The 57,671-nt window shown below is 35.4% G+C and carries 56 protein-coding genes and 1 pseudogene (2 of these 57 cut by a window edge); 39 read left to right on the top strand and 18 right to left on the bottom strand.

What is annotated here, in order from left to right; translation table 11 throughout:
* The 7 genes from ACSVH7_RS13985 to ric all read right to left on the bottom strand — a co-directional run.
* Positions 1–94 carry the beginning of a DUF4202 domain-containing protein gene (locus tag ACSVH7_RS13985; RefSeq protein WP_438067303.1) on the bottom strand. 494 nt of this gene lie to the left of the window's left edge, so the window shows 94 of its 588 coding nt (coding positions 1–94); its start codon is at positions 92–94; its stop codon lies beyond the left edge, outside the window.
* An 80-nt stretch (positions 95–174) separates the two neighbouring features.
* Entirely contained in the window at positions 175–552 is a 378-nt protein-coding gene (gene nirD / locus ACSVH7_RS13980) for a nitrite reductase small subunit NirD (RefSeq protein ID WP_159686525.1), read from the bottom strand.
* A gap of 95 nt (positions 553–647) precedes the next feature.
* Positions 648–3,155 (bottom strand): nitrite reductase large subunit NirB, encoded by a 2,508-nt coding sequence (gene nirB / locus ACSVH7_RS13975; RefSeq protein WP_438067302.1) that lies wholly within the window; start codon positions 3,153–3,155, stop codon positions 648–650.
* A 283-nt stretch (positions 3,156–3,438) separates the two neighbouring features.
* Entirely contained in the window at positions 3,439–3,873 is a 435-nt protein-coding gene (locus ACSVH7_RS13970; protein WP_438067301.1) for an RrF2 family transcriptional regulator, read from the bottom strand.
* A gap of 25 nt (positions 3,874–3,898) precedes the next feature.
* Positions 3,899–4,351 carry a copper resistance protein CopD gene (locus ACSVH7_RS13965; protein ID WP_438067347.1) on the bottom strand — a complete coding sequence of 151 codons (453 nt, stop codon included), beginning with the start codon at positions 4,349–4,351 and terminating at the stop codon, positions 3,899–3,901.
* Complete coding sequence (locus ACSVH7_RS13960) at positions 4,348–5,556, bottom strand: hypothetical protein (RefSeq protein WP_438067300.1); 1,209 nt, start codon at positions 5,554–5,556, stop codon at positions 4,348–4,350. Before ACSVH7_RS13960 ends, ACSVH7_RS13965 begins: the two co-directional genes overlap by 4 nt.
* Positions 5,557–5,624: 68 nt before the next feature.
* Complete coding sequence (gene ric, locus ACSVH7_RS13955) at positions 5,625–6,356, bottom strand: iron-sulfur cluster repair di-iron protein (protein WP_438067299.1); 732 nt, start codon at positions 6,354–6,356, stop codon at positions 5,625–5,627.
* Between the two features lie 259 nt (positions 6,357–6,615).
* On the opposite strand from ric, the gene ACSVH7_RS13950 reads away from it, so the two are divergent.
* The 20 genes and pseudogenes from ACSVH7_RS13950 to ACSVH7_RS13855 all read left to right on the top strand — a co-directional run bounded on the left by ACSVH7_RS13950 (position 6,616) and on the right by ACSVH7_RS13855 (position 28,033).
* Entirely contained in the window at positions 6,616–7,050 is a 435-nt protein-coding gene (locus ACSVH7_RS13950; RefSeq protein WP_438067298.1) for a c-type cytochrome, read from the top strand.
* Between the two features lie 106 nt (positions 7,051–7,156).
* Complete coding sequence (locus tag ACSVH7_RS13945) at positions 7,157–8,491, top strand: cbb3-type cytochrome c oxidase subunit I (protein ID WP_438067297.1); 1,335 nt, start codon at positions 7,157–7,159, stop codon at positions 8,489–8,491.
* Positions 8,492–8,735: 244 nt separating this feature from the next.
* Entirely contained in the window at positions 8,736–9,527 is a 792-nt protein-coding gene (locus ACSVH7_RS13940) for a CbbQ/NirQ/NorQ/GpvN family protein (protein WP_438067296.1), read from the top strand.
* A 126-nt stretch (positions 9,528–9,653) separates the two neighbouring features.
* Positions 9,654–11,429, top strand: a complete 1,776-nt coding sequence (locus tag ACSVH7_RS13935) for a nitric oxide reductase activation protein NorD (RefSeq protein ID WP_438067295.1) — start codon at positions 9,654–9,656, stop codon at positions 11,427–11,429.
* Between the two features lie 87 nt (positions 11,430–11,516).
* Positions 11,517–12,482, top strand: coding sequence for a DUF438 domain-containing protein (locus ACSVH7_RS13930; RefSeq protein ID WP_438067294.1), 966 nt, complete (start codon positions 11,517–11,519; stop codon positions 12,480–12,482).
* 74 nt (positions 12,483–12,556) lie between these two features.
* Positions 12,557–13,138: a cytochrome c oxidase subunit 3 gene (locus ACSVH7_RS13925; RefSeq protein ID WP_342692031.1), complete on the top strand. Its 582-nt coding sequence runs from the start codon at positions 12,557–12,559 to the stop codon at positions 13,136–13,138.
* Positions 13,139–13,141: 3 nt separating this feature from the next.
* Positions 13,142–13,384, top strand: a complete 243-nt coding sequence (locus tag ACSVH7_RS13920; RefSeq protein ID WP_438067293.1) for a cytochrome C oxidase subunit IV family protein — start codon at positions 13,142–13,144, stop codon at positions 13,382–13,384.
* 126 nt (positions 13,385–13,510) lie between these two features.
* Complete coding sequence (nirK, locus tag ACSVH7_RS13915) at positions 13,511–14,995, top strand: copper-containing nitrite reductase (RefSeq protein ID WP_438067292.1); 1,485 nt, start codon at positions 13,511–13,513, stop codon at positions 14,993–14,995.
* Positions 14,996–15,080: 85 nt separating this feature from the next.
* Positions 15,081–15,404 (top strand): annotated as a pseudogene (locus ACSVH7_RS13910) (c-type cytochrome); the annotation flags it as partial.
* 26 nt (positions 15,405–15,430) lie between these two features.
* Positions 15,431–16,201 (top strand): formylglycine-generating enzyme family protein, encoded by a 771-nt coding sequence (locus ACSVH7_RS13905; protein WP_438067291.1) that lies wholly within the window; start codon positions 15,431–15,433, stop codon positions 16,199–16,201.
* A gap of 27 nt (positions 16,202–16,228) precedes the next feature.
* Positions 16,229–16,861 (top strand): SCO family protein, encoded by a 633-nt coding sequence (locus ACSVH7_RS13900; protein WP_159686491.1) that lies wholly within the window; start codon positions 16,229–16,231, stop codon positions 16,859–16,861.
* 554 nt (positions 16,862–17,415) lie between these two features.
* Positions 17,416–18,684 (top strand): alginate export family protein, encoded by a 1,269-nt coding sequence (locus tag ACSVH7_RS13895; protein ID WP_438067290.1) that lies wholly within the window; start codon positions 17,416–17,418, stop codon positions 18,682–18,684.
* A 106-nt stretch (positions 18,685–18,790) separates the two neighbouring features.
* Positions 18,791–20,263 carry an MFS transporter gene (locus tag ACSVH7_RS13890; protein WP_438067346.1) on the top strand — a complete coding sequence of 491 codons (1,473 nt, stop codon included), beginning with the start codon at positions 18,791–18,793 and terminating at the stop codon, positions 20,261–20,263.
* 73 nt (positions 20,264–20,336) lie between these two features.
* Positions 20,337–21,929 carry an MFS transporter gene (locus ACSVH7_RS13885; RefSeq protein WP_438067289.1) on the top strand — a complete coding sequence of 531 codons (1,593 nt, stop codon included), beginning with the start codon at positions 20,337–20,339 and terminating at the stop codon, positions 21,927–21,929.
* Between the two features lie 38 nt (positions 21,930–21,967).
* Positions 21,968–23,017 (top strand): MFS transporter, encoded by a 1,050-nt coding sequence (locus ACSVH7_RS13880; RefSeq protein WP_315147890.1) that lies wholly within the window; start codon positions 21,968–21,970, stop codon positions 23,015–23,017.
* 111 nt (positions 23,018–23,128) lie between these two features.
* Positions 23,129–25,345, top strand: a complete 2,217-nt coding sequence (locus tag ACSVH7_RS13875) for a molybdopterin oxidoreductase family protein (protein WP_438067288.1) — start codon at positions 23,129–23,131, stop codon at positions 25,343–25,345.
* Between the two features lie 16 nt (positions 25,346–25,361).
* Positions 25,362–25,931: a 4Fe-4S dicluster domain-containing protein gene (locus tag ACSVH7_RS13870; RefSeq protein ID WP_438067287.1), complete on the top strand. Its 570-nt coding sequence runs from the start codon at positions 25,362–25,364 to the stop codon at positions 25,929–25,931.
* Between the two features lie 75 nt (positions 25,932–26,006).
* The gene (locus ACSVH7_RS13865; RefSeq protein WP_438067286.1) at positions 26,007–26,522 is read left to right on the top strand and encodes a Rieske (2Fe-2S) protein; all 516 of its coding nucleotides are present in this window, start codon (positions 26,007–26,009) and stop codon (positions 26,520–26,522) included.
* A 15-nt stretch (positions 26,523–26,537) separates the two neighbouring features.
* The gene (locus ACSVH7_RS13860; RefSeq protein WP_438067285.1) at positions 26,538–26,786 is read left to right on the top strand and encodes a DUF6755 family protein; all 249 of its coding nucleotides are present in this window, start codon (positions 26,538–26,540) and stop codon (positions 26,784–26,786) included.
* A gap of 77 nt (positions 26,787–26,863) precedes the next feature.
* Positions 26,864–28,033, top strand: coding sequence for a molybdopterin molybdotransferase MoeA (locus ACSVH7_RS13855; RefSeq protein WP_438067284.1), 1,170 nt, complete (start codon positions 26,864–26,866; stop codon positions 28,031–28,033).
* Between the two features lie 150 nt (positions 28,034–28,183).
* Here the strand turns inward: ACSVH7_RS13855 and ACSVH7_RS13850 are convergent, their stop codons facing one another.
* Both ACSVH7_RS13850 and ACSVH7_RS13845 read right to left on the bottom strand, forming a co-directional pair.
* Complete coding sequence (locus ACSVH7_RS13850; protein WP_438067283.1) at positions 28,184–28,576, bottom strand: helix-turn-helix domain-containing protein; 393 nt, start codon at positions 28,574–28,576, stop codon at positions 28,184–28,186.
* Positions 28,577–28,762: 186 nt separating this feature from the next.
* Positions 28,763–29,470, bottom strand: a complete 708-nt coding sequence (locus ACSVH7_RS13845; protein ID WP_438067282.1) for an IS4 family transposase — start codon at positions 29,468–29,470, stop codon at positions 28,763–28,765.
* A gap of 49 nt (positions 29,471–29,519) precedes the next feature.
* Here ACSVH7_RS13845 and ACSVH7_RS13840 point away from each other — a divergent pair, with 49 nt between their 5' ends.
* The 13 genes from ACSVH7_RS13840 (at position 29,520) to moaA (ending at position 41,271) form a co-directional block, all read left to right on the top strand.
* Positions 29,520–30,323 (top strand): tetratricopeptide repeat protein, encoded by an 804-nt coding sequence (locus ACSVH7_RS13840; protein WP_438067281.1) that lies wholly within the window; start codon positions 29,520–29,522, stop codon positions 30,321–30,323.
* Entirely contained in the window at positions 30,316–31,521 is a 1,206-nt protein-coding gene (locus ACSVH7_RS13835; RefSeq protein WP_438067280.1) for a hypothetical protein, read from the top strand. The genes ACSVH7_RS13840 and ACSVH7_RS13835 overlap by 8 nt, the downstream gene beginning before the upstream one ends.
* Positions 31,522–32,271: a cysteine peptidase family C39 domain-containing protein gene (locus tag ACSVH7_RS13830; RefSeq protein ID WP_438067279.1), complete on the top strand. Its 750-nt coding sequence runs from the start codon at positions 31,522–31,524 to the stop codon at positions 32,269–32,271.
* Between the two features lies 1 nt (position 32,272).
* Complete coding sequence (locus ACSVH7_RS13825) at positions 32,273–33,715, top strand: peptidase domain-containing ABC transporter (RefSeq protein WP_438067278.1); 1,443 nt, start codon at positions 32,273–32,275, stop codon at positions 33,713–33,715.
* Position 33,716: 1 nt separating this feature from the next.
* Positions 33,717–35,003 (top strand): HlyD family secretion protein, encoded by a 1,287-nt coding sequence (locus tag ACSVH7_RS13820; RefSeq protein WP_438067277.1) that lies wholly within the window; start codon positions 33,717–33,719, stop codon positions 35,001–35,003.
* A 144-nt stretch (positions 35,004–35,147) separates the two neighbouring features.
* Entirely contained in the window at positions 35,148–35,477 is a 330-nt protein-coding gene (locus ACSVH7_RS13815) for a winged helix-turn-helix domain-containing protein (RefSeq protein ID WP_438067276.1), read from the top strand.
* A complete protein-coding gene (locus tag ACSVH7_RS13810; RefSeq protein WP_438067275.1) occupies positions 35,474–36,223 on the top strand; it encodes a sulfite exporter TauE/SafE family protein in 750 nt (249 codons plus the stop codon). Before ACSVH7_RS13815 ends, ACSVH7_RS13810 begins: the two co-directional genes overlap by 4 nt.
* A gap of 95 nt (positions 36,224–36,318) precedes the next feature.
* Positions 36,319–36,888 carry a molybdenum cofactor guanylyltransferase gene (gene mobA, locus ACSVH7_RS13805; RefSeq protein ID WP_438067274.1) on the top strand — a complete coding sequence of 190 codons (570 nt, stop codon included), beginning with the start codon at positions 36,319–36,321 and terminating at the stop codon, positions 36,886–36,888.
* Positions 36,885–37,127 carry a MoaD/ThiS family protein gene (locus ACSVH7_RS13800; protein WP_438067273.1) on the top strand — a complete coding sequence of 81 codons (243 nt, stop codon included), beginning with the start codon at positions 36,885–36,887 and terminating at the stop codon, positions 37,125–37,127. Before mobA ends, ACSVH7_RS13800 begins: the two co-directional genes overlap by 4 nt.
* Before the next feature lie 317 nt (positions 37,128–37,444).
* Positions 37,445–38,521 (top strand): ThiF family adenylyltransferase, encoded by a 1,077-nt coding sequence (locus tag ACSVH7_RS13795; protein ID WP_438067272.1) that lies wholly within the window; start codon positions 37,445–37,447, stop codon positions 38,519–38,521.
* Positions 38,522–38,735: 214 nt separating this feature from the next.
* A complete protein-coding gene (locus ACSVH7_RS13790) occupies positions 38,736–39,257 on the top strand; it encodes a molybdenum cofactor biosynthesis protein MoaE (RefSeq protein WP_438067271.1) in 522 nt (173 codons plus the stop codon).
* 102 nt (positions 39,258–39,359) lie between these two features.
* Complete coding sequence (gene moaCB, locus ACSVH7_RS13785) at positions 39,360–40,274, top strand: bifunctional molybdenum cofactor biosynthesis protein MoaC/MoaB (protein WP_438067270.1); 915 nt, start codon at positions 39,360–39,362, stop codon at positions 40,272–40,274.
* Positions 40,264–41,271: a GTP 3',8-cyclase MoaA gene (moaA, locus tag ACSVH7_RS13780; RefSeq protein ID WP_438067269.1), complete on the top strand. Its 1,008-nt coding sequence runs from the start codon at positions 40,264–40,266 to the stop codon at positions 41,269–41,271. Before moaCB ends, moaA begins: the two co-directional genes overlap by 11 nt.
* 13 nt (positions 41,272–41,284) lie before the next feature.
* Here moaA and ACSVH7_RS13775 read toward each other — a convergent pair whose 3' ends face one another.
* The 5 genes from ACSVH7_RS13775 to ACSVH7_RS13755 all read right to left on the bottom strand — a co-directional run bounded on the left by ACSVH7_RS13775 (position 41,285) and on the right by ACSVH7_RS13755 (position 45,087).
* Positions 41,285–41,644, bottom strand: a complete 360-nt coding sequence (locus ACSVH7_RS13775) for a DUF5615 family PIN-like protein (protein ID WP_438067268.1) — start codon at positions 41,642–41,644, stop codon at positions 41,285–41,287.
* A complete protein-coding gene (locus ACSVH7_RS13770; protein ID WP_315154478.1) occupies positions 41,644–41,874 on the bottom strand; it encodes a DUF433 domain-containing protein in 231 nt (76 codons plus the stop codon). The genes ACSVH7_RS13775 and ACSVH7_RS13770 overlap by 1 nt, the downstream gene beginning before the upstream one ends.
* A gap of 99 nt (positions 41,875–41,973) precedes the next feature.
* Positions 41,974–42,663: an anaerobic ribonucleoside-triphosphate reductase activating protein gene (locus ACSVH7_RS13765; RefSeq protein ID WP_438067267.1), complete on the bottom strand. Its 690-nt coding sequence runs from the start codon at positions 42,661–42,663 to the stop codon at positions 41,974–41,976.
* Positions 42,647–42,805 (bottom strand): anaerobic ribonucleoside-triphosphate reductase, encoded by a 159-nt coding sequence (nrdD, locus tag ACSVH7_RS13760; RefSeq protein WP_157490620.1) that lies wholly within the window; start codon positions 42,803–42,805, stop codon positions 42,647–42,649. Before nrdD ends, ACSVH7_RS13765 begins: the two co-directional genes overlap by 17 nt.
* Before the next feature lie 176 nt (positions 42,806–42,981).
* Complete coding sequence (locus ACSVH7_RS13755) at positions 42,982–45,087, bottom strand: ribonucleoside triphosphate reductase (protein ID WP_438067266.1); 2,106 nt, start codon at positions 45,085–45,087, stop codon at positions 42,982–42,984.
* A gap of 390 nt (positions 45,088–45,477) precedes the next feature.
* Between ACSVH7_RS13755 and ACSVH7_RS13750 the strand changes: the two genes are divergently transcribed.
* Positions 45,478–46,398 carry a glycerophosphodiester phosphodiesterase family protein gene (locus tag ACSVH7_RS13750; RefSeq protein ID WP_438067265.1) on the top strand — a complete coding sequence of 307 codons (921 nt, stop codon included), beginning with the start codon at positions 45,478–45,480 and terminating at the stop codon, positions 46,396–46,398.
* Between the two features lie 68 nt (positions 46,399–46,466).
* Here ACSVH7_RS13750 and lysS read toward each other — a convergent pair whose 3' ends face one another.
* The 3 genes from lysS to ACSVH7_RS13735 form a co-directional block, all read right to left on the bottom strand.
* Positions 46,467–48,170 (bottom strand): lysine--tRNA ligase, encoded by a 1,704-nt coding sequence (gene lysS, locus ACSVH7_RS13745; protein WP_438067264.1) that lies wholly within the window; start codon positions 48,168–48,170, stop codon positions 46,467–46,469.
* Between the two features lie 158 nt (positions 48,171–48,328).
* Positions 48,329–49,336 (bottom strand): hypothetical protein, encoded by a 1,008-nt coding sequence (locus tag ACSVH7_RS13740; RefSeq protein ID WP_438067263.1) that lies wholly within the window; start codon positions 49,334–49,336, stop codon positions 48,329–48,331.
* Positions 49,337–49,350: 14 nt separating this feature from the next.
* Entirely contained in the window at positions 49,351–50,586 is a 1,236-nt protein-coding gene (locus tag ACSVH7_RS13735) for a hypothetical protein (protein WP_438067262.1), read from the bottom strand.
* A gap of 187 nt (positions 50,587–50,773) precedes the next feature.
* On the opposite strand from ACSVH7_RS13735, the gene ACSVH7_RS13730 reads away from it, so the two are divergent.
* The 3 genes from ACSVH7_RS13730 to lipB all read left to right on the top strand — a co-directional run bounded on the left by ACSVH7_RS13730 (position 50,774) and on the right by lipB (position 53,105).
* Complete coding sequence (locus ACSVH7_RS13730) at positions 50,774–51,502, top strand: hypothetical protein (RefSeq protein ID WP_438067261.1); 729 nt, start codon at positions 50,774–50,776, stop codon at positions 51,500–51,502.
* A gap of 150 nt (positions 51,503–51,652) precedes the next feature.
* Positions 51,653–52,396 (top strand): hypothetical protein, encoded by a 744-nt coding sequence (locus tag ACSVH7_RS13725; RefSeq protein ID WP_438067260.1) that lies wholly within the window; start codon positions 51,653–51,655, stop codon positions 52,394–52,396.
* A gap of 10 nt (positions 52,397–52,406) precedes the next feature.
* On the top strand, positions 52,407–53,105 hold the full coding sequence (gene lipB / locus ACSVH7_RS13720; RefSeq protein WP_438067259.1) for a lipoyl(octanoyl) transferase LipB: 699 nt from the start codon (positions 52,407–52,409) through the stop codon (positions 53,103–53,105).
* Positions 53,106–53,110: 5 nt separating this feature from the next.
* On the opposite strand, the gene ACSVH7_RS13715 is transcribed toward lipB, so the two are convergent.
* Entirely contained in the window at positions 53,111–53,770 is a 660-nt protein-coding gene (locus ACSVH7_RS13715) for a ribonuclease HII (RefSeq protein WP_438067258.1), read from the bottom strand.
* Positions 53,771–53,967: 197 nt separating this feature from the next.
* Here ACSVH7_RS13715 and ACSVH7_RS13710 point away from each other — a divergent pair, with 197 nt between their 5' ends.
* Positions 53,968–57,141, top strand: coding sequence for a SusC/RagA family TonB-linked outer membrane protein (locus ACSVH7_RS13710; RefSeq protein WP_438067257.1), 3,174 nt, complete (start codon positions 53,968–53,970; stop codon positions 57,139–57,141).
* Between the two features lie 18 nt (positions 57,142–57,159).
* Positions 57,160–57,671, top strand: the beginning of a protein-coding gene (locus tag ACSVH7_RS13705) for a SusD/RagB family nutrient-binding outer membrane lipoprotein (RefSeq protein WP_438067256.1). The gene runs 928 nt beyond the window's last position; 512 of the gene's 1,440 nt are visible here — the first part of the coding sequence; its start codon is at positions 57,160–57,162; its stop codon lies off the right edge, out of view.

The following is a 57,671-nucleotide window of genomic DNA, read 5'->3' as shown; positions in this document are numbered from 1 at the left end:
CAACTATTGTGTCATCAATTACAACTTTATTGGGGTCTTTTGCATTGGCAGCATCAATGCGCTGTAGCGCATTTTGAAAACGATTCACATTCATTGAAAAGGAAGTTATAGACGTTTTTTTAATCGGCTTAAAATAAGAAAAAGCAATATTTTTTATCAACCAAATATACGTATTTAATCCAAAAAGCCAACGAATACTTCGTCACCTTCAATCTTTACTGGATATGTGGCAATTTTGTAATCGTCTCCGTTTAGGTTGCTCCCGTCAATAAGAGAAAAGGTTTTTTTGTGCATTGGACAGGCTATTTTTGGAACGCCGTCAGCAGATCCTGTCATACCTCTCGATAAGACCATTTCCATTTTGTGTGGACAAGCATTTTGGCAAGCATACCAAGCATTTCTTCTTTCAAAATTGAAAACAGCAATTTGTTTGTTTTTGTATTTAATACAGCCACCTCTATTACTTGGAAAATCCTTAATGTTTCCTGCTTTGAACCAAATTTTTACATTTTCGGTAGCTACTGTTTCGTATTGATTTAATAATTCTTCCATATTTTTTTGATTTTAATAACGCTTTACTCTTTCCTAGTTGAATAAGGAGGTAGGAAAGAGGTAGCGTTAAAGGGAAACGTTATTTTTTATATTTTTTACCAAGGTCTTGGCATTTTTTGATCTCTTAAAGGAACAAATTCTATGGCGTCATCTTTCTCGTCAGTATTCACAAAATGACTAAAACGCTTTAAAAGTCTTGGTTTTTCAAGTACTTGTTTCCATTCGCATTCAAAGGTGCCTACCAGTTTTTCCATCTCATTTTCTAAAGTTTCACAGATGCCAATGCGATCGTGAATGATGATTTCTTTTAAATAATCCAATCCCCCTTCTAGTTTGTCCAACCAAGTTGCGGTTCTTACCAAAGGACCTGCCGTTTGAATATAGTACATCAAGAAACGATCGAGATATTTTATAACGGTTGCTTTATCTATTTGTTCGGCCAAAAGTACGGCGTGTTTTGGATTTGCCCCTCCATTGCCGCAGATGTAAAGATTCCAACCTCCTTCTACTGCGATTACGCCAAAGTCTTTGCCTCTTGCCTCGGCGCATTCTCTAATACACGCCGAAACGCCTCCTTTGAGTTTGTGTGGGGCCCGAATCCCTTTGTATCGGTTTTCGAGTTCAATAGCAAATCCAGCGCTATCGTCCATACCGTAGCGACACCAAGCATTGCCTACACAGCTTTTAACTGCTCTTAAGGATTTGCCATATGCATGACCACTTTCAAAACCATTTTCTATTAAAATTCTCCATATTTCGGGTAAATCGCCTACGTGGGCGCCAAATAAGTCTACTCGTTGCGCCCCAGTAATCTTGGTGTACAAATTAAATTGTTTGGCTACTTCACCAATGACGATTAGTTTTTCTGGTGTGATTTCACCTCCTGCTACACGGGGTACAACAGAGTAAGTGCCGTTACGTTGAATATTAGCCAAAAAGCGATCATTGGTGTCTTGGGTCGTAACGTGTTTATTGGCAGTATCATTATAGATACTAGAAAAAATGGAGGCGACTACCGGTTTACAAACTTCACACCCATCTCCGTTGCCATGGTGGTCGATTACTTCGTAGAAGTTGACATATTTATTGATCTTCACCAAGTCAAATAGTTCTTGACGAGTATAATGAAAATGCTCACATAGGTTTTCTTTTACCTCTTTTCCAATTGATTTTTGAGCTGCTTTTACCAAGTCCACCACCATTGGTTTACAGCCACCACAACCCGAAGTCGCTTTGGTGAGTTTGACTACATCCGAAAGAGTTTCGCAACTTCCTTCTGTGATGGAACAGCAAATAGCGCCTTTGGTTACGTTCTCACACGAACAGATTACAGCTGTATCAGGCAAATCCATTGCGCTACCCATAGTGTTGCTTTCGCCTCCTCGAGATCCCAATATTAAATCTTCTGGATTGGCAGGCAAAGCCAAAGCATTGTTGTAAATCTGAAACAGCGCATTATAATCGGAGGAATCGCCAACAAGAATACCGCCAAGTAAGGTTTTGCCGTCTTTGGTGACATTGATTCTTTTGTAAATGCCGTTGAATTTATTTTCGTAAACGATAGCAGTCACCTCTTCATTTTCTATGAAAGGATCACCAAAACTCGCCACTTCAACACCAATTAACTTTAATTGTGTCGACATGTCGATGGTGTCTCGCATCGTTTTTGAACCTTTGAGTATTTGTTCTGCCGCTACATCTGCCATTTCGTAACCTGGTGCGACCAAGCCATAAATCATGTTGTGGTATAACGCTACTTCTCCAATAGCATAAACAAAAGGATCCGATGTTTGCATTTGATTATTGACTACTATTCCTCCACGATCACCAACAACTAATCCAGCGACTCTTGCGAGTTCGTCACGTGGTTTGATTCCAGCAGATATTACTAGCATATCTACTTTTAGTAGTTCATCGTTGGCAAACATCATCCCTTTGATACAATCTTCTCCATCAACATATTGTGTTGCTTTATTGAGATGGATACCTATGTTGAGCGCTTCGATTTTAGCTTGCAGCATATTACTAGCGCCCTGATCCAATTGTCTTGGCATTAATCGAGGGGCAAATTCTACCACATGAGGATTCAATCCAAGATCTCTGACTGCTTTCGCAGCCTCCAGTCCTAACAAACCTCCGCCAAGTACAGCAGCTTCAGTAGCACCTTTGGTTTTTATCTTTTTGGCATAGGTCATAATGGCATCTAAATCTTCGATAGTTCTGTACACGAAAACGCCTTCTTTTTCTACCCCTTTTATGGGTGGGACAAATGCCGCGGAACCTGTTGCTAATACTAAGTAATCGTACGTATAATTTTTGCCAGTATGTGTGGTTATGATCCGATGGGTAGTGTCGAGTGCAGTGACCAATTCGGAAGTATTCAATACAATGTTCTGCTCTTTGTACCATTCCGCTGTGGATAAGGCTAAATCATCAGCACTCTTGCCACTGAAATATTCGCTTAAATGCACGCGATCATAAGCTCTTCTAGGCTCTTCGCCAAATACTGTGATGGCATAATTTTCTTGCCCCGATTTTGAAACAAATTTTTCACAAAATTTATATCCTACCATGCCGTTACCGACTACAATTACCTTGATCATAACTCTATAATTAAGTATTACAAAGCAAATATAAGTATAAATACTTAATTAATAATTTGTTTTACGTATTTTTTTTACGTAGAATAAAAAAAGGGTACTTAACTTTTAAACTGCTCAAGGTTGAGTGCAAAAGTTCAAGATATGTGGTAGTGGCGTCAGCAAGGAATTATTGTTATAAAGTCAAAAGTAATAGTTGCTAATAAAAGAAATCAAGTTTTTTGGAATACTTTCTTTTGTAGGTACCCAATGTGTATTGGTTTAGAATTAGGGAAACGGTAGTGAATCAATATCTTAAAAATGTATCTCCCGTTTTTAAACCCAAAGTCAATTCTTCGAGGGTGGTATTTTCTAACATATTAGAAAGATCGTTTCTGATTGATTTGAATTTATCATGCATTGGGCACGGATGTTCTTCGGAACAAGTGGATAAGCCTAAGCCACAACCTTTAAACACACGATCACCTTCTAACGCATTTACTATTTGCGAAAGTTTAATTTGTGACAAACGTTCTGTTGGGATTTCAAATCCGCCTCCGACTCCTTTTACAGAATCTATCAGTTTGTTTTTGGTTAAAATTTGCATGATTTTGGCCGTAAAAGCTTCTGGAGAATCTATTTTTTTGGCAATATCCTTTAGCCCAGATCTTTTGTTTTGATGCGATTCTGATGCCACAAAAATTGCAGCTCGAATGCCGTATTCAGTAGTTTTTGAAAACATAGCACGTTTTTTTCAAATTTATGATTTAATAGCCTCCAAAACGAACAAAGGAACCCAAAATTAGCATTGAAATCCCAATTATTGTAACACATAAAATATGCAAAGCCATTTCTGGTAAGTATTTTATGTTATTATTGAGTTTAGGGAGTACTTTAAATTGAGCACTCAAAGCAAAGAGTAGGGTTGCAAATAATAAAAGCAATTTAGTCGATACGACTTTTTCTATTGGTGTTGCAAATTCAAACCAATGCTCAATGGTCACTCCATATTTATATGCCATTAAAATCCCTGACAATACAAGTAATATCAAAGACAGCATACCTATTGGTTCATACTTTTTTTCATAATTCAAAATATAGTTTTGATTTTTTTCTTTAATGGCTCGTGGTAAATACGATGCAACCAATATCAAATGACCGCCAACCCAAACAGTAGCGCTCATTAAGTGAATAATAAGTAATAAATGATGGTTCATTATATTTTTATTTTACAAAGAAAACAATTGATAGTAACAGAAAGGATTCCTGAAGGCAAAAAAATACTCAGTGCAAAAAGTAGATGAGGATAAAATGGCAAAATTCCATTTTCTAAAAATTGCCAGATTCCTTGAAAAAAAAGTACAAGCTCTGTTGAACAAAATCCAATGATGATAAAGAGTATACCTAACTTGTATAGTTTAGTCTCCTGATGAAAGAAGGTGCTTTTGGATAAAAATGCAAGAATGAAAAAAGTAATTATTCCCAACATCGACAAATGAATATATCCAATTATAAAAGGTCTTATATTGTGAATTGTTTTACTCATTTCAGGGTAAAGTAGTATACCTTGTAATCCTAATTTTAACAATAAAGAAAAAAATGCCAACTGATACATTTTTTTTTCAAGTTTTGTATTACTAATGAAATACGTTTGGATTCCATTGGCGTGCATTTTTATAAAACAATAAATTGCAATACATAGAAAAACTACACCTAAATTATTTAAATAATACAATATAGGGTGGGTTAGGGACCAACTTATAGGTAGCGAAAATGTAAGTAGTGTTCCAAGAACAAAGCATAAGTAAAACAAATTGAAAAAATTTTTCTCTAGCTTAATGTTGCTAATTCTAAGCAGCAAAGCTATTACTGCAAACAAAAACCAACCATTAAACTGAAAGTGCAGAAAAAACTGAATGGCAATTTGATAAAAGGCACTTGCTTTTCCCATTAATCCCACAGCAGGGCCTAAACACCAAACTCCTAATGTTGAAAGTATCATAAAAAGTAATGCTGTGTCAAGTAGTTTTTTTTCTGGGTATTTGGTGTTTTTTGTTTCTTTCCAAAATATGTAGGCAAAGAAATAGCTACAAAAAATATGGAGTGTGGAGAAAAAAATCGATAACATCGCATAGCCTTCTATTGGAAAATCAATCATCATACCAACTACCGCAATTTCGGTTGTCCAAAATAAGCGATTAAAAACAGGTTTTTCTTGACTCTTTTTTGGAATGAAATAATGTATTATAAGACAAGAAATCGATAAATAAGTCCAACCAAGCAAGGCAATATGAGAATGCCCATGAACTAAAAATTGAAAATTTATAGAAGGGATGGGACTAAGATACATCCACCGTAAGATTAGTCCCATTATGGCTGCCACAAAGAAATTAATCAAACAAACAATTAACCATGATTTTTTCATAATGACTAAATACAGAAAGCCCCAAATGCCATCAGTTCATGAAGGAGTAATTGGGGCAAATCAAAGAATTAAGATTGAGCTATGAAGTCTTTTTCCAGAGCAACAGCTGCTGGAAATAAAATGTTGTTTTCTAAATGAATGTGTTTGTGAAGGTCTTGTTCAAATTCTTGAAGCATAGCAAAAGTTACTTTATAAGTGTTACAAGCATCAGCTGGAGGAACGTAATTAGAAGTTAACATAGCAATTTTTCTAAAACGTTCTCCTTCAGTATCATGTTCATGCTTCATCATCGCAATTGGATTTTCGACTGTTCCGAAATGAGGTTGGGAGATGAGTTTATCTGTAAGTGTAGCTTCTACCATTTTTTTTATAAATGGGAATAGTATTAATTCTTCTTTTTTCATATGTTGCGCCAATTCACCAGAACAGCCAATGAATAATTCATTAATCTCGAAAAGTTCTGGATGATGTGCACCGTGCACTTTGCAAAGTTTACTCAAAAATGGTAATAAGACTTGTGTTTTCTCTACTACATAACGATGATGTGTCTTTTCTATATAGTCTGCTAATAAATCCAATGGCCAAGATTTGAAATCAATGCTGTTGTCAGTTTTACTTTCTAAAACAGTTTTAATTTCTGCAAGTATGGTTTGGCTATCTGCCCCTTTTTTCTCGCTTGCTTCTTCGATAGTTCGATTGCCTTTGCAGCAAAAATCTATACCAAATTTTGAGAATACTGCTGCCGTTCTAAAATCTTTCGCTACAAATTCTCCTATTGTTGTGTTTTCAATGGTGTTCATAATGATACGTTTTAATTGGGTACAAATATACATATAATTTTTAAATAAAAGATAAAAATATCTTTTATTGTTTTTTATTGTAAGTTATAGATTATCAGATTGGTTTTGTTTTTTATCATTACTAAAAAGAATGTATTTAATTTATGATTTTTATCATGTTTTTACTCTTTAATATACTCTTAATTTGCTGCAATCAAATAAAAGATAATTTTGTCTTTTATTGTTAATCAAAATTCAATACTAATAAAAACCATTTATTATGCTTTCAAAATCACAAGCTCGAGCATTTTTTCTGGGAGGAACTTTGGTCACCTTTTTAATCTTCATAGGATTGACCATTTATTCGTTTATGCCTAGAAATGACCAAACTAATTACAAGGCTATTACTAAACAAGTAGCCAGAGGAAAAGAACTTTGGGAATCCAATAACTGTATGGGGTGTCACACTATATTGGGAGAAGGAGCCTATTATGCGCCTGAACTTACTAAAGTAATAGATAGAAGAGGAGAAGGGTATGTTAAAGCTGTTTTGATGTCGCCTGTACCTTGGGCTCCAAATGGTCGTAAAATGGTTGTTTATAATATGGGAGAACAAGATGCAGAGGCAGTTGTTGCTTACCTAAAGTGGATTGGCAAAATAGATTTGAATGGGTTTGACCGTGTGGTTTCACCTTTAGCGAAAGAGAATAATTAATAAATAACATAACAATTGAATTCACTATTGAAAACAAGTTTACGTTTATCATCATTATTTGATAAAATCCGGGTCAAAATTGAATTCTAACAATAAAAATACAAATATGAAATATCAATCACAAAAAGTAGCCTACTGGTTTTTTGCACTATGTATGCTATTATTTTCCTTACAGATTATCTATGGTTTTATAATGGGTTTTGACAGAATTGGAATCCAAGGATTGCATGACATTATTCCTTTTAATACCGCTAGAGCAGTGCATACTAATTTACTAGTAGTGTGGTTACTAACTGGTTTTATGGGAGCAGCTTATTACATTATACCTGAAGAAGCTCAACGTGAGTTAATTAGCGTGAAGTGGGCTTACATTCAACTGATTTCATTGGCTGTTGTTGGAGTTGTAGCTATAGTAGGATTTCATTTAAACCATTGGGAAGGACGTAAATTTTTGGAGATACCAAGAGAATTAGATTTTCTAGTAGTTATAAATGTTCTCTTATTTTTAGGTTTGATTTTGGGAACTTTATTTAAAGCCAAACGAAGAACTACTACAGCATTGGTTTTATCAATGGGATTGCTGTTTGCTGCCTTGTTGTATTTGCCAGGAATGATTTGGTTTGACAGCCAAGTAGTGGATTCTTTTTTCCGTTGGTGGGTTGTGCATTTGTGGGTTGAAGGTGTATGGGAATTAATTATGGGAGGTATTCTTTCCTATTTATTAATCAAATTGACAGGTGTTGATAGAGAAGTGATTGAAAAGTGGCTATATGTGATTGTTGGGTTAACGTTTCTTTCAGGAGTTTTAGGGACAGGACACCATTATTATTACATAGGAGTTAATAAGATTTGGTTAATCATTGGTGGGATTTTCTCTGCATTAGAACCTTTAGCTTTCTTGGCTATGGCTTTGTTCGCAGTCAATATGTATCGCAAAGGCGAAAAGAGTCATCCTAATAAAATTGCATTATTCTGGACTATTGGCTCGTCTATAGTTTCCTTTGTGGGGGCTGGTTTATTAGGTTTTGCACATACTCTTCCGCAAACTAATCTATATACTCACGGTACATTGGTTACTGCTATGCACGGGCATTATGCTTTTTGGGGTGCCTATGCTATGATAGTTTTAGCAATTATTAGTTATGCATTGCCCAATGTAACAGGTCGAAAACGATACCAAAGTAATACGGGAATGGCTGCTTTTTGGTTGTCAAATATTGGAATGTTAGGGATGACTGTTGCATTTGGAGTCGCGGGAGTGGTACAAGTCTACTTGGAAAGAAAATTAAAAATGGAATTTATGATGGTGCAAAATGAAATAAGTATTCACTTCGTTGTATTACTCATCTGTGCGACAATGTTTACAACAGGAATTTCATTGTTTATATATGATTTTATAAAATATGGCCGCCCAACTAATGAAGCATTGATTGAACGATAGTTTTTTTTAATTGAAATTTTATAACGTTATTTTAATGATAAATCCAGTTTTAAGCCATAGGATTTAAATTTAATAAGAGGTGCAAATGAATTATTTAAGGATATAAAAGTTTTTTACTCAATAAAATAGATACATATAATATAACGATTCCATTTTTAACCGGAACGTTTGGATAATCGTTTAAGAATTTGCATTTCCATAGAGTGATTGTTCTACGTTTCGGTTTTTTATAATAATAAAGAAAATGCTAACAGATAATTTAATAAAAATCCCATATTACCAAGCTACAGGTAAAGAGACAGAAATCTTTGTTCATTCCTATAGTAACAAAATTCCTTTTTTGTTAAAAGGTCCTACAGGAACAGGGAAGTCTCGTTTTATTGAGTTTATGGCACATCAGTTGAATAAAAAATTGATTACCATTAGTTGTCACGAAGAAACGTCTTCCACAGATTTGATTGGTCGATTCATCATTAAAGGAGCCGAAACGGTTTGGTTGGATGGTCCATTGACAACAGCTGTAAAAGAAGGTTCTATTATCTATTTAGATGAGATAGCAGAGGCTCGACCCGATGTTATTGTAGCTATTCACTCTCTTACTGATCATCGACGCCTGCTATTTATAGATAAATTAGGAGAGACTATACAGGCGCATGATGATTTTATGCTCGTAGCTTCTTTTAATCCAGGTTATCAAAGAGGTTTCAAAGAGCTTAAACCCTCAACTCGTCAACGATTTATTGCAGTTACTTTTGATTATCCAGAACCAAAAATTGAAACAGAAATCTTAGTCAATGAAACTAATATTGACAGCGATACTGCCAAAAAACTAGTCGCAATTGGCAATAAAATTAGAAACTTAACCGAATTAGGACTGACCGAAACGGTTTCAACACGACTTTTAGTAGATGCAGCCAAAATCATCCACAGTGGATTGCCAAAACGATTAGCCGTTCACGTAGCGGTTGTAGAACCATTAACAGATGATCTACAGACTATAGAAGCTTTGAAGGATTTATGTAATCTGATGATATGATCCCCCTAACCCCCGAAGGGGGAATTATAACTTAGAAAAATATGTTGTGTTAATAATGTTTTTTAATAATTTAAATCCTATTGACCCCTAATAGGAGTTCCCCCTTCGGGGGTTAGGGGGCTTATTATGGGTTTCGAGATAGATGAATATTTAGTTGGGAAGTTTTTCAAGCATTTAAAAAGCAGAAAAAAAATAAGTCCCGAAATAGAAGCCAGAACGGTGACTCTTGCAGAGATAAAATCGCGTCTGACCATAATGGCGCGTGCTTTGACTGGAAAACCTATCGAAATATTTCCTGCCGAAAGAGAGGGAGGATACAAAAACAATAATTTTTTTCTGCCGATTTCCTTTGCTGAATTTCCAACTTTGGAAGAAAACCTTACTTTTTATCATTTTCGAATGCTTTATCTCTGTGTACAACAGCGGCTGAACTATAATTGGACATCTGAAGAAATAGAACCTGAATTGGCTCTTTCACAACAAAAAGCATTGGAAACATCCGATACTGTTCTTGCGATTTTGTTTCAGGAGTTTTCTATTGGCGAATCCTTTTTGGCGAAAGCCAAAGATTATTTTATCCAAAAATCAGATGCTAAAAAAGGTCCTGAGTTCTCTTGGCTTTTTGGCAAATGGATGAAAAATGAAACGGTAGTAGATAGCGAGAATCTATTGCAAAACTTCTCGGACAAGACCAAAATACCTAATGAGATTCAGCCTTTAACGACGCTTAAAGCAAAAGCTGTTGAGGAAGTTATCACGGTGGAACTTGACAAAAAACAACAAGAGGATTATGTGATGTTGCATAGTTTTGAGAAAGTAGAAACTGCTGAAGAATTCAATGGCAATTGGCGTGATTTTGACGGATCGGATGAACTCGAAGAGCATCAGGACGCATTGGAGGAACTCAATATGAAATACAATGTGCGTGTAGATGATACTGTGCATTCGGTTTATCTATCCGACTTTATAGAAAACACCACAATATCCGAAAGTGCTGAGGTAGATGAAAAAGGATTTCATCATAAATATAATGAATGGGATTGCAGTAAAAATAGTTACAAAGAAAATTTTTGCAAAGTATATCCAAAGTTGCAGTTAAAAACAGATTCCGATTATTACAAAAGAACAATAACCAAGAATGCCTCCACTTTGATGGGCTTGCGTAAAATGTTGACAAACGTTAATAACAAAATGCAACAGCAAAAACGCCAACCTCAAGGCGACGAATTTGATATCGATGCCATAACCGATTTGTATGTCGATGTGCATTCTCGAAAAACACCATCCGATAAAATTTATCTTGCGAATAGAAAAATAGAAAAGGATTTGTCGATACTGATCCTATTAGACATTAGCCTTTCAAGCGACGGATATGCTGCAGGAAATAGAGTCATTGATGTAGAGAAAGAAGTTTCTATTTTGTTTGGAGAAATCCTGAACGAGTTTAATATCGATTTTTCGATAGATAGCTTTTATTCCAAAACCAGAAATTATTCCACTTACCTAACGGTTAAAGATTTTGACGATAATTGGAATGTCGCCAAACATAAAGTAGGAGCTGTTGAACCCAGTGGTTATACTAGAATAGGAGCGGCTTTGCGTCATGCAGGAGTGCGCCTCGATAAGCGAAGTACCAAAAATAAATGGGTAATACTCATTTCAGACGGAAAACCCAATGATTATGATAAATATGAAGGTAAATATGGGGTCAATGATGTAAAACAAGCCCTTCGCGAACTCAATTCAAAAAATATTAATTCCTACGCCTTGGCCATCGAAGCCGAAGCCAAATATTATTTGCCACAAATGTTTGGACAAAACCACTATCAAATTTTGACAACTCCCGTTGAGTTGCTACAATCCTTAGTGAAATTATATGAAAAGATAAAACACCAGAAATAAAATTAAACATATAAGTCATATAAGATTTTTTGAGCTTGATATATTATGAAAACTTATATGACTTATATGTTTTAAAATTTAATTATAATGACAGAAACAATTAATACCACAGCATTGCCGGAAGGACATCCCGTTTCGATTTACTTTCAGGAAAAAGAAATTATCAATAGCCTTTTGGAAGAAATTAAAGCGGTAAATCCTTTGAAAGATTTACCAAAATACACCAACATATTCAATCAATTACTTACAATTGAGAAACGATTTGCCCGCAAAGAGAATCAGCTTTTCCCTTTTTTGGAAAAGAAAGGTTGGGTTGGTCCATCTCAAGGAATGTGGTCGTTTCATGATAATTTGCGAGAGCAATTTCGATTGATTCAGTATTATCTAAAAATGAATAATCCCGAAAGAATAGCAACAAATACTCCTTTTTTGGTAGAGGGTATTTACCGATTAATTGGAGTTGAAGATACTGTGCTTTTCCCTAATGCATTAGATATACTTACCGAAGAGGATTGGATACAAATGCGAAAAGGCGAAGAAGAAATTGGTTGGATGTTGTCTCAAACACCACCGCCTTTCCCAAAAGTGGAATATGTGCATCCAAGTGAGGATTTCACCATCAGAGAAATGCCATTTTCATTGGAAAACACTTCGCATTATGATGAAGGATACATGACTGTAGAACAAGTGAATTTGCTTTTCAGAACAATGCCGTTGGATTTAACTTATGTGGACGAAAATGATAAAGTGATTTTTTATAATAGAGGCGAAGAACGTGTATTCCCAAGAAGTGCTGGAATCATTGGTCGAGAAGTAAAGTTTTGCCATCCTCCAAAAAGCGTAGGAACGGTGCTTAAAATTTTAGAAGAATTCAGAAAAGGAACTCAAAACGAATCGTCTTTTTGGATTAATTACAAAGAACGCCTGATCTATATTCGCTATTTCGCCGTTAGGGATGCAAATAAAAACTACAAAGGGGTAATTGAGATGTCTCAAGATATAACAGATATAAAGAAAATTGAAGGAGAGAAAAGATTATTGGATTGGGAATAAACAGGAATCAAACACATTGAATGATTGAGTTTTAATTTAGAAGGCTATGTTTATTGAAACTTTAAGAGTAACTTATGGAAAGATTAAAAATAAATTACAAAAATATCTACTATCCTCCTGGCGGAATCCTAATGTGGATTATCATTTTCTTAGAACTCATCACTTTCGGAATGGCATTGGTTGCATTTGTCTATTATGGGAGCGAGAACTCGACCGTATTTCATCAATCTCGATTAGAATTAAATACCACTTTTGGTGCGGTGAATACTGTTTTCTTATTGACAAGTGGTTTTTTTATGGCTAATGCGGTGCATTTATTCAAAGAGAAAGAAGTTTTGAAATCATCGGTATATTTTAAGTTGGCTATTTTGGGTGGGTTTTTATTCTTGGCATTAAAAAGCGTAGAATATTATCATAAAATTGAAAACGGAATTACATTAGACACTAATATGTTTTACACTTTTTATTGGTTATTAACAGGTTTTCATGTTATTCATGTTATTATTGGAATGGTTATTTTGGCTTGGACCAATTACGGAATGATAAAAAAAAAATCGGATACTGCTATTGAAGATGTAGAAGGCTGTGCTGCTTTTTGGCATATGTGTGATTTGATATGGTTGCTTTTATTTCCAACCTTATATTTAATCTTTTAGTATATGAAAAAATCACTTCTCTCAGTTTATGTTATTTTGTTATTCCTAACCTTGGTTTCGGCAGTAATTTCAAGTGCTTCTTTCCTTTCAAAAACTATTGTTTTGCTGCTAATGGGATTAGCGGCAGCAAAATTTATATTGGTTGCTTTTCATTTTATGGAATTAAAAAAGGCACATAACTTTTGGAAAATAACTCTTATATTTTCATTATTCTTGATTATGTCTATAATGATATTGCTGAAATAATTCATAACAAAACGTTAAAAACATGATAATTGTCATTTTTTAAATAAAATAGCTATTTTAAATTTACACTTACAATAAAGGATAAATTCATCCTTTATTATAACTCAAACCTTTACAACCCAAAAAATGAAAACAAATTTTAGTATTCGCAATCGTTATCGATTACTCCCATTGCTTTTTATGGCGTTATTTTTCTTTTTTTCTTGTTCTAAAAAAGAAAAGGAAGCTCAAGATTATCATGATATAAAAATTGAAGGACAAAAAGAAGCAGAACTAACTGCACCACCCTTTGTGCCAAAACCTGTAGGAGATCGCGCTGCCACAAAATTGGTAGTCAACATGGAAATTAAGGAAGAAGAAGGCGAAATGGTCGATGGTGTAAAATATACCTATTGGACTTTTGGTGGATCGGTTCCTGGAAGTTTTATCAGAACTAGAGTGGGAGACGAAGTAGAGTTTCACTTAAAAAACCATCCCGATAATAAAATGCCACACAATATTGACTTGCATGCAGTAACAGGACCAGGTGGTGGTGCAACTTCTTCACTGGTTGCTCCAGGTCATGAAAAAGTATTCAATTTTAAAACTATAAATCCTGGTTTATATGTGTACCATTGTGCTACAGCTCCCGTTGGAATGCACATCGCAAACGGAATGTATGGTTTGATTTTGGTGGAGCCAGAAGGAGGATTACCTCCTGTTGATAAAGAATACTACATCATGCAAGGTGATTTTTATACCAAAGGGGCCTATGGAGAACAAGGATCTCAACCCTTTGATATGAATAAAGCCATCAAAGAACAACCTGATTATGTGGTTTTCAACGGAAAAGTGGGTGCTGTTGCTGGTGACAAAGCCATTACTGCCAAAGTAGGTGAAACAGTACGTATCTATATGGGTAACGGTGGTCCAAACTTGGTTTCTTCTTTTCACGTAATTGGTGAGATTTTTGACAAAGTACATATAGAAGGAGGGGACATGATTAATGAAAATGTTCAAACAACCCTTATTCCAGCTGGTGGTTCTGCTATTGTTGAATTTAAAGTTGATGTTCCTGGGACATTTATTTTGGTTGACCACTCTATCTTTAGAGCTTTCAATAAAGGAGCTCTGGGAATGTTAAAAGTAGAAGGGGAAGAAAACAAAAAAATCTATTCAGGTACGACTCAAGAAGGAATCTATTTGCCTGAAGGCGGAACCATTCAAAACATGCCTAAAGAAAACGGAACTGCCAAAAAAGTAGCTGCAAAAACAGTTCCTGAACAAATTAAATCAGGTAAAGAATTGTATGGTAGAACGTGTTTTGCTTGCCACCAACCCGAAGGACAGGGAGTCCCAAATGCATTTCCTCCATTAGCCAAGTCTGATTTCTTGAATGCTAATCCTGATAGAGCAATTAGTGCTGTATTGCATGGATTAAGTGGTGAGGTAGTTGTAAACGGCAAGAAGTTTAACAATGTAATGACAAGTCAAAACTTAACCGACGACGAAGTTGCCGATGTATTAACGTATGTTTATAGTAGTTGGGGTAACAACAAAACGGTTGTGACTCCTGCCAAAGTTAAAGCAGTTAGGGCAAAACCAGCTCCAAAGCAAACGGCAGCTCACTAATTTGTAATCTTATAATCTAAATATTAATTCAATGAAAAAGTATGTTTTAAGTGCAGCTATGCTAGTGGTAAGTTGCTATGGTTTTGCTCAAAATGCAGCCAAGGGAAAAGGAGTTTATGACAAAGTTTGTGTAGCTTGTCATCAGCCAACTGGGCAAGGTATTCCTGGTGCTTTTCCTCCATTGGCAAAATCCGATTACCTGAACAAAGATGTTAATCGCGCCATAAAAGGAGTAGTAAAAGGACTATCAGGACCTATTACAGTAAACGGAAAAAAATTCAGTGGAGCGATGCCTGCACAAGCGTTAAGCGATCAACAAATTGCAGATGCATTGACTTATGTGTATGCAAGTTGGGGTAATAATAAAACAGTGGTTACACCAGCTATGGTAAAAGCCCAAAGAAAATAATACAGATCCAGCAAAAAAGTTTTTCAATGATATCCTTTAAAAAAATATTTATCTTCATTTTATTCTTCATTGATTATACTTTTTATGCTCAAAATGTAAAAATGGCTACCATAAATAGGGGGGCTTTTGTCCCCCTCTATGGTACAACTTCAAAAAAACCAGTACAAGTAGCTTCTTTTAGTATCGATATATATCCAGTTACCAATGCGCAATATCTTGCATTTGTAAAAAAAAATCCAGCCTATAGTCGTTCTCAAATGAAAGCCCTTTTTGCCGACAAAAGTTATCTCTATCAATGGCAAGGTGATTATAATTATGGTAAAAATAACTTGGAAAACGCTCCTGTGACTAATGTTTCTTGGTTTGCTGCCAAAAAATATTGCGAGTGTCAAGGGAAACGATTGCCTACTATGGACGAATGGGAATATGTTGCTATGGCTGATGAAAAAAGTATCGATGCCCGTGCCAAAGAGGAGTTTAATAAATACATTATGTCTTGGTACGAAAAACCCAAAACCTATTTAAATCCGATAGGGAAAACCTATAAAAATTATTGGGGAGTGTATGATATGCATGGTTTGGTTTGGGAATGGACAGCCGACTTCAATAGTATTTTTCTTTCGGGAGAATCCAGAAAAGACAAAGCTACCGATAAAAATCTCTTTTGCGGAAGCGGTTCGGTAAATGCTACCGATTTGATGAATTATGCCGCTTTTATGCGTTACGCTTTTAGGGGGAGCCTCAAGGCAAATTATACAACTAAGAATTTAGGTTTTAGATGTGCTAAAGATAAGTAGTATCCAAATCTATAAAAACGTTTCAAAATGAAATTATTGTTATTCAATCACAAAAAAACGAGGGTGTTATTGAACCGATCCTCTATTTTAGCATTACCTCTTCTATTGTTTTTTCTTTCTTTGCAAAGTTGTCAAAAAAAGGAGTCTGTTGTCAAAGAAAAACCAATTTCAGATTTGTCTATCTATAATTTGCCTTCACAATGGACCTCACAAGAGGGTCAAAATATGGAGATGAAAGATTTAAAAGGCAAAGTTTTGGTTATGGTCATGATTTACACCTCCTGTAAAGCAGCTTGCCCTAGACTCGTTGCCGATATGAGAAACATAGAAAGTCGCTTACCAAACAAAATTAAAGACAAGGTGCAACTCATTTTGGTGAGTATTGATCCAAAAGTGGATACTCCAAAACGATTAAAGGCTTTTGCAATAGAAAATAAAATGGATGCCAAACCATGGCTTTTTCTTAGGTCTTCTGAAGAGAATACCCGTGAGTTTGCCGCAGTATTAGCCGTTAATTACAAAAAAGTTTCTCCTATAGATTTCTCTCATTCTAATATTATTAGTGTGTTTAATACTCAAGGTGAACTTGTTTTTCAGCAAGAAGGGTTAGGGGTGAATTCAGATGCTACAGTGACTAAAATAATTGAGGAAGCAAAATAGTTGTATTCTTATTAGTTTTTCTGTTTTGTAATTAAAAAAAACATTTGTTTTGTTGATTTTTACTTTTAATTAAGTACTGACTTTCAAAATATTATGAGACTTATTAATTCATTTTAGAAAACTAGAACCAACAATTATACATTGATTGATTCTAGTTTTTTTCTTTTTTTTTAATTGATGATGTTTTATTCCTTGCTATGAATAGGTCATCAAGGCTTGTGGATACAACATCGAAATAATTAATTGAATAACTATAACTTAAATGAGATTTGGTCTCAGATACACTTATTGAAATTTTGCTGGTTTAATAAATAGTAACAAATTCTCTAAAGAATAGTTATAAAGACATACTTTCTTTAATTTTTTACTTCTATTAATGTGTTGTTTAATAATGGATTATGTATCCTTAGTTCAAAGTATTGTTATATTTGCGCCATTTAAATATGCATATTCATATTTTTTTTAATAAATTTAAAATAAAATGATTTTTATCATAATAAAGGACGAAAACATCTTCTACCTTTGAATCGTTATAAAATCAAAAAAATATGTGTATGAATACTTTGAAAAGAATAGTACTGACTGTTTTTATGGTTGTAAATGCTAATGCAATTGCACAAGAATTTGATATAGATCTTCAATTACGCCCTCGTTTTGAATTTAGAAATGGATTTAAAAGTCCTCTTTTAGATACAGAGGAAGCCACCTCGTTTATTGCACAACGTTCTCGATTGAATCTTGCTTTTCACCAAGAAAGATTGACCGCCAAATTAAGTGTTCAAGACATTCGAACTTGGGGCGATGCAGCTACGACAGCCACAGCAGGCAAGAATGGATTAGCTGTTTTTGAAGCTTGGGCCAAATACCATTTCAATGAAAATTGGAGCACAACATTAGGCAGACAGGTACTCTCATATGATAACGAGAGGATTATGGGGGGAATTGATTGGTTGCAACAAGGGCAAAGTCACGACGCAGCATTAATCAGCTACAAAAAAGAGAATAGCCTTTTGGATTTAGGTTTTGCACTAAATGCTAATGCTGAGAATTTGATAGCACCCACAACACCCTATACTACAAATTATAAATCAATGCAATATGCTTGGTTGCACCACAATTGGACAAAGGTTGGTCTGAGTTTGTTATTTTTAAACACAGGTTACGAATTTCAGAAAAGTCCAAACGATTTAGAAGTAGATTACAAACAAACTTTTGGGACGTACATAACGTTTAAAGATAAAAAATGGGATGCTAATTTTGGATTCTACGGACAAACAGGGCAAAGCTTAGGTAAACAACTTGGTGCGTGGTATGCTTCAGGTTTTGTAAATTATGCTATTGTCGATGGTTTTTCTGCAGGATTAGGCTATGAATTTCTTTCGGGCAAAGACCAAAATGATACTGATACGAAGCTAAAATCCTTTACTCCATTGTTCGGAACCAATCATGCTTTCAACGGTTTGATGGACTATTTTTATGTTGGAAATCATCAAAATAATGTGGGTTTACAGGATGCTTATTTGAAATTAAATTATAAAAATAAGCAATGGCAATTTGCTTTAGTTCCTCATATTTTCAATGCTCCTAATAAAGTATTGGATGCGCAAGGCAAACAAATGGATAGCTATTTAGGAACTGAGATTGATTTGACCGCGTCTTATATAGTTCAAAAAGATATTGTGATTTCGGGCGGTTTCTCTCAAATATTTACCTCTACTACTTTAGAGCGAGTAAAGAATGTTACCAATGCTGCTGATGCCAATAACTGGGCTTGGCTAATGGTGTCTTTTAGTCCTAAATTGTTTAGTACTACAAAGAAATAAAATTCAAATAGTTGATTTTCAGATTTTTTGATTAAATTAGAGAGTTGTAATGATCTCTCTTCTTGATTTTACAACTACTAATTTTTCATTTAATAACGAAGCTTTTATGAATAACTTAGCGCAATCTCATAAAATCCTTTTTCTAAATACCCTGGCATTTACCATTTGCTTTGCTTGTTGGACACTCAATGGTGTATTAGTTACTTTTTTGGTAGATAGAGGTATATTTAACTGGAGTGTGGTTGAAGTGGGGTGGCTTCTCGGAATTCCAATTCTTTCAGGGTCAATATTTAGATTACCAATTGGTATTTTGACGGATAAATTTGGTGGGAAAATAGTTTTTTCTATTTTATTATTACTCTGTGCAATTCCGTTGTTTTTATTGCCTTTTGCTACTAGTTTTTGGAGTTTTGCCGCCTTGAGTTTTCTTTTTGGGATGGTGGGTACCAGTTTTGCAGTAGGTATAGGTTTCACCTCGGTTTGGTATCCACAACATTGGCAGGGTAGAGCCTTAGGGATTTTTGGAATGGGAAATGCCGGTGCCGCTATCACAACTTTTGTTGCTCCTACTTTACTTACAAATTTTTCTCAAGATAATCCTGTAGAAGGTTGGAAAATGTTGCCCGTCAGTTATGGTGTGGTCTTGGTTGTGATGGGTTTGCTTTTCATCTTTTTGACTAAAAATAAAAAACCTGCTGTAGAAACTAAAGAGCTTAAAAATCTTCTAAAACCTTTACAATCTATGCGTGTTTGGCGTTTTGGAGCGTATTACTTTTTGGTTTTTGGATGTTTTGTTGCGTATTCCCAATGGTTACTACCCAATTTTATGAACGTTTACCAAACTTCATTGGTAATGGGCGGTATGTTTGCCACCTTATTTAGTTTGCCTTCGGGTGTAATCAGAGCTTTTGGTGGGTATTTATCGGATAAGTTTGGGGCACGAAAAGTAATGTATTGGGTATTAGGGTCCTCTATTGTAATCAGCTTTTTATTAATGTTTCCAAAAATGGAAATCCTTACCGCAGGTCCAGGTGTTTTGGCTACCGAAAGTGGGGTAGTTACCCAAGTGAGTTCTAATGCCATACTAATTGACGATAAAGTACATACTGTAATCCCACGAAAAACTGTTGAACACGATAAAACAGCAATTTTACCTGAAAAAGCATCATGGCAAGAAATTGTGGTAAAGCAGAATCAAGCGGTCAAAAAGAAAGAACTAATCGCTAAAGGAATCACACAAATTAAGTTTGAAGCGAACATGTGGGTATACTTAGTTTTAGTCATTTTAATCGGAATCTCTTGGGGAATTGGTAAAGCAGCAGTTTACAAACATATTCCAGAGTATTTTCCAAATGAAGTAGGTGTAGTTGGAGGGATGGTTGGATTAATAGGTGGTTTGGGTGGTTTTTTTGGGCCTATTATTTTTGGGTATTTGCTCAGCACCACCGGCTTGTGGACGAGTTCTTGGATTTTCATTTTTTCCATTTCAACGATTTGTTTGATTTGGATGCACAAAACCATTATCAAAGCCATTCGCGTTCAAATCCCTCAATTTTCAAAACATATCGAACATAAATAAAGCCTTTGCAGAACAAGCTTAGGTTATTCAAAATAATAATTTTCAAATAGTACTAACAGTAAATAAACATCATATGAAAACATGGCTAGACAAGTGGGAACCAGAGGACAATGAATTTTGGGAAAACACCGGTAGTGCAATCGCATGGAAAACACTCACCATTACTACACTTTCATTAATCTTATCCTTTGCTTCGTGGTTCATGATGAGTGTCATTGCTGTAAAATTACCTGGACTTGGATTTGCATTTTCAAAAGATGAATTGTTTTGGTTGGTGGCTATTCCTGGTTTAGCTGCTGGTTTTCTTAGAATCATTCACACCTTTATTTTGCCAATTTTCGGTACACGACACGTGGTAGCATGGGCAACTTTAATCAAGTTAATTCCTGTAATAGGTATTGGATTTGCAGTTATGGATACGAGTACACCTTTTTGGGTATTTGCAGTATTAGCTTTTACTTGTGGTTTTGGTGGTGGAGATTTCTCATCTTATATGCCCAGTACAAGTTTGTTTTTTCCTAAACGATTAAAAGGAACCGCATTGGGTATTCAAGCGGGTATTGGTAATTTTGGGGTGTCTTTGGCTCAATTTGTTACCCCGCTTATTTTGGGTGTTAGCCTTTATGGCGCTAGTGCTGTTTCTACCAGTATTGATGCTAAAGAGGCGCTGTCCGTTTTTAAAACTGTCGAGTCAACCAAACAAAAAGAAGCATTTAGTGCATTAGAACCACAAGTACAAACCGCATTATTGTCATCTGTAAAACCTGCGGTTCTAGATTCAGTAAAAGCTACTATTAGTACTACTGATGATGCGACTCTATTTGTTGCATTACCCGCCAAAGCAAAAGCCAAAGTTATGGCAAATGCTAATCCAAAATTAGCTGAAAAGATAATGAATCAGTTGAGCCCTGATACTAAAGCTGTCGTAAATAAATCCATTTATATTCAATCGGCAGCCTTTTGGTATGTTCCATTTCTTATCATTTTATCGATTATCAGCTGGTTTTTTCTGAGAAGTATCCCGATGCATTCTTCTATAAAAGAACAAATGGATATTTTTGGTAACAAACATACTTGGTATTGTACCATAACTTATGTCATGACTTTTGGAACTTTTGCAGGACTATCAGCAGCATTTCCCTTGATGATTAAGTTTTTATATGGTGATTTTCCCAATGCTCCTGATCCTTTAGTGTATGCTTTTTATGGACCATTAATTGGTTCCGCGAGCCGTGTTGCCTTTGGTTTTGTAGCTGATAAAGTGGGAGGGGCTATATTGACAACGCTGACAGGAGTTGGGATTATTGGAGGAGCTATTGTTTTGATTACCCAAGGTTTGGTAGCGCCAACTAGTTTAGACCAATTCCCAATGTTTGTAGGGGTTATATTTTTAATGTTCTTTTTTACTGGTGTGGGTAATGCAGGAACTTTTAGACAATACCCTATCATATTTGCAGATAACCAACGTCAGGCTGCTGGAGTTATTGGTTGGACGGCTGCGATTGCTGCATTTGGACCATTCATTTTTTCTAAACTTATTGGGGGTAATTTAACACTTAATGGTACTGTTAATCAATTTTTTATAGGTCTCATTCTTTTTTGTATCTTAGCTACTATCATCAATTGGTGGTTTTACAATAGAAAAGGTTGTGAGAAACCAAGTTAGAAGTAAAATCTAAGAGTTTTAATTTGTTATGTTATACAATGAAAAATAAAAATCTTAATACTAAAGCTTTATTAATAGCAACAGGACTTTCCATCGTGATGATTGCCTTGGTGTTTTTTGGTTCTAGAAAATTGCAAAATTTCGATGCGGCTTTAATTACATATTTGTTTGGAACTGTTTTCGCTTTTTTCGGAATTGTCTATCGCTATTCGGTGTGGTTACAAAGACCGCCCACTTGGATTTATTTCAAAAGGGGCATTACCTATTTGGTAACTGGAAAGGTGTTTTCTCATTTTTGGTTTGCTACCAAAGAGTCTATTGAAAATATCGCTTTTCAAAAGTTTATTTATCCTAGAGGAAAATACCGTTGGGTGGCGCATTTTATGATAGCCGTGGGCTGTACCTCTGCTTTTTTGATTACCATTCCACTCACCTTCGGCTGGATTCACTTTGCTATGGCACCCAATACGATTGCTACCTATGAAGCCTATTTCTTTGGATTTAAAGTAATGGATTTTGAACTCGATTCCATTATGGCGTTTCTAACTTTTCATGCCTTGAATTGGTCTTCTTATTTAGTAATTTTTGGGTCTTTATATTATTTAAGAAGACGTTTGACCAATCCCGGTTTGATTGCTACTCAAACTTTTGAAGGGGATTTATTGCCGCTGATTTTGTTGATAGCTATTTCAGTTACAGGTTTAGGATTGACCTATTCGTATCAATTTATGAAAGGATTCGCTTTTGATTTCTTGGCGGTTTTACATGCCGTTACCGTGATTTTGTTTTTGATTTGGATTCCCTTTGGAAAATTTTTTCACATCATTCAAAGACCCGCTCAAATTGGTGCACATATCTATAAAAAACAAGGCATGAAAATGGGTATGGCCGTATGTCCTCATACTGGAGAAGAATTTGCTACCAAATTGCACATCCAAGACTTGAAAACGGTTACAGAAGAATTAGGATTCGATTTTTCGCATGAAGATGGTACTTCTCATTTGGATTTGAGTCCAGAAGGCAAAAGATCACGATTGGCACAAGCCCATTTGAAGGCAAGACAAGCGGGGGGGAATTTGTTTGGATAATTTCAGAAGTTAGAAGTTAGCCTTCGACTCCGCTCAGGATGATGAGGTAAATGATAGAATTTAGATTTTAGAAGCAAGGAACGGAATACTGACAATTGTAAAAAATATAAAATGGCAAAATTACCAGTCGCAGAAGAAAACATTATTGCCAAGTTTGGTCCACATTTGAATTATGCTCCGAAAGATGGCTATGAAGGTAGAGATGAACCCGATAAAAATGTAAAAACCCATTGTTGTTTTTGTGGCATGCAATGCGGTATCGAATTGTTGGTCAAAGACAACAAAGTGGTTGGTTTTGAACCTTGGATGGAATTTCCGTTTAATGAAGGCAGATTGTGCCCCAAAGGCGTACAACGCTATTTGCAAAACAACCACCCCGACCGATTACTCTCACCTTTAAAGAGGGTAGAAGGACAGGGATTTATGCCTACTAGTTGGGATGACGCCATGGAAAAAACGGTTTCAGAGATTCAACGTATTCAAGAAAAATATGGGAAAGATGCTTTTTCGATGCTCTCAGGTGTTTCCTTGACCAATGAAAAAAGTTATTTGGTCGGTAAATTTGCTAGAGTCGCTTTGAAAACCAAAAACTTAGACTACAATGGTCGTTTGTGTATGGTGAGCGCAGGAGCGGGTAATAAAAAAGCTTTTGGTTTGGATAGAGCCTCTAATAATTATTCCGATTTAGAATATGCTGAAGTAATTATTGTGGCGGGAGCCAATATTAGCGAAACGTTTCCCACCTTAACCCATTGGATTTGGAAAGCTCGTGATCGTGGGGCTAAAATCATTGTGGTTGATCCTCGTATGATTCCTCTAGCAAGAACAGCCGATATTCATTTGGATGTACGTCCAGGAACAGATTCTGCCTTGTATGGAGCCATGTTAAAATATTTAGTCGATCATGATCTCTTAGATCACGATTTTATTGATAATTATACTTCTGGATTTCAAGAAACCATTGATGCTGTCAAAGATTATTCACTTGAATGGGCGGAGGAAGTAACCGGAATCGATAAGAATAAAATAAAAGCAGCGGCCGAATTATGGGGCAAAGCTAAAACTAGTTTTTTATTACACGCTCGAGGAATAGAACACCATTCCAAAGGAGTGGACAATGTACTAGGCTGTATCAATCTCGTATTGGCTACGGGTAGAATCGGGAAACCCTATTGTGGTTATGGAACGATAACAGGGCAAGGAAATGGTCAAGGCGGTAGAGAGCACGGTCATAAATGCGACCAATTGCCTGGAAATCGAGATATCGAAAATCCAGAACACAGAAAGTATATTTCGGAGGTTTGGGGAATCAATGAAAAAGACTTACCAGGAAAAGGATTGTCTGCCTATGAGATTATAGAAGCCATTCATCGTGGAGAAATTAAAGGATTGATTTCGATTTGTTTCAACCCTCTTGTGTCTTTGCCGAACAGCAATTACGTTCGCGAAGCGTTAGAGAAATTAGAATATTATGTTTGCATCGATTTTTTCTTGAATGAAACAGCTCGACATGCCGACATGATTTTGGCGGGTTCTTTACAAGAAGAGGAGGAAGGTACCACCACTTCGGCAGAAGGGCGCGTCATCCGCATTCGTCAAGCGGTAACCCCTCCGGGAGATGCAAGAACAGATACTTCCATTTTATTAGAATTGGCAGATCGTTTGGGAGCCAAAGATAAATTTACCTACGACAATAGTGAAGCCATTTTTAATGAATTGCGAGTAGCGTCCAAAGGAGGAACCGCCGATTATAACGGAATCACTTATAAAAGAATCGAAGATAATATGGGGATTTTTTGGCCTTGCCCTACCGAAGATCACCCCGGAACACCTCGACTTTGGGAAGATAAAAAATTTAAAACTCCCGATGGGAAAGCCCATTTTAATCCAGCACCTTATAAATTGCCAGGCGAAGTAGTCGATGCCGATTATCCAGTCGTTTTGACTACAGGTCGAGTGGTTTCTCAGTATTTGAGTGGTACGCAAACCCGAAGAATAGGAAAATTAGTCGATCAATTTCCAGAACCTTTACTAGAAATTCATCCCAAATTAGCTCAGCAATATGGGATTCAGCAAAGAGAATTGGTGAAAGTGTCCACCCGAAGAGGGGAAGGAATTTTTCCAGCGAATATCGTGGAAACCATCAGAGAGGATACTGTTTTTATCCCGTATCATTGGTCCGGAAAAAAATCAGCCAATCAATTAACACCGGGAACTTTAGATCCAATTTCTAAAATACCCGAATTTAAAGTTTGCGCTTGCCATTTGGAACCTCTTAAAGAAATAGCAGGACCTTCTAAAGAATCAACAGCATTTGCCAGTGTTTAATCTATAAAAAAGAAATATGAATTACACTAGTTTCAATACAAACGAGGAATTTTTTGTAGATATGCAACGATGCATTGGCTGCAAAGCTTGCGAAATGGCTTGTGCCGAATGTGAAACCAATGGGCAAGATTCCATGATTCATGTCAATTATGTAGATAGAGCGTCGACCATCCAAACTACGGTGCAGGTTTGTATGCATTGTGAGGATCCAGTGTGTGCCAATGTTTGCCCAGCAGATGCCATTTCAAAAGATGAATTTGGAATAGTGCATACCGCCAATACCGAGCGATGTATCGGTTGTTCCAATTGTGTGATGGCTTGTCCTTTTGGCGTTCCCAAAAAGGAAGAATCTTATGACTTGATGATGAAATGCACCATGTGTTATGATCGAACAAGTATTGGCAAAAAACCCATGTGTGCAACTGTGTGTCCTAGTGGAGCTTTGTTTTATGGCACAAAAGCGGAAATCGAAGAAATGAGACCTAATAGCACCCCCATCAATACGTTTGTTTTTGGTAAAGAAGTAGTAAATACCAAAGTGAATATTATGATGCCTAAAGGAAGTACGGAATTAATCATTTATTAGATAAGCCCTCTAACATCCGAATGGGAAATTTCGAAACACATTGAAAACTGAAAACTGAAAACCGAAAACTGTCTTATGTCAAAAGAAGATAACTTAAATAAAAATTGGAAAAAAGATTTTCCAATTCTCAAACAACAAGCGAGTAATGTGAGTCGCCGCGATTTTGCCAAGTTTCTTACCTTGGTCTCCGGAGGATTAATGGTAGGAAGTGGACTAGTTGCTGCCAAAGCTTATATACTCCCCAAAGAAGAAGTAGAGGGCGAACATTTTGTATGTAAAAAAGAGGAAATTCCTGTAGGAGGTACTCGCGCTTTTGTGATTGAAGGAAGTACCATTCCTTATATTTTAATTCATTTAGAATCGGGGGAATTTAAAGCCTATGAGCAAAAATGCACCCATTTGTCTTGCTCCGTTTTTTATAAACCTGGTACGGATGTTATTTATTGTCCTTGTCATAATGGCTCTTTTGATGCCAAAACTGGAGAAGTACTTGCCGGCCCTCCGCCAAGAGCGTTACCAAATTTAGAAGTGTTTTTAAAAGGGAATGATATCTATGTAAAAGCAGGCCAACAGGAAGCTAAAGTTGTTTAATCTAACAAAAAACGTATGAGTACTTTTAGAACAAGTCAGAATCAAGCGAACCCCAATAAATTAAATAACATACTCTCTACGCTGATATTTATACTAATACTAAATGTCACCATCCAAATTTGGTTGTTGTATGCTGCGTTGAACAATGCTTTAGAAAATAATCGAGAGATATTAATTCCTGCTTTTATAGCGTCTTTTGTCATTTTTTTAATTGGTTTTGGATGGCTGTATTATTTGCCTACGGGAAATAAACAACAACAATAAATGTAATTTATGTTACATTTTAATCCTTGTAAACCAAATGGGAATTGTACTTTTGAAAGGATCAAAAAAGGATATTCATGATTACTGTTTCAGAAGCGTTTTCTATTTTACAAAATAATCTACCCACACCTCAAGTAGAAAATTGTACTTTGCTTGAGGCTAGAAAAAAGATAGTAGCACAACCTATACTTTCTCCAATTCATATGCCGCCTTTTCGACAGTCAGCGATGGATGGTTATGTAGTTTGCATTCATGAAAGGTTGACTTACGAAATTATTGGAGAAATTAAAGCGGGTGATGCTGAATCTTTTGTGATGCAGCCAGGTCAAGCGGTAAAGATTTTCACAGGCGCACCTGTACCCGACACGGCCCAAGCCATGATTCCGATAGAGAAAGTGGCTGTAACACAATCGGTTTTGACACTACAAAGTACGCCACAACTCGAGGATAACATTCGCCCCATTGGGGAGCAAATCAAAAAAGGGGAGCTAGCCATAGAAAAAGGCACTCAGTTAGATGCCGCTGCCATAGGTTTTTTGGCAGCTTTAGGGATAACTACTGTTCCGGTATTTAAAAAACCAAGAGTGGGAATCGTAGTAACCGGTAACGAATTACTTTCCGCGGGCATACCCTTGACTTATGGAAAAGTATATGAAAGCAATGGTGTCATGCTACAAGCGGCTTTGTTGGATGGTTTTTATCAAGAAGTGACGCTCTATAAAGTAAAAGATGATTTTGAAAGCACTAAAAACACCCTTCATGAAGCGATTGCCAATCATGATGTGATTTTAGTTTCTGGGGGAATATCAGTAGGCGATTACGATTTTGTGGCCCAAGCCCTTCAAGAATTGCAAGTAACTACTTTGTTTCATAAAGTGAATCAAAAACCCGGAAAACCTCTTTATGCAGGGAAGTTAATGGATAAATTGATTTTTGCTTTGCCTGGCAATCCAGCGGCTTGTTTGACCTGTTTTTATGTATATGTGTTGCCTACTTTAAAGGCTATTTCTGGAGAGGAACATCAGTATTATTCCTTAAAAAAACAAAATTTAATGCATGATTTTGAGGTTAAAAACACCCGTTCTCAATTCTTAAAGTCTTTTATTACTGAGGAGGGAGTGCGTGTTTTATCACATCAGGCCTCTTCGATGTTGAATTCATTTTCATCAGCCAATGCCTTGGTGTATGTCCCCGATGGGAATTATGAATTAAAAAAAGGAGAAGCAGTACAGGTGTATTTGTTTTAATCTCCATTTCAAACTTTCTTTTTTAGATTCATAACTGTTTCTTTTATTGATCACCATAAAATACAAAGACATATTATGGTGATTCTTTTGATTATTTATGTATCCTAAACTTATTAGCAAGGTAATTTATGAGAAATAAAAACAAAAAAACTATAAAACTGATTTCTTTTTCCTTAACAAACTAACAAATAATTCATTTTGTAACTCTACCAAAACAGAAATTTTGTTTTGGTTAGCAATTATACTGTCCATTAATTCCAGTGGAGTTGAATTATTTACTCTAAAATTTTCTGCATAACCTGCATAAGAATGCCCTCTAAATTTAGCTTTAGAAAAATTTATATTAGAAACATCCTCAAGCAATTCGTAAAGATTCGTTTCATAAGCATCGCATAGTTTAAGTGAATTTTCTACACTGGGTTTTGATTTATCAGCTTCCCACTTACCAATAGCCGATTTAGAGATATGAAGTTCTATTGCCATTTTCTTTAATGAAACCCCTTTTTTATTCCTAAGATTATAGAGTTTTGTTCCTAAAGTCATAATTATTATTTTTTAGCTAAAGTAAGAAATGAACTATAGTAATCAAAAAAAGATACTTTAGTTTCCTTTTCTATGAAACATTTCTATTTTCTTTGAAAACTAAAATTATTTATACATTTATTTTTCAAAAAGCAAAGTGAACGTTGTGAATGAAATTAAATGAAACGAATTTTTTAGAAAAAACATTTAAGTACATGACAAAAAGCAAAACAGATTGTTTTCTAAAGACTTAAATCCTGTCAAAAGAAATTTTGACAAATAATCTAATCCATATTTGAATACGCTTACTGCTCTTCTGCCATGTTTTTTTATTATTATTTTTTGGATGTTTTCATCCAAAAAGTCACCAATTTTATAACACCATACAAAAGCAATCATTGTTAGAGAAAATAGTTTTTCCAATCTTTCTAAATCGGTCACATGTGTATCTTCTATGTTAAATCCACTACTTTTTAATCCTCTAAAAAGAGTTTCAATCTGCCATCTTTGTTTATAATAAACCATTGCTTGCTCCGGTTTATTGAATGAAACAATAATTAAAAACTCCAGTTTTCCGTTCCTATCAATGGTTTTACTACCTGAAAGATAACATCTTTGACTATGTAACTCCACAATTTTCGGATAATGATAAAACTCTCCTATTTTTAAATTGTTAAACAACCAAAAAGCCTTAATCTCTTGCTGTTTTTGATAAGAATAAATTTTGAAATTATTTCTGATTCTAATGTAATATCTAATATTGTTTTGGTTTAGAAACTCTAACCATTTATCCCCGACAAACTCTCTATCAGCCAAGAGACAATCTATACTTTCCTTTCCAAACCATTCTATGTAGGTTTTGATTAAATCAATCCTTTGCATATCCAGACTAAACATTTTGATTACAGCAATCAAACATATAATTTTACATTTAAAAACTTCAAAGAACTTAACTAAATAAAAATTGAGAAATATATTCTTATCCTTATTACTACAAATTACAGTTTCTACCTATGCACAAACTAACTTGATAGAAATTAAAAAAAAGCAAGACGCAATAATTGAAGAATTTTTGAATAATTGTGCAAAAAACTGTAATTATAATTATCAAATGTCGGAATGGCAAAATTGTTTAGATGAAGGGCTAAAAAAAGATAGTACAATAGCCTATCTATGGCAACAAAAAGCTATGCCATATTTTAAAGCTAGAAAATATGAAGTGGGGATGCAATATATTGATAAAGCAGTACAATACGATCCAAAAGAATGGCAACCTTATAGGGCTTTTATCAAATGTATTTTTGCCAAAACTTATAAAGAGGCAATTATTGATTTTGAAGATTGCATAAAAAAATATGGAAATGGTTATAGAATGGATCATACCTATAGTTTTTATATAGGATTGTCCTACTTACAACTGAACGAGTATAATAAAGCAGAAATTCTTTTTAAAGAATACATTGATGATATTTATAAAAATCGTCAAGGACTAGAACACCCAACTGCCTATTTTTATTATGGAATTTCACAATATGAACAAAAAAAATATAATGAAGCTATAATTACTTTTGATAAAGCATTGAAAACTTATCCCAATTTTTCAGATGTTAAATACTACAAAGCCATCTGTTTAGCTAGAATTAATAAGAAAGAGGATGTTTCTAGACTAGTAGATGAATCTAAGGAAGACTCAAAAAAAGGATTTTCTATAAATGAAGACAATACTATTTATGAAATGTATCCATATCAAAAAAAATGGCATGAATAAAATAATTCACAAATTAAAAAAAATGAAACTAAAACTATTATTCTCAATAATATTACTAGGAACTGCAACTTTTGTTTTTTCTCAAAAGAACCCAATAATAATTCAGCCAAACATAATTTTACCGAAAGACACTATTGTTTCTAATAAACTGATAAAATCACTAAATGAATTTTTAAATTTGAAAGATAAATCAAATAACGAAAACTTTTTTGTTTTAAAAGAAGATTTATTAGAAACATCGGTTCTATTAGATGAAATGAAAATGATAGAAAAAAGCGGAAAATTTAAAGATGATAATTTTTACAAAAGTTATTTAACAAACATATTACCACTTAAGAATTCAACCTTTTTAGTTCAAATTTCCTATATTGGCATAAATGAAAACTCTCCAATCTTAGTAGCTAGTTTTGAAATTTTGGCAAAATTGAAAGACAATAAATTCTATTTTAATTCTCCTTTGAAACGCAATGCTTTTTTATGGAAAAGTAAGAAAATAGACGGGATTACTTTTTATTATAAAAATATTTTAAATGATAAAAGCACTAAAGAATATGCAAAAAATGTTGCACTATTTGATAAAAAGCTAAAATCAAACAATAAAATAATTGAATGGTACGGATTCGATGATATGAATGAAATGCTCAGAGCTATTGGCGTTAATTACAAACTATTATACAATAGTAAAACATCAAGTACATTTACAGCTATTGAAAATAATTCATTACTCATAGCAAGTGCAACAGATAATGCCAACTTTGATGTTTTTGATTCACATGATTTATGGCATGAAAGACTACACAATGTAGTTTCTACAAGCATAATAAACAAACCCGTTGATGAAGGATGTGCTTATCTTTATGGTGGAAGTTGGGGAATGAGTTGGAAACAAATTCTAAAAACATTTAAAGAAAAAGTAAGTTCAAACCCGAAATCGGATTGGCTTTCTTTATATGAACAATTTTATAACTTTGGGGAAAGTAAAGAAAAACACTTGCTTGTTGGCTATGTTATCAATGCATTAATCGTTGAAAAAACAGAAAAAGAAAAAGGTTTCCCAGCTGTTATGGAGTTGCTGAGTTGCGGAAAATATGAAAAAACAAATGAGAATTATTTTAAAGTCCTTGAGAAAATAACAGGGATCAACAAAACCAATTTCAATGATAGTGTTTGGAAATTGATAAATGAAAGTAAAAAATAAATGCTGAAAAATAATTTTCCCCATTTTAAGCAATTGGACTACAGAGATTGTGGTCCAACTTGTTTACGGATGATAGCAAAACATTACGGCAAAACATTTTCAAGAGAGTTTTTGCGTGACAAAGCTAGTATTACCAAAACGGGGGTTACAATGGCTGGCATTGCAGAAGCAGCCGAAGCTATCGAAATGCGTACTTTGGGTATGCGTATTTCATTAGAGAGTTTAGTTACCGAAGCACCAACACCATTTATTGTGCCTTGGAGGCAAAAGCACTTTGTTGTAGTTTATAAAACTAGTAAAACAAAAATATACGTTGCCGACCCTGCTCAAGGTTTACTTACCTATTCGCATGAAGACTTTAAAAAAGCTTGGACAAATACAACGGATGATACAGGTTTTGTATTATTATTAGAAGCGAGCCCAAAGTTTTATGCTTTGGAAGAAGACAAAACTAAAACAAAAGGATTTTCGTTTTTGCTGCCTTATTTTAGACCTTACAAACAGTTAATTCGTCAGTTATTTATTGGATTAATAGTTGCGACCATTATTCAATTTATATTACCATTCTTGATGCAAACAGTTATAGATGTTGGTGTTAATAATCGCGATATCTCTTTTATTTATTTGATTCTTATATCACAGCTGGTTTTAATATTTTCACAAACTTTAGTCAGTATTTTTAGAGAATGGCTATTAATACATATTACTAGTCGTTTTAATATTAAAATGATTTCTGATTTTTTTATTTAAAATGCTCAAACTTCCTGTTTCGTATTTCGATACACGAAATACGGGAGAACATTTACAAAGAATAACAGACCACACTCGTATTCAGAACTTTGTGTCTTCTGCCACTTTGAATATGATATTTTCAATGATAACCTTTATCATTTTCAATTGCATTTTAGCGTATTATAATTTAACTATATTTTTTGTTTTCATAATTGGAGGTACACTTTATGTTGGATGGACATTTTTTTTCTTAAAAAAAAGGGCAGAACTAGACTATAAACGTTTTGATGAAGCTTCACAAAGTCAAAACTCTTTAATACAAATAATAAATGGCGTTAAAGAAATAAAGATTAATAATTCGCAAAGGAAAAACCGCTGGAAATGGGAATTTAATCAGATTAGCCTTTTTAAAACTTCAATAAGTACATTGAAGTTGGCACAATATCAATCTATTGGTGCTACGTTTATTAATGAAATTAAAAACATAGTTATCACCTTTTTAGCTGCAAAAGCAGTAGTTGAAGGTAATCTAACTTTGGGTATGATGATTTCTACTCAATATATTGTGGGACAATTAAATTTACCTTTAAGTAATTTTATAACGTTTATTCAAACTTGGCAAGATGCAAAAATTAGTTTAGAGCGATTATCACAAGTACATACTAGAGATGATGAGGATTTAGCCACTGCCAAAAAATCTAATGAATTACCCGATACTAAAACAATCGAGATAAAAGATTTATCATATAGATATGGTGGAAAATCGACACCTTTTGTTTTGAAAAATATTAATTGTATTATTCCAGAGGGCAAAACTACTGCCATTGTTGGAGCAAGTGGTAGCGGTAAAACTACTTTGATGAAATTATTGTTAAAGTTTTATGAGCCGACAAAAGGTAGTATTAACATTGGCTCAATAGATCTCAATAGTATTAATAATGATTTCTGGCGGATGAATTGTGGAGCAGTTATGCAAGATACATTTATGTTTAATGACACTATTGCAGGAAATATATCAGAATCCGAACAAAATGAAATGATTGACAGAGATAAATTAAACAATGCTGCTTTTGTTTCGAATATTGATGATTTTATTCAAAAATTACCTAATAAATTCAATACTGAATTAGGCACATCAGGGATTAGATTAAGCGGTGGACAAGAACAACGCATTATGATAGCGAGAGCCGTTTATAAAGACCCTTTTTATCTATTTTTTGATGAAGCAACAAGTGCGTTAGACGCCAACAATGAAAAAGTGATAATGGAAAACCTGAATGCATTTATTACTGGAAAAACAGCTATAATTGTTGCTCATAGATTAAGTACGGTAAAAAATGCTGACACTATTATTGTACTTGAAAATGGCGAAATTGTGGAGCAAGGAAATCATAATGATTTAGCCAAACTTAGAGGAAAATATTATGAGTTGGTAAAAAATCAATTAGAATTAGGAAATTAATATGGAAGAGCTTAATGATGGTTTAAAAATATATAGTGAAGAAGTTAGAGATGTGCTTTCTGACCCTCCAAAAGCAATTTTAAGATGGGGAAATACCATACTATTTGGTTTTATAATGATTTTGCTTTTAATTTCATGGTTTATAAAATATCCAGATATAATCACTACACAAATTGTGATTACAACCAATATTCCGCCTGAGAAATTAGTTGCCAAAGTACCTGGCAAAATTGAAGCTATTTTAGTAAAAGACAAAGCAACTATTCTAAAAAATACGCCTCTTGCAGTTATTGAAAATTCGGCAAATTATAAAGATGTATTTTTATTAAAAAGCATTGTTGATACCATTGATATTGATAAAAGTAAGTTTCCGTTTGAGAAATTCAACTCGGCGCAACTCGTCGAAATAGAAAGTGTATTTGCTCTGTTTCAAAAAGAAAGTATCGCTGATGAATTGAATACTAAATTACAACCCTATCAAGTGGAAGGCTCGGCACAAAACTATGAGGCCATTCAACTGAAAGAAAGGTTGAGTTTATTAGAGTCTCAAAAAAGCATTAATCAAAATGAGTTGGTGCTATTAAAAAGTGATTTAGATCGATACGAAAAATTATATGCAAAAGGGATTATTGCTTCTCAAGAAATGGAAAAGCAACGATTGGCTTATTTGCAATCTCAAAAAAATTATAAAAGCTTTTTGAGTACTATTTCACAATTAAAATCATCTTTAAACGAGTTAAATAGAAACAGTAAAACCACTCAAATAAATGAAAGTACCGCAACCATAAATTTAGAACGAAATGTTGTTCAAGCTTTTTTTAGTGTTAAAAAAGCGATTAAAGATTGGGAGTTAAACTATGTTTTACGGTCTTCTATAAATGGAAAAGTTAGCTTCTTACAACTTTGGGCAGAAAATCAAACTGTAAATACTGGTGATAATGTATTTGCAATAATTCCAAAAAATGAAAACGGTTATATTGGTAAATTAAGAGCTCCTGCGCAAAATTCAGGAAAAATAAAAATGGGACAAACCGTTAATATTAGATTAGCCAATTATCCTGACCGCGAATTTGGAATGATAAAAGGGAGTATAAAAGCAATATCCTTAACTCCTGATAAAGAAGGTAATTTATTGATTAACGTTTCGCTTCCGCAAGGATTAGAAACCTCCTATAAAAAGCAAATCAATTTTCAGCAAGAAATGTCAGGAACAGCAGATATTATAACTGAGGATTTACGATTAATAGAACGATTATTGTACCAGTTTAGAGCTATTTTTAAACGTTAGAAACAAATGGTAGGTATACGTGCTATAATCTCAATTTCAAACTTTCTTTTTTAAATATTTGGTAAAAATATTATTTTGTGATGTGATTCATGGTAGAGACATATTACTTTTCGTTATATTTGATAAAAGATAACGAAAGAACCATTGAAAATAAAAAGTAAAATTTGGATTGAATCCGAAGAGGGAGTTTTGATTAGCGAAGGCCGAGTACATTTGCTAAAGTTAATTGATGAAACGGGTTCGCTAAACAAAGCGGCAAAAGCGATGAATCTGTCCTATCAAAAAGCGTGGAAGTTAGTCGATGAATCCAACAAGGCTGCATCAAGTCCTTTAATAACTACTCAGGTTGGAGGGAAACTAGGTGGTGGAACGGTGTTGACTCCTTATGGTAAATCTTTAATCGCTTCTTTTGAAAGTATCAATCGTTCTTGTTGGACATTTTTAGACGAACAATTAAAAAAACAAAATCTATGACAGTTGCCACACTTTTTGAGTCACCACTTTTGTTGCTTTTATTGCCTATTGTTGCATTTTTGTATGCGAGTGTGGGACATGGAGGGGCAAGTGGTTATTTGGCGCTAATGAGCCTATTTGCGCTACCCATGACTTTTATGAAACCTACGGCTTTGGTATTGAATATTCTGGTTTCAGCAGTATCATTTTATTTTTTTTACAAAGAGAAAAAAATGAACTGGCAGCTGTTTTATCCTTTTGCCATTAGCTCCATACCTTTTTCATTTTTAGGAGGTTTTTTGACCATCAACGCTTTTTATTACAAAATAATTTTGGCTACAGTTTTGTTTTTTGCAGTACTAAGATTACTTGGGTTTTTCGGAAAAGAAATAACAGAATTAAGAGCGGTAAATCTTCCTTTGGCATTGTGTATTGGGGCGGTAATCGGTTTTTTGTCGGGTTTGTTAGGAATAGGAGGCGGCATTATCTTGAGCCCGGTGCTGTTGCTTTTGGGTTGGGCGAATATGAAACAAACCGCCGCTGTTTCGGCATTATTTATTTTGGTGAATTCCATTTCGGGATTAATCGGGTTTGTGTCCAACGGCGGTGTCGTGCCTGAAGCCTCGTTACCATTGATTGCTATTGTTTTTGTAGGAGGATTGTTGGGTGCTTTTTTTGGAAGTAAAAAAATGAACACCAATCAGTTGCGATATGTTTTGGCTATGGTTTTAGGAATTGCGATTTTTAAGTTATACACCACTGCCTAAAATAGAAAACAACTTGAAGCAAGTAGTTTAATGAGTACCAGCTTTTACAACTACAAGATTTTTTTCAATTTTTCAATCTTTTAATCTTTCAATTTATGGAAAACACCATCACCGCTTATATTTTAGCAGGAGGAAAAAGCCAACGAATGGGTGCAGACAAAGGGTTTTTGGAGATCAATGGGCAATCTTTTGTGGCCAATATTCTCGCTGCGGTAACACCCGTGGTTGGGAATAATATTGTGGTAGTTTCTTCGGATGAAAGATACGATGCTTTGGGCGTAACCCGAATTTCGGATATCATTTCCAATAAAGGACCTCTTGGCGGATTATATACCGCTTTGAAAAATTCAACGACCAAACGGAATTTGATTTTGAGTGTGGATGTCCCAATGATTTCATCCGAATTGCTACAGTGGTTGGTCGATGCTCACTCAGATGCCTATCAAATGACGCAAGTGCAAGTTAATGAGAAGCCAAGTCCATTAGTGGCGGTGTATGATCGATCAGTGCGCATTTTGTTACCTGAACTTTTAGCGGGCAATCAACTCAAAGTAAGAAGATTTGTGGACGAACTCACACACCAAACTATCAATGTCCCTACACAATGGAGTGCGCAATTGCAAAATATCAATACGCCAGAAGAATATAAAAAATTAAATCAATGAGAGTTACCCTAAAATATTTTGGTTTGCTGGCAGAAATAACCCATTGCAACGAAGAACAAGTGGAGTTGAATGCTGATGTGACCACGCTTTTGGGATTGAAAAGCACTGTAGAACATCGCTTTCCCACTTTTCAAAAAACGGCCTACAGCATCGCTTTGAATCAAGCACTTTGTAATGATGACCTTGCTTTAAAAGAAGCCGATGTTATTGCTTTTTTGCCTCCCTTTGCAGGTGGATGATAAAGCACCTTTTTTACAAATCACTTAAAAAAAAATGAAACATTTAAGTCAAATAAGTTTTTAATTATAATAGTTACTTCATTAATAAGTGAGCACAAAAGTTCATAGGAGAGCGTTGAAAAAGGAATTTTATTTTTATGAGTTGCTAATAAATCAAAGAATGAAAAAGATAATCTAGTACTTTTTTTGAGCTTGAATACTAGGATTTACTTTTATGGACTTCATTTTTTCTTTAAGACTTATTCAAGGAAAATTAGACTTATATGTCTTAAATGTTTAAAATTAATAGATTTATTTTTAATTAAATTATTTTAAAAATGCCAAACAACACCCGCTATTCCCGACAAATCATTCTTCCTGAAGTGGGAGCGCTAGGTCAGCAAAAACTACAAGACGCTCGTGTTTTGGTCATTGGTGCTGGTGGTTTGGGATGTCCAGTTTTGCAGAACTTAGTAATGGCTGGTGTAGGACATATCGGAATTGCAGATGGAGATGTGGTGGACGAATCCAACTTGCATCGTCAGTCATTATATACAATTTCGGATGTTGGGAAGTCCAAAGTTGTTGCAGCTAAACAGGTCTTACAAGCATTAAATCCTGAAGTAGATATAGTCGTTTTTCCTGAATTTTTTGAATCCAATACTGCGGCTATGGTAGAAAAGTACCAAATCATTGTCGATTGTACCGATGCCATTGATGTTCGGTATTTGATTAACGATGTGGCGGTGGCCAAAAGAATTCCAGTCGTATACGCTTCCATTCATAAATTTCAAGGGCAGGTTTCGGTGTTTAATTATCAAAACGGACCTTCCTATCGTTGTTTGTTTCCTGAAAAAGAAGAGGGAATCACCATTCCGAGTTGCGAAATGTCGGGAGTACTGGGAGTAGTATCTCAGATGTTGGGAAGTTTTCAAGCCACCGAAGTACTGAAAATTATTTTAGGAATAGGAGAGGTGTTGTCTGGAAAAGTATTGATCTATGACGCTTTATGTTGTCAAACCCAAATTATTGCTTTTGCTAAAAATCAAAAAGCGATTGAAAAAGGATTTATCAAAGGGAATCAGGTATTGAATGCTACAAAACAGAAAAACGGTCTAACTGCAACAGCTTTTTTAGAAAAATGCAACCATCCCGAAATAGTTGTAATTGATGTTCGGGAAGTGGAGGAACTTCCTGAGTATAAAGGAACGAATATCATCAAGATTCCTTTGGGACAACTAGCAGCGTACAGTGAGAATTTGAATAAAAATCAGGAAATAATACTGTTTTGCCAAAGCGGACAGCGTAGTCTTGCAGCGATGCAGTATCTTGAAAATTGTGGATTTACTAGTGTTTCCCATTTGGAAAAAGGCATAGTATCATTGAAAAACCAAAATAAAAGTATAACCACATAGAATCATAGTGTATGTATAACGAGTTAAAGACCTAATAGGAATAGTACTATTTCTCACATAGATAAGCTATGTGAATAGTGAAACGTCTATTTTTTCTTAATTAAAACAACTATGAATTCTATGATTCTATGTGGTAAATACCTTTACCAATCCAACATAATTAAAATAATAGTTGATATAACTATGTGTCAATTGTTACCAAAAAATAAAAAATATGAGTAAAAAAGAAAATTCAGTTCCAGATACTGCTCCCTCCCATTCGGTGAAACCTGATAAGGGGCACAAAAGTTCTTTTATCCAAGGACAAATTACCGCCGAGTTCATTGGAAATTCTATCGCCAAGCACCAAAGCAAAACCAGCATTGGAGCCCATAACATTTTTCTCGGACAAGTGCGTGCCGACGAAATCAACGGGAATAAAGTAATGGCTATTGACTATTCGGCTTATGAAGAAATGGCTGAAGCGTCTTTCCATACCATACGCGAATCGGCTTTTGAAAAATTCGAGCTGACTTGTATGCATATTTACCATAGCTTAGGTATAGTGCATGCGGGCGAAATTTGCCTTTTTGTTTTTGTTTCGGCCCCAAGACGTAAAGTAGTTTACGAAGCTTTGGAATATTTGGTAGAGGAAATCAAAGAAAAAGCCCCCGTTTTCGGAAAAGAAATTTTGGAAGACGAAACCTATGTTTGGAAAGAGAATAGCCCCCCAGCCCCCAAAGGGGGAACAACATAGTTTGACTTAAAATTTTGGTTGTAATGCTGAAACTCCAAACTCCAAATTTCAAATTCCAAATCCCAAATTCCTAATTTCTAATTTCTAATTCCTAAATCCAAAATGGTAGACATCACCCATAAAATAATAACACAACGCACCGCAACCGCTCAGGCTATTGTAAAAGTTGGAACACCCGCTACAATGCAAGCAATTGTAAACAAAACGGTACCCAAAGGTAACGTATTGGAAGTGGCCCGAACTGCTGGTTTGTTTGCGGTAAAAAATACCTCGAATGCCATTCCGGACTGTCATCCTATGCCGATTGAATACACCGGAATTGACTACGAATTACTGGAAGATTCCGTACGAATAAGCGTAACGGTAAAAGCCATTTACCGAACAGGCGTTGAAGTCGAAGCCATGCACGGCGCTTCTATTGTAGCCTTGACGATGTATGATATGCTCAAACCTATCGATAAACAAGTCGAAATTTCAACCATCAAACTCTTGCACAAAAAAGGTGGTAAATCCGATTTTGGTACCAAAGAAAGATTGGATGTATCCGTAGCGGTCATCGTATGTTCCGATAGTGTTGCTGCAGGTAAAAAAGAAGATCGTGCAGGCAAAGTCATCACTGATAAAGTAGCGAATTTAGGTTTAAGGGTGTCTCATTATGCCATCATTCCAGATGAAATCAAAGACATTCAAACTACTATCCACCAACTCTGTGAAGACCAAAAAGATTTAATTATTTTAACGGGTGGCACAGGCTTATCCAATCGAGATGTGACACCTGAGGCAGTGATTCCGTTACTAGATAGACGAATTCCTGGCATCGAAGAAGCGATTCGTTCGTACGGACAACAGCGTACACCTTATGCCATGTTGTCTCGAAGCGTTGTGGGGTTTAAGGGCAATACGTTAATCATGGCATTGCCGGGTTCTACGGCAGGAGCTAGCGAATCTATGGATGCTGTTTTTCCATCAGTGTTGCATTTGTTTAAACTCTTAAATGGCTTCAATCATGGTCAATAATTTCCTTTTATTGCAGGATACGCATCATCGTAATCATTCTTATTTGCGCATTTCGATTACCGAAAAATGCAATTTGAGATGTACCTATTGTATGCCTGCCGAAGGAATTGCTTTAACGCCAAGACCACATTTAATGACCGAAGAGGAGATTATTGCCATTGCTCAAACGTTTGTGAATTTGGGCGTGACCAAAATTCGACTTACGGGTGGGGAGCCTTTGGTGCGTAAGGAAGCGCATTCCATTATTGAACGATTGGGACAATTGGGTGTACAACTTACCTTGACGACCAACGGACTTTTGGTACACGATTTTATCCCGACGTTTAAAAAAGCGGGAATAAAAGCACTAAACGTAAGCATTGATAGTTTGCAAAAAGAAAAATACAAAGCCATTACTCGCAGAGATTCTTTTGATAAATTAATTAATAATATAGAATTACTTGAGCAAAATGATTTCCAAGTCAAATTGAATGTCGTGGTAATTAAAGGATGTAATGACAATGAGATTTTAGATTTTATTGCCTTGACAAAAGAACGAAATCTTCAAATTCGTTTTATTGAGTTCATGCCTTTTGATGGCAATCAATGGAACAAAGAAAAACTCGTTTCCTATGCCGAAATCATCCAACAAGTCCATTCGGTCTATTCGGAAACCCAATTGCTACGAATGCAAGATCAGCCTAACGATACAGCTAAGAATTATAAGATAGATGGGTTTAAAGGAAGTTTCTCGATCATCAGTTCGGTTACGAATCCGTTTTGTAGCACCTGCAACCGCATTCGATTAACGGCCGATGGGAAATTAAAAAATTGCTTATTTTCCAATTCAGAAACGGCTTTGTTGCCCACCTTGAGAGCTGGAGAAGCGATCGAACCGCTTATTTATGAAAATATTCAATCCAAGCACGCGATGCGAGGTGGTATGGACAATGATGCCAAGTTTCAAAATCCCGATTTATTCTCACAGAATAGAAGCATGATTAAGATTGGAGGGTGAAAGGTTTTGTTGATTAATAGGTGACTTTTAAGAAATGAGAAGCAATTTCAATCATGTAGCGATTGTTGTTTTTATCTATTGTTTCAATTTCGCTTATAAATTGATCGAAAATAATCATCAATTCTTGATTTGAAATATTTCCCAAATTTATTTTTACCAGTTTTTTAGGGGACTTACTTTTTAGAAAGGAATTTTTAAAGTTTAAATCTTTTGTAATCAGTGTATGGTTATAAAGATATGCATATTTAGCAATTGCGCTATCAGTTGTAAACCACTTGTCCAGAATGGTGTTTACATGAATGCATTCAAAACCCTGGTTGGATATGTGTTTTGCTAGTTTTAAAGAAATATGAACATCACAAATAAACTTCATTAACTCACTTCTTTTAAAATATCTCCTGATATAGATAACTTGGCGTAATAAATGGAAGCCAATATATCTTCTTTTTCTAATTCTGGATGATCTTCTAGAATTTCATTGATTTCCATGCCGGAGCCTAACATATCCAGAATTACTTCCACCGGCCATCTCATGTTTCTCACAGTAGGCTTACCATGACAAACATCTGCATTTATAGTGATTCTTGAAATTAGATTTTCCATGATTTTTTTAATTTACTAAAAGTAAAGATAATTAATTTATAGAAAGAAATTCTAAAATGTAACGTAATGACTTTAAGTCTTTGTTAGTATTTGAATGATTTAATTCCGAATCACTATTTTGATGGTGGCTGTGGAAAGGGATTCTGAATCTAATTCGCGCTGGGAATAGCCCATTTTTTCTAGGGTTGGAGCTTCATTTACAAAATACTGAATATAGTATTGGCCTTGGTAGCCTTTTTGTTCCAAATAATGAACCATTGCTGTGAGGTCTTCTTTAGAAATTAAGTCGGAGTGGATGGTGGTGCGCACTTCGAAGGGGACAGAATGCGAGAGCAGAAATTCGAGGGATTGTTCGAAAGTATCGAACAAATTGGATTGCGTAATTTTTTCGAAAGTGTTGGGCATGGCTTTGAAATCCAATGCGACATAATCGATGGTTTGTTCGTCGATAAGGGTTTGGAGTACTTTGGGTTGAGAACCGTTGGTGTCTATTTTTACTAGAAAGCCCATTTTTTTGACGGTTGCAATAAACTCGATACTTTTTTTATGCAATAAGCATTCACCACCGCTTAAGACTACAGCATCGAGTAGGTTTTTTCGAGTTTGGAGAAAATCTAGGGCGTGTTGAAAGCTTAGTTTTCCTTTTCCCAACACTATTTCGGGGTTGTAACAATACAGGCACCGCATGTTGCAGCCTGCAAACCAAAGAATGCAGGCCGACTGATGCGGATAATCCAATAGAGTAAATGGAGTTATACTGTAAATGGGTGTGTTAGCACTTACATTCATTGAAATGGGTGCGTTGTTTGTGTTCTCCTTTTTTACCAATGTTAAAGCTTTCTACGGGACGATGGTAGCCCATAACTCGGGTGTAGACTAAACATTTGGTTCTGCGTTCTGGATGTTGCTCTAGAATGGGATGTGTTTTCATTGTATTAGGGTTTTAGATTGTTTAAAGTTTAAGGTTTAAAGTTTTTGGATGTTTCCAAAAGTGCACTTTGTGGCTCTTTAGCCCCGATCGCAGTGAAAATCCCCCGCTTTTTTCGGCGGGGATTGTAGCGAAGAGCGGGACGATGTGGGCTGAAAATGCCTATTGATTGCTGCTCCTTAATTTGCTAATTGTACTTCTTTTTCTTGAATTAAAGCTTCGTCACATTTTGGGCAATATTCGTGTTCGCCATTCAAGTAACCGTGTACGGGGCAAACGCTGAATACGGGGGTTACGGTGATGTAGGGCAATTTGAAATTGGAAATTACTTTTTTGACGAATTGTTTACAGGCATCGGAGGAGCTGATTTTTTCGCTCATGTACAAGTGTAACACGGTGCCGCCGGTGTATTTGCATTGTAGGCCGTCTTGTAAATAAAGGGCTTCGAAAGGATCTTCGGTATGATCGGCTGGGATTTGTGAACTATTGGTGTAATAGTAATTGTCACCTTCTCCGGCTTGGAGGATGTCTGCAAAGCGTTTTTTGTCTTCTTTGGCAAAACGGTAGGTGGTTCCTTCGGCGGGTGTGGCTTCTAGATTGTACAAGTTTCCGGTACTTTCTTGGAATTCTTTCATTCGGTTACGGATGTGTTCCAAAATTTCACCGGCAAATTCGATGCCGGTTGGTGTGGTGATTGTATCGGTATTGTTGCTGAAATTGAGGATCATTTCGTTCATACCGTTCACTCCGATGGTGGAGAAATGGTTGCGGAAATGCGTCAAATAACGTTTGGTGTATGGGAACAAGCCACGGTCGTACATTTCTTGAATGAAGACTCTTTTCTTTTCTAAAGTAGATTTGGAAATGTATAATAAGTTGTCCAACTGTTCGATTAAACCAGCTTTGTTGCCTTTGTATAAATAGCCCAAACGCGCCATATTGATGGTGACTACACCAATACTTCCGGTCATTTCAGCACTACCGAATAGTCCGTTGCCACGTTTTAACAGCTCACGTAAATCGAGTTGTAAACGACAACACATGCTTCGAACGGCGTTGGGTTTATAGGCATTTGGGTTTTCTTCTTTGTTTCCGTTTTCGTCTAGTACATATTGACTTCCGATGAAGTTTTGGAAATAAGAGGATCCAATTTTGGCGGTATTTTCGAACAATAATTCGGTATTTTCTCCGTCCCAATCAAATTCTTCGGTGATGTTTACCGTTGGGATAGGGAAAGTAAAGGGTTGTCCATTAGCATCACCTTCGGTCATTACGGTATAATAGGCTTTGTTGATGAGGTTCATTTCGGGTTGGAAATGTTCGTAACGCAATTCGTTGACTGCATTCACGCCTCTTGCTTTGGCACGTTCTAAAAGATCGGCTCCCGTTTCGTTTTCAAAAAAGTGATGGTCTTTTTTGGTAGGGATTTGTGTTTTCAAATCTTCAGGTACGACCCAGTCCAAGGTGATGTTAGTAAAGGGAGATTGTCCCCAACGAGCCGGTACATTTAAGTTGTAAACAAAGCTACGAACGGCCTTGAGTACTTCGTCAAACGATAAATTGTCTTTGAAAACATAAGGAGCCAAATAGGTATCGAAAGAGCTGAAGGCTTGTGCGCCGGCCCATTCGCTTTGCAAAATCCCTAAAAAGTTAGCCATTTGCCCTAAGGCTTCTCTAAAATGAGCGGGTGGTCTACTTTCTACACGTCCGCGAACACCGTTGAAGCCTTCGTTTAAAAGTACTCTCAAACTCCAACCAGCGCAATAGCCGGTCAAGCAATCGAGATCGTGAATGTGAATGTCTCCGTTTCTATGTGCGTAGCCTTCTTGTTTGGTGTAGACTTTATCTAACCAATAATTGGCAATGATTTTTCCAGCTACATTGTTTACTAAACCAGCATTGGAGTAGGAAGTATTAGCATTGGCATTGATGCGCCAATCGGTTTGATGGATATATTCGTCAATAGTTTGGGTGCTGTCCACATAAGTGGTATTTTCGTTGATGCCTTCTGTATGCTCACGTTGTAATTTACGCGTATGTCTAAAAAGCATAAAAGAGCGCATGACATCAAAATGTTTGTTCTCAAAAAGTATTTTTTCGATGCAGTCTTGAATTTCTTCCACTGACCAAGTTGTCATTGCGTCTAGCTCGTCCATTACTTTTTCATAGACTTGCTCATCAATAGCAGAATGTACGCTATTAAAACTTTTTTCAATAGCATCTTTGATTTTGAAAGTTTCAAAAGGTTTGTATTCTCCATTTCGTTTGATAACGTATTTTTCCATGATTGCGAAAGTTTTATTTGTAAAAAGTTGTTAAATATCTGCGTGTGCTAAAGAAGCTTTTTTGGCTTCTGAAATTTTAATTGGAAACATAAAAATCCCAAATCGTTTTTGGTAAACAATTTGAAATCAGTAGTATATGTTTGTGTTGGAATTTGTTTTTGTATACTGCAATTTTACCGCTAAAGCTTGTCTAGAAAACTGATATTTGTCAGTTTTGAGTTTTTTTTATGCTCATTTAAAATACGTTTGGAAGGACTGAATTTGTTAGGTTTACTAGATTATCCTCCATGGATTGTTAATAACTTAATGAGTTTTTGTTTTCTTAAAGTTTTTAAAAAGAGGAAATGTTTGGGATTTCAATTTGATATTTTTGAATTTAAAATGTAAAAAATGAAAAATAGATGGTGTTTTTTATGGATTCTTTTCTTTGCTTTTCACTTGCAGGCACAAGAAAAAGAGTTCAGAATTAATTTTAACTCGGTTAAAGAATTACAAAAATTTCTAACCTATTCCGAAAAGTCCTATCCACTTGTGAGTGCGCATCGCGGTGGTCCAATGCCAGGTTTTCCAGAAAATTGTACGGCGACCTTTCAGAATGCTATTGGGTATACTCCTTTGATAATCGAAACGGATATCGCCTTAAGTAAAGATTCGGTTTTGGTGATGATGCATGATGATAAATTGGATCGAACCACCACGGGAACGGGATTGATTGGGAATTATACTTATGATGCATTACAAGCTTTTAATTTAAAAGATACGCAAGGAAAAACGACACCTTATAAAATAGAAACTTTAGATCAGGTGTTGCAATGGGGAAAAGGGAAAGTAATTTTTAACTTGGATATCAAAAAAGGAGTACCGATGCAGATGATTGTTGATGCAGTTCGTCGCAACAAAGCAGAAGCTTATTCGGTAATTATTACGTACAATGCCAATCAAGCCGCTGAGGCAGCCCGTTTGGCTCCTGATTTGATGATTTCTGTTTCGGCAAGAGGCAAAGAGGATGTGGAACGTATGGAAGCTTTAGGCGTAAAAGCAGATAAAATGGTTGCTTTTGTGGGAACTTCAGCGCCTAATCCCGAAGTGTATGGGTATTTACACAGCCGAAACATCAGCTGTATCGTTGGGACTATGGGAAATATTGATAAAAGCGCCGCAGCGAAAGGCGATGTGTTGTATTATCAATTAGTAGCCAATGGTGCTACTATTTTGTCTTCTGATCGAATAATAGAAGCTGGAGTACAGTTGCAAAAATATGCCAAAGACAATAAGTTGCGATCCAAGCATATTAAAGAGGTAAAGAAGTAATTTGAATAGAAACAACAAACCCGATAATAGGTAAAATTATCGGGTTTGTTTTTATGATTAAGAAACGATTACTCCTTCAATCGGCAAGCTTTTACATCACCATCAACCACAACTTCGGTCATTCCAAGTGCGGAAAGGTTTTTCATCGCTTTGTCCCATTTTTTGCCACTCAATTCGGATTTGATTTTTAGTAAACTAAATTCCATTTGATTGTCATTGGCTTGTAAAATGGCAACAATTACTTTTTCATCAGCTTCTAATTCTACAGTTGCTTTTTTCTTTTCTGGTCGCATTTGTGGGAACAAAAGCACTTCCTGAATAGAGGCATTATTGGTCAAGAACATCATCAAACGGTCCATTCCAATTCCTAATCCAGAGGTTGGTGGCATTCCGTATTCTAGTGCTCTCAAGAAATCTTCGTCAATAGTTCCGTTTGCCTCATCATCTCCTTTTTCAGCCAAACGCATTTGGTCTTCAAAACGTTCTCTTTGGTCAATTGGGTCGTTCAATTCTGAGTAGGCATTGGCGATTTCTTTTCCGCAAACCATCAATTCGAAACGCTCTGTTAATTCAGGATTATCACGGTGTTCTTTACACAATGGCGACATTTCTTTTGGATAATCAGTAATGAACGTTGGCTGAATATAATTTCCTTCGCATTTTGCGCCAAAAATTTCGTCAATCAATTTTCCTTTCCCCATAGTTTCATCCACTTCAATGCCCATTCCTTTGGCAGCTTCAAACAATTCGACTTCGCTTTTTCCAGAAATATCAAAACCTGTAAAATGCTTAATCGCATCGGTCATGGTTACACGAGCATAAGGCGCTTTGAAATTGATAGTGTGTTCGCCAAAAGTCACTTCGCTTGTACCGTTTACAGCCGTTGCGCAATAGTCCAATAATTGCTCTGTAAATTCCATCATCCAGTTGTAGTCTTTGTAGGCTACATAAATTTCCATAGCGGTAAATTCAGGATTATGGGTTCTGTCCATTCCTTCGTTACGGAAATTTTTTGAGAATTCGTACACACCATCAAATCCTCCAACGATTAGTCTTTTCAAATACAATTCATTGGCAATTCGCATATACAATGGAATGTCTAAGGAGTTGTGATGCGTTATAAATGGTCTTGCTGCTGCACCACCAGGAATGGATTGCAAAACAGGAGTTTCTACTTCTAAATACCCAGCTTCGTTAAAGAAGGTTCGCATCGCTGTGAACAATTTGGTTCTCTTGATGAAGGTTTCTTTTACGTGTTGGTTTACGGTCAAATCTACATAACGCATTCTGTAACGCAATTCAGCATCGTTGAACGCATCGTGAATTTTTCCGTCTTCGTCGATTTTTGGTAAGGGTAAAGGACGTAAGGTTTTGCTCAAAAAGGTGAACACATCTACGCGAATACATTGTGCCCCCACTTTGGTGGTAAACAATTCTCCTTCAATACCAATAAAATCGCCTAAATCGGTTAATTTTTTAAAAACTTGATTGTATAACGTTTTATCTTCTTCTGGGCATAAGACATCGCGATTTACGTACAATTGTATACGTCCTTCGCTATCTTGTAATTCAGCAAAACAAGCTTTTCCTTGATCTCTAACGCTCATTAAACGCCCTGCTACGATTACTTTCTTGCCTTCTTCAAAGCTTTCTTTTATTTGCTTTGAAGTATGATTTACTGGAAAAAGTTGTGCAGGATAAGGGTTAATGCCCAGATTACGTAAACTTTGTAGTTTTTCTCTTCGGATAATTTCTTGTTCTGATAAGGCCATTTTGTTCTGAATTTTAAGTCCGCAAAGATAAGAAAAGAATGCGGACTTCGGATTTTAGATTTTAGATTTTTTGGAACAGTTATTTGACTTTCTGTTATTTTAAAACGTCTGGTTTTGGAAATGAAAACACCAATTGATTCCTTAAAAATCGACAAATTTTATTTTTGTTCCGCAATAGTAACTTTGTTTAGTTTTAAAACTCGTATTACTTGATTGGTGTTGTCGGCTACAAACAAACGGTCTTTTAGCAAGGCACAATTAGTAATGGAGTTAAACGCATTTTCTCCCATAATATCCGAATTGTTGATGGTTGGTGTGTAGTTTTGATCTAAAAAAATGTTTTTTGGATACAAACGAATATAGTTGGTCCCTTTTATTTTTTCAGTTGTTATAGCCCATTCATCGCTGAATGCCACAGATAAAGGAAGGTTATCAGTTAATGTTTTAGTATTTGGTAAAATAGGAACAGTCAGTGAACTAGTTGCGTTTTTCTCAATGTCTTTTATATTGTAATGCAAAAATCCATTGGCGCTTTGTCCGGCTACGATTAAATTTCCATTCGAGACATCCATGGAATAAATTTCTGTTCCGCCTTTAAGGGTGTTTAATTTTGCGATGGGAGCTAAGTTCCAATTGCTAGTTTCGGTAATTTGGGCCGTTGGGAACACTTTGATACTGTTGTTCTTTTCTTTGACAAAAAGGTAACCATCTTTTGCTTTTAGCCCAAAAACGTGAACAAAAGTTTGCCACCATTGTCCATTTCCAATGGTGTTGATGCCAGATAATGTTTTTTCATCCAAAACAAAAATTCTAGAATCAATGCTGCCAAGGTAAATTCGGTTGTTGTCTATAGAAATGGAAGATAATTTTGTAAAAGGAATGGTCGTGGTTCCTTTAGTGAAATTTTTTATACTCGAAAGATAAGCTAAAGTAGTAGCGTCAAATATTTCAAGTACATCACCGTTGCAAATGTATAATTTGTTATTGGCTATAGTGATAGCGTTAGCTTCCAAGGTACCATTTCCTCCAATGATTTGATTGGCCTTGATATTGGTTTCGTTACTTAAATAATAATAGGAATGATTCGTAGGTTCATAGACGGCATCTGAATCTTTACTGCAACTAGCAAAAACGAATAAGAAAGCTAAATATATATAATTTTTCATAGTTATTTTTGAATTTAATTCCATTTTCCTTCTCCTTTGTATTTAAGTAAGAAAGGGTTGTTTGGGCTGATTTTGAAAACGGGTTTTTTGTAATCTTTTTTGTTTAAATAGGTGATTTTTGTCCAGCTTTTGAGGATTTCAGGATCAAGAAAAGGGAGGTCATTTAGATAAATCAAATATTTATACAAATTAGCTAACATTTCTTGTTGTCCACCTCCTTCACCACTATTGGCTAAATTGCTACTATGACTAAAACCGATATGATGAGAATATTCGTGTGACCAAACTGACATTTCGCCTATCCAATGTCCTGTAACGTACCCTGATTCCCATTGTGAAGCCAAAGGTCCTCCTCCTAAGGCAGCAGCTCCACCAACCATAGCTAGGTAAACGGTTCTTGAATCTACATAATTCCAGTAAATTTTCTCAATTTCTTGTTTGGTGTAATAATCATAAACACCATTTACATCGTCAGCATTGCCGTGCCAATCAAGAGCGCCATTTATTGGGGTTCCTGCTAAAGTGGCTTGTTCTTGCTTGTATTTGTCAAAATTGGTAAAGGTTTGATAATATAAAGGATGACTTAAGGCATAGGAGTAATTGATGATCATTGTTATGGCTTCTTTGGCCAAAACCGGGTTCATAGGAAGAAATTTTCCTAATTCATTGAGGTGATAGCCATCGTGAAATTGCACTAAATGATTGGATTTTATTTTTTTGAATTTGGCAAACAAAGGGTCTGTGGAAGCGACAAAAAATTCTATAGATCCTGATGAAAATCCTTCGATTTTGTCTATAGTTACGGTTTTTCCATTTTCTAATAAATAATCGTTTTTGCCGGCGACTAAAGGAATTTGATGAACCGAACGATGAAACGCAGGGATTTTACTAAAGTGAAAAAGCACGAATTTATTTTCATAATTAGGAAGTTTAGCATACACTTTTACGTCTGTCAAAGCAACAGGGGAATATAAGGAAATCTGTATAGAATCTTTTCCTTTTTGAATTACTTGAAGTGGCTCGTTAACCCTAAACCAACGATCCTTTTTGTCATACATTTTTGCAGGATCCTCGGTGTCCTCAAACATCGTAATAGGTTTATTACCTGCAGGCAATTGTGTAGCGTCTATACTTGATAAATAATTAGGTTGGTAATTCTTGTAATTTACTTCAGTTTCACAGCTTGTGAATAGGGTTAATACCACCAATAACAAGAAATAATGCGGAGTACTTTTTAAAATTTGATTCATAGGTTAGTTTTAAGATTAAGGGTTTACAAATTTATTTTTTCTTTTATAGTTTTTACTGTTTAAAGTGTTTTTAATTGAAAAAAATTATGCTTATTGGACTTGTTAAATCGTGATTGATTAGGTGAATTGATGATTTTGTATAAGGTATTTCTTTATATTTGAAAATTATATTTGAACTATGAAGCGAATGAAATTACTTTTAGTATGCCTTTTTGGGATGCTTTTTTTAGGTTGTCAAGTTACAGAGACCCTTCATTTTAATGCAGATGGAAGTGGAACCATCGTGGTCGAAATGCTTCGCGTGGAGCAGAGCTATCAGCAATTGGCAGGTGAAGAGTACAATAAAAATGAAGTTTTTGAAGATACCACTTATGTTTTTGATGATTATATTTCAAAACATTCCGAGACTTTTTCTAAGCTAACTGCTCAAGATAAAGCTGTTTTTAATGCATACAATGGTGTGAAAGTGCATATTAAAAAGAATTCTTTTGAAAAGGAATTTCGTACTACTTTTACGCAAAATTTTCTTCAAACCAATCAAATCGCTGATTTGTATAAAACACAAGAATATGTCAGTGATATTGTTCACAATTATGCGCTAAGTGCCGAAGAGCATTATTATAAAGTTGCTTTTCAGTTGTCGTCAAATGAGTTCAAAAGAATGGTAACCATAAACGACGTGCAGCAGTTAAAAAAACAACAAGCAACAATCAATAACTATAAGAAGCAATTTGGTGACAAAAGGATTCATCAAAGGCTAACGCTTAGTTATCATTTTGCAAAAAAAATAAAATCAGTTTCAATCCCAGATGCCAAAGTTAGTGCTGATAAGAAGTCAGTTGAAATCTCTTTTGGTTTACTTGAAAGTTTATTTGATCCCAGTAGTACATCAGTTGTCATCGTTTTTGAAGAATAATTGGATGGAATTGATAAAGATTTTTTCTTCTATGAAAGTATGCCTCGGGTTTTAGTATCTTTGGCACAGATAAAAAGAGGGATAGAAAATGCATACCTAAGTATATGATGATAGCATACTTTTTACCAAGTTCACATTAAAATAGTACATATGAAATCGATAATGTTTTTAATCTTGGGCGTGACGTTGATGTTGACGAGTTGTACCGTTACAGAAAATATTTATGTAGATGCTGATGGCTCTGGAAAATTCAATGTTGATTTAGATGGTTCCAGTTTGATGGCCATGATGCCAAAAGATTCTTTAAAAAACGAGAAGAGCATTGATTCAATTTTTACCTTTAAACAACTTTTAGCGGATAATAAAGACAGTATTGCAAAATTGCCAGTTTTGGAGCAACAGCAACTGAAAAAATTAGAAAATTTCAAGATGCGTATGCAAATGAATCAAGAGCAAAAACAGTTTTTGTTTTCGTTGCAAACTAATTTCAAGAGCGTCTCAGAATTGCAAGATGCAATGGTGGCTATTAATGCAATGAGTTCACTTCAAAACAAAGTCAATAAAACTAATGAATTTGGTGCTGGTATTCCATCTGAAGGATTGGCAAACAATAATTCCACGTTGTCTTATTCTTTTAAAGGAAATAAATTTTCTAGAATTGCGGTTTTGAATAAAGAAAAAAAAGCAGCACTAAATGAAGAAACAGCCGAAATGAATAAAATGATTTTTGCTTCTTCCACTTATATCGTAAAATATCATTTCGCAAAGCCTGTTAAGAAAGTTTCTAATACTGCCGCGTTGTTTAGCGAAGACAGAAAAACCATTACCATTCAATATCCCTTTTCAGAATATATGGATACCCCTGAAAAATTGAATATTGAAGTAGAATTTTAGAAAATAGAACATGAATAAAAATATCCAACTTCAAGATTTAGGTAGTAAAGATTATAAAGCAACTTGGGAATACCAAGAGGAATTGTTTAAAGGAATTGTCGATTTAAAAATTCAAAATAGGAGAGAGGCAACAACTTTTCCTACACCTAATTATTTGCTCTTTGTTGAACATCCTCATGTGTATACTTTAGGTAAAAGTGGTGATATGAGTAATTTGCTTTTAAATCAAACACAATTAGAAGCAAAAGGGGCTACTTTTTATAAAATCAATCGTGGGGGCGATATTACTTATCATGGGCCAGGACAAATTGTGGGATATCCTATTTTAGATTTAGAAAATTTTTTCTCAGATATTCATAAATATTTGCGTTTTCTCGAGGAAGCTATTATTCTGACCTTGCAGGAGTATGGTTTGGAGTGTGGTAGAAGTGAGGGGGAAACTGGTGTTTGGTTAGGTGTTGGAACTCCTTTTGCGAGAAAAATTTGTGCTATGGGAGTGCGTGCTTCCCGTTGGGTGACCATGCATGGTTTTGCCTTAAATGTTAATGTAGATTTAGGTTATTTTGACAACATCATACCTTGTGGTATTCGCGGAAAAGCGGTTACTTCTTTGAATGTAGAGCTTGGTGTTGATAGGGTAGATGAAGTTGAGGTAAAGCATAAAATTAAGCAACATTTTACAACTTTGTTTGAAGCTACCTTGGTTTGAGTTTTTTATAAATCTAATTTGAGTTGTTCGGGTAATAATCGAAAACTCAGGCGGTGGTATTTGGTAACACCATGTTTTTCAATGGCTGCCCGATGTTCTTGCGTTGGGTAGCCTTTATTTTTTTTCCAATTATACATTGGGAATTCTTCATGAATACGATCCATGTATTCGTCTCTGTAGGTTTTGGCCAAAATCGAAGCGGCAGCAATACTCATATATTTTCCATCTCCTTTGGTGATACTTGCGCTTTTAAGCTTTGTTAAAAAATCTATTTCTTCTTTTGAAAAAATTTTAACACCTTTTGTGATGATTCCTTTTTTGGGAATAAAGGGTGCATTTCCATCTATGATAACTGCGTTAGGTCTCGGATCTAATTTGACTACACATTCTTGCATGGCTTTGATGGAGGCATTTAGAATATTGATATCATCAATTTCTTGCGGTTCAATATGGGAAATTGCGTAGGATATCGCTTCATTCTCAATGATCGATTTGAGGCTTTTTCGAATCTTTTCTGTTAACTTTTTGCTATCATTAAGTAAATTATTTTCAAAATGTAATGGGAGGATTACAGAAGCAGCGGTTACAGGCCCTGCAAGACAGCCTCTTCCGGCTTCATCGCAACCGCTTTCGTTGAAATTTATGAAAAAATTAGGACTTAGCATATCGTAAAGTTTTTAACAGAACTATTTTAAATTATTCTCGTTTTTTTGGATTATAAATACAATATCAAAAAAATGCATAAATAAAGAATAAGATGTGTTTTTTTTTAAATTCTCAGTGTTTTCAAGGCTTCAGTGAAACCTTGTGGTTTTAGTAATAATTTATAATTTTTGCAACATTACTAATAAAAATAAATATCATGAGATTAAAATTTAAATGGATTTTTACTTTTCTAGTCGTTTTCTCTATGCAATTTGCCTTTGCACAAGAGAAAACGATTACCGGAAAAGTTACCGATAACACAGGGCCAATTCCCGGAGCAAATGTACTTATTAAAGGAACTTCTTTTGGTGTTCAAACTGATTTTGATGGTGTTTTTTCTATTAAAGCAAAAACTGGTGATGTTTTGGTGTTTTCGTTCATGGGGCTTAAAGATACCAGCGTGATTGTTGGAAATGCTACTACGGTAAATGTTTTGATGTCTGAAGCGCCAAATGAATTAGAAACTGTGGTAGTTACGGCTTTAGGGGTAAAAAAGAGTAGTCGTGCTGTGGGTTATGCGGTTCAAGAAATTAAGTCAGCAGATTTAAATAAAGGCGGTAACAGCAGTTTATCTGGGGCGCTTCAAGGAAAACTTGCAGGGGTTCAAATTACGCCTTCAAGCGGGGCTCCTGGTGCTTCCTCTCAAATTGTAATTCGTGGTGCACGTTCTTTTACAGGAAATAATACGCCTTTGTACGTTATTGATGGGATGCCTGTAGCTTCTCAAGCAGATTATTCCACAGGGAATAGTGTAACAGGTTCCGATTCTGCGAATAGAGCGGTAGATATTGATCCTAATGATATTGAGTCAATATCTGTTTTAAAAGGTCAAGCAGCTTCTGCGTTATATGGTCTTAGGGCTTCTAACGGTGTAATTCTTATTACAACAAAAAGCGGTAAAGGAAATGCTAAAGATGGTAAGCCTGTATATACATTTTCGAATGCTACAAGTTTTGAATTGGTATCTAAAAAGCCAAGTACTCAAAATGAATATGCACAAGGGTCTAACGGAGTGTTCAATCCTTATGCTTCTACAAGTTGGGGGCCAAAAATTTCAGAATTGCCTAATGATCCTACTTATGGTGGTAATATCGCAAATGCGAATAATGGTGGCGTGCTTAGACCGGGAATGTACTATGTACCACAAAGAGCCAAAGCTGGTTTAGATCCTTGGGTGGCTCCAAAGGCTTATAATAATATCAACGATTATTTTCAAACAGGTGTAACTGTAAATAACTCATTCAATGTAAGTCAAGCTACAGAAAAAACTAACTATTCTTTCGGAGTTGGAGCGACAAATCAAGTGGGTATGATACCAGAAACTGGTTTAGACCGTTACAACATGAAAGCAGTGGTAGAGACGAAATTAAGCAACGAATGGAAGACAGGTTTTTCCATGAATTACGTTCAAACGTCTATCGCGAAAAGTACTTCAGCAAATGATGCTTCTTTGGTTGGTGTATATGGAGCGCCGAGAAGTTATGATTTGAAAGGGAATGGAATGGCTTCGGCTTTAAATCCATATGATCAAGTATTTTTCAGAAAAAACACCTTTAACAACCCTTATTGGGCGGCACAACACAACGAGAATACTGAAAAAACAAATCGTTTCTTTGGTAATGGAAATGTACAATATTCTCCAGTTATCAGTGTTGATGGACGTCATAAATTAGTAATTAGATATCAATTAGGTTTGGATTCTTATACTACTAATTATAGAGATATTTTTGAATTTGGTAGTAAACATGATTTGACGGGTAATCAAAGTAAGGCCAATTTGTATGGAATTACTACCGATGTATTGAACTCTTTAGCTACGGCAAATTATAGTTATGACATTAATGATGATTTTAAATTCAATGTCTTATTGGGTAACGAATTTAATCATGAAAACAGAAAAACGTATAATGATTTAGGTACAGGATTCAACTTTGGTGGTTGGCCAACTATTGCTAACGCAAGAAAAGTGACCTCTGAAGAACGAAGAAATCAATACAGAACCGTTGGTTTCTTTAGTAATGGAGAATTATCGTATAAAAACATGTTGTTTTTAGGAGCGACAGTGCGTCAAGATTTTGTGTCTTCTATGCCGCGTGGGAATAGAGATTTCTTATATCCGTCAGTGTCTTTAGGATTTGTATTGTCAGAATTAGAGGCTATCAAAGAAAGTCCTGTGATTTCTTTTGCAAAAATTAGAACTTCATTTGCAGAAGTGGGGCAGGCCGGAAGATATGTTGCGGATTATTATGCTAGACCAAGCTACGGCGGTGGTTTTTGGGGTAATCCTCCAGTGCAATTCCCTGTGGGTGATGTGAGTTCTTTTATTCCTTATCCTGTATTGACGGACCCCAACTTAAAACCTCAAAATACCCAATCCTATGAGTTTGGTTTTGATTTGAGATTCTTCAAAAATCGTATTGGTTTGGATTATACGTATTCAAGACAAAATGTAAAAGATCAGATTTTTGCTGTGCCTTTAGCGGGTTCTGTTGGAGCGGCTTCATATATGACGAATGGTGGAAAAATTCATACAGATGCTCACGAAATTGTATTGAATGTGAATCCAGTAAGAACAGAAGATTTTAACTGGGATTTTAATATTAACTTCTCTAAAGTGGTTTCAATTGTTGATGAATTGGCTCCTGGAGTAGAAAGTATCTTTTTAGGTGGTTTTGTGTCTCCTCAAATTAGAGCTAATGTTGGCGATGCTTTCCCTGTGATCTACGGAACAAGTTACAAAAGAGATGCCAACAACAATATTATGGTAGATGCTAATGGATTACCAATGATCGGTGAAGAAAAAGCGCTTGGTGAAGTAATGCCAAAATTCACACTTGGTGGTTCTACTCAAATTCGTTACAAAAGAATGTCTTTAGGAGCTACTTTCGATTGGAAAAATGGTGGAAAAATGTACAGCGGATCTAATAACTTGATGAATTACTATGGAGTTGATGCTTCGACAGCTGACAGATCTGCAGGGTATATTTATCCAGGTGTAAAAGCCGATGGCACTCCAAATGATATTGTTCTAGGTACTAATGGTGCACAACAACTGAATTCAAGATTGGTAGATATTACCGAAAGTGCTATTTATGACGCGAGTTTTGTGAAATTAAGAGAGCTTACTTTTGGGTATGTATTCCCTAAGTTTTTAGACAACAAAATCGACTTGAAAGCCTCACTTTTTGCTAGAAACATTCTTTTGTGGTCCAAAATGCCCAACTTAGACCCGGAAGCTTCGCAAGGAAATAATAACATGGCAGGTGGTTTTGAACAATGGTCCATGCCTCAAGCTCAAAGTTATGGTTTCGGTTTAAGTGTTACTTTTTAATTTAAAAAAAATCAACAGATGAAAAATATAAAATTTACAATACTTGCGTTAATGGGATTGATACTCTTTCAGTCTTGTTCCGAAGATAAATTAGATGAGATTAATAAAAATCCTAATGAGCCTAACGACGTCCCGACTAGGTTAATCATTACAGATGTCATGGTGGCTTCGGCATTTCAATTGACAGGAGCAGACAACTCATTTTATGCCGGTGTGTATTCTGAGCTTAACGCTGGAAATCACAATCAGACCTTTAAAGCGCAAACTCGTGATGGTGAACCACAGAAATCGTCTACGTATAATAACTCTTGGAATACAAGTTATAGACAGTTAAAAGCATTAAAAATTATTATCGAAAAATGTAGTCCTGGGGGGTCAGAACAAGGAAATTATCAAACTTTAGGTATTGCTCAAATTCTATATGCTTATAATTTGGCATTGTTAACGGATCTTTTTGGAGATGTGCCACATAGTGAAGCGTTAAGCATTCAGAATTTCCAACCTAAATTAGATAAACAACAAGTAATTTA

Source organism: Flavobacterium sp. TSSA_36, assembly GCF_051547165.1.
Lineage (GTDB): Bacteria > Bacteroidota > Bacteroidia > Flavobacteriales > Flavobacteriaceae > Flavobacterium.
Note: the sequence above shows the minus strand (reverse complement) of the source record. Positions and strands in the feature narration are given on the sequence as shown.

What these genes read in the sequence shown, in the direction of transcription:
- nirD (WP_159686525.1), bottom strand. Translation starts at nt 552, where the DNA reads ATGGAAGAATTATTAAATCAATACGAAACAGTAGCTACCGAAAATGTA.
- nirB (WP_438067302.1), bottom strand. Translation starts at nt 3,155, where the DNA reads ATGATCAAGGTAATTGTAGTCGGTAACGGCATGGTAGGATATAAATTT.
- ACSVH7_RS13970 (WP_438067301.1), bottom strand. Translation starts at nt 3,873, where the DNA reads ATGTTTTCAAAAACTACTGAATACGGCATTCGAGCTGCAATTTTTGTG.
- ACSVH7_RS13960 (WP_438067300.1), bottom strand. Translation starts at nt 5,556, where the DNA reads ATGAAAAAATCATGGTTAATTGTTTGTTTGATTAATTTCTTTGTGGCA.
- ric (WP_438067299.1), bottom strand. Translation starts at nt 6,356, where the DNA reads ATGAACACCATTGAAAACACAACAATAGGAGAATTTGTAGCGAAAGAT.
- ACSVH7_RS13950 (WP_438067298.1), top strand. Translation starts at nt 6,616, where the DNA reads ATGCTTTCAAAATCACAAGCTCGAGCATTTTTTCTGGGAGGAACTTTG.
- ACSVH7_RS13945 (WP_438067297.1), top strand. Translation starts at nt 7,157, where the DNA reads ATGAAATATCAATCACAAAAAGTAGCCTACTGGTTTTTTGCACTATGT.
- ACSVH7_RS13940 (WP_438067296.1), top strand. Translation starts at nt 8,736, where the DNA reads ATGCTAACAGATAATTTAATAAAAATCCCATATTACCAAGCTACAGGT.
- ACSVH7_RS13935 (WP_438067295.1), top strand. Translation starts at nt 9,654, where the DNA reads ATGGGTTTCGAGATAGATGAATATTTAGTTGGGAAGTTTTTCAAGCAT.
- ACSVH7_RS13930 (WP_438067294.1), top strand. Translation starts at nt 11,517, where the DNA reads ATGACAGAAACAATTAATACCACAGCATTGCCGGAAGGACATCCCGTT.
- ACSVH7_RS13925 (WP_342692031.1), top strand. Translation starts at nt 12,557, where the DNA reads ATGGAAAGATTAAAAATAAATTACAAAAATATCTACTATCCTCCTGGC.
- ACSVH7_RS13920 (WP_438067293.1), top strand. Translation starts at nt 13,142, where the DNA reads ATGAAAAAATCACTTCTCTCAGTTTATGTTATTTTGTTATTCCTAACC.
- nirK (WP_438067292.1), top strand. Translation starts at nt 13,511, where the DNA reads ATGAAAACAAATTTTAGTATTCGCAATCGTTATCGATTACTCCCATTG.
- ACSVH7_RS13905 (WP_438067291.1), top strand. Translation starts at nt 15,431, where the DNA reads ATGATATCCTTTAAAAAAATATTTATCTTCATTTTATTCTTCATTGAT.
- ACSVH7_RS13900 (WP_159686491.1), top strand. Translation starts at nt 16,229, where the DNA reads ATGAAATTATTGTTATTCAATCACAAAAAAACGAGGGTGTTATTGAAC.
- ACSVH7_RS13895 (WP_438067290.1), top strand. Translation starts at nt 17,416, where the DNA reads ATGAATACTTTGAAAAGAATAGTACTGACTGTTTTTATGGTTGTAAAT.
- ACSVH7_RS13890 (WP_438067346.1), top strand. Translation starts at nt 18,791, where the DNA reads ATGAATAACTTAGCGCAATCTCATAAAATCCTTTTTCTAAATACCCTG.
- ACSVH7_RS13885 (WP_438067289.1), top strand. Translation starts at nt 20,337, where the DNA reads ATGAAAACATGGCTAGACAAGTGGGAACCAGAGGACAATGAATTTTGG.
- ACSVH7_RS13880 (WP_315147890.1), top strand. Translation starts at nt 21,968, where the DNA reads ATGAAAAATAAAAATCTTAATACTAAAGCTTTATTAATAGCAACAGGA.
- ACSVH7_RS13875 (WP_438067288.1), top strand. Translation starts at nt 23,129, where the DNA reads ATGGCAAAATTACCAGTCGCAGAAGAAAACATTATTGCCAAGTTTGGT.
- ACSVH7_RS13870 (WP_438067287.1), top strand. Translation starts at nt 25,362, where the DNA reads ATGAATTACACTAGTTTCAATACAAACGAGGAATTTTTTGTAGATATG.
- ACSVH7_RS13865 (WP_438067286.1), top strand. Translation starts at nt 26,007, where the DNA reads ATGTCAAAAGAAGATAACTTAAATAAAAATTGGAAAAAAGATTTTCCA.
- ACSVH7_RS13860 (WP_438067285.1), top strand. Translation starts at nt 26,538, where the DNA reads ATGAGTACTTTTAGAACAAGTCAGAATCAAGCGAACCCCAATAAATTA.
- ACSVH7_RS13855 (WP_438067284.1), top strand. Translation starts at nt 26,864, where the DNA reads ATGATTACTGTTTCAGAAGCGTTTTCTATTTTACAAAATAATCTACCC.
- ACSVH7_RS13850 (WP_438067283.1), bottom strand. Translation starts at nt 28,576, where the DNA reads ATGACTTTAGGAACAAAACTCTATAATCTTAGGAATAAAAAAGGGGTT.
- ACSVH7_RS13835 (WP_438067280.1), top strand. Translation starts at nt 30,316, where the DNA reads ATGAATAAAATAATTCACAAATTAAAAAAAATGAAACTAAAACTATTA.
- ACSVH7_RS13830 (WP_438067279.1), top strand. Translation starts at nt 31,522, where the DNA reads ATGCTGAAAAATAATTTTCCCCATTTTAAGCAATTGGACTACAGAGAT.
- ACSVH7_RS13825 (WP_438067278.1), top strand. Translation starts at nt 32,273, where the DNA reads ATGCTCAAACTTCCTGTTTCGTATTTCGATACACGAAATACGGGAGAA.
- ACSVH7_RS13820 (WP_438067277.1), top strand. Translation starts at nt 33,717, where the DNA reads ATGGAAGAGCTTAATGATGGTTTAAAAATATATAGTGAAGAAGTTAGA.
- ACSVH7_RS13810 (WP_438067275.1), top strand. Translation starts at nt 35,474, where the DNA reads ATGACAGTTGCCACACTTTTTGAGTCACCACTTTTGTTGCTTTTATTG.
- mobA (WP_438067274.1), top strand. Translation starts at nt 36,319, where the DNA reads ATGGAAAACACCATCACCGCTTATATTTTAGCAGGAGGAAAAAGCCAA.
- ACSVH7_RS13800 (WP_438067273.1), top strand. Translation starts at nt 36,885, where the DNA reads ATGAGAGTTACCCTAAAATATTTTGGTTTGCTGGCAGAAATAACCCAT.
- ACSVH7_RS13795 (WP_438067272.1), top strand. Translation starts at nt 37,445, where the DNA reads ATGCCAAACAACACCCGCTATTCCCGACAAATCATTCTTCCTGAAGTG.
- ACSVH7_RS13790 (WP_438067271.1), top strand. Translation starts at nt 38,736, where the DNA reads ATGAGTAAAAAAGAAAATTCAGTTCCAGATACTGCTCCCTCCCATTCG.
- moaCB (WP_438067270.1), top strand. Translation starts at nt 39,360, where the DNA reads ATGGTAGACATCACCCATAAAATAATAACACAACGCACCGCAACCGCT.
- moaA (WP_438067269.1), top strand. Translation starts at nt 40,264, where the DNA reads ATGGTCAATAATTTCCTTTTATTGCAGGATACGCATCATCGTAATCAT.
- ACSVH7_RS13775 (WP_438067268.1), bottom strand. Translation starts at nt 41,644, where the DNA reads ATGAAGTTTATTTGTGATGTTCATATTTCTTTAAAACTAGCAAAACAC.
- ACSVH7_RS13770 (WP_315154478.1), bottom strand. Translation starts at nt 41,874, where the DNA reads ATGGAAAATCTAATTTCAAGAATCACTATAAATGCAGATGTTTGTCAT.
- ACSVH7_RS13765 (WP_438067267.1), bottom strand. Translation starts at nt 42,663, where the DNA reads ATGAATGTAAGTGCTAACACACCCATTTACAGTATAACTCCATTTACT.
- nrdD (WP_157490620.1), bottom strand. Translation starts at nt 42,805, where the DNA reads ATGAAAACACATCCCATTCTAGAGCAACATCCAGAACGCAGAACCAAA.
- ACSVH7_RS13755 (WP_438067266.1), bottom strand. Translation starts at nt 45,087, where the DNA reads ATGGAAAAATACGTTATCAAACGAAATGGAGAATACAAACCTTTTGAA.
- ACSVH7_RS13750 (WP_438067265.1), top strand. Translation starts at nt 45,478, where the DNA reads ATGAAAAATAGATGGTGTTTTTTATGGATTCTTTTCTTTGCTTTTCAC.
- lysS (WP_438067264.1), bottom strand. Translation starts at nt 48,170, where the DNA reads ATGGCCTTATCAGAACAAGAAATTATCCGAAGAGAAAAACTACAAAGT.
- ACSVH7_RS13740 (WP_438067263.1), bottom strand. Translation starts at nt 49,336, where the DNA reads ATGAAAAATTATATATATTTAGCTTTCTTATTCGTTTTTGCTAGTTGC.
- ACSVH7_RS13735 (WP_438067262.1), bottom strand. Translation starts at nt 50,586, where the DNA reads ATGAATCAAATTTTAAAAAGTACTCCGCATTATTTCTTGTTATTGGTG.
- ACSVH7_RS13730 (WP_438067261.1), top strand. Translation starts at nt 50,774, where the DNA reads ATGAAATTACTTTTAGTATGCCTTTTTGGGATGCTTTTTTTAGGTTGT.
- ACSVH7_RS13725 (WP_438067260.1), top strand. Translation starts at nt 51,653, where the DNA reads ATGAAATCGATAATGTTTTTAATCTTGGGCGTGACGTTGATGTTGACG.
- lipB (WP_438067259.1), top strand. Translation starts at nt 52,407, where the DNA reads ATGAATAAAAATATCCAACTTCAAGATTTAGGTAGTAAAGATTATAAA.
- ACSVH7_RS13715 (WP_438067258.1), bottom strand. Translation starts at nt 53,770, where the DNA reads ATGCTAAGTCCTAATTTTTTCATAAATTTCAACGAAAGCGGTTGCGAT.
- ACSVH7_RS13710 (WP_438067257.1), top strand. Translation starts at nt 53,968, where the DNA reads ATGAGATTAAAATTTAAATGGATTTTTACTTTTCTAGTCGTTTTCTCT.